Source organism: Streptomyces sp. NPDC090021, assembly GCF_044748225.1.
Lineage (GTDB): Bacteria > Actinomycetota > Actinomycetes > Streptomycetales > Streptomycetaceae > Streptomyces.
Map to the genome: position 1 here is coordinate 55,496 of NZ_JBIVFO010000032.1, position 40,893 is coordinate 96,388.

General features: G+C 72.3%; 33 protein-coding genes (1 of these 33 running past the window's edge). 18 read left to right on the forward strand and 15 right to left on the reverse strand.

The genetic code is table 11. The features are described from left to right. Both ACIPXC_RS24615 and ACIPXC_RS24620 read left to right on the forward strand, forming a co-directional pair. Positions 1–1,129, forward strand: the 3' portion of a protein-coding gene (locus tag ACIPXC_RS24615) for a PLP-dependent aminotransferase family protein (protein ID WP_401622055.1). 554 nt of this gene lie to the left of the window's left edge; only the last 1,129 of its 1,683 coding nucleotides appear in the window; the start codon falls outside the window, past its left edge; the stop codon is at positions 1,127–1,129. Between the two features lie 140 nt (positions 1,130–1,269). Then, entirely contained in the window at positions 1,270–1,803 is a 534-nt protein-coding gene (locus ACIPXC_RS24620; RefSeq protein ID WP_401622057.1) for a hypothetical protein, read from the forward strand. An 18-nt stretch (positions 1,804–1,821) separates the two neighbouring features. Here the strand turns inward: ACIPXC_RS24620 and ACIPXC_RS24625 are convergent, their stop codons facing one another. Next, positions 1,822–2,778, reverse strand: coding sequence for a Gfo/Idh/MocA family protein (locus ACIPXC_RS24625; RefSeq protein ID WP_401622164.1), 957 nt, complete (start codon positions 2,776–2,778; stop codon positions 1,822–1,824). A 200-nt stretch (positions 2,779–2,978) separates the two neighbouring features. Between ACIPXC_RS24625 and glnII the strand changes: the two genes are divergently transcribed. Both glnII and ACIPXC_RS24635 read left to right on the forward strand, forming a co-directional pair. After that, positions 2,979–3,998: a glutamine synthetase gene (gene glnII, locus ACIPXC_RS24630; RefSeq protein ID WP_401622060.1), complete on the forward strand. Its 1,020-nt coding sequence runs from the start codon at positions 2,979–2,981 to the stop codon at positions 3,996–3,998. A gap of 537 nt (positions 3,999–4,535) precedes the next feature. Continuing rightward, a complete protein-coding gene (locus ACIPXC_RS24635) occupies positions 4,536–5,177 on the forward strand; it encodes a winged helix-turn-helix domain-containing protein (RefSeq protein ID WP_401622063.1) in 642 nt (213 codons plus the stop codon). A gap of 61 nt (positions 5,178–5,238) precedes the next feature. Here ACIPXC_RS24635 and ACIPXC_RS24640 read toward each other — a convergent pair whose 3' ends face one another. Beyond that, complete coding sequence (locus tag ACIPXC_RS24640; RefSeq protein WP_401622066.1) at positions 5,239–6,696, reverse strand: PepSY-associated TM helix domain-containing protein; 1,458 nt, start codon at positions 6,694–6,696, stop codon at positions 5,239–5,241. 94 nt (positions 6,697–6,790) lie between these two features. Further along, positions 6,791–7,519 carry a hypothetical protein gene (locus tag ACIPXC_RS24645; RefSeq protein ID WP_401622069.1) on the reverse strand — a complete coding sequence of 243 codons (729 nt, stop codon included), beginning with the start codon at positions 7,517–7,519 and terminating at the stop codon, positions 6,791–6,793. A 63-nt stretch (positions 7,520–7,582) separates the two neighbouring features. Between ACIPXC_RS24645 and ACIPXC_RS24650 the strand changes: the two genes are divergently transcribed. The 8 genes from ACIPXC_RS24650 (at position 7,583) to ACIPXC_RS24685 (ending at position 16,173) form a co-directional block, all read left to right on the forward strand. Further along, complete coding sequence (locus tag ACIPXC_RS24650) at positions 7,583–8,170, forward strand: rhomboid-like protein (RefSeq protein ID WP_401622072.1); 588 nt, start codon at positions 7,583–7,585, stop codon at positions 8,168–8,170. Positions 8,171–8,320: 150 nt separating this feature from the next. Next, positions 8,321–9,118 (forward strand): tyrosine-protein phosphatase, encoded by a 798-nt coding sequence (locus ACIPXC_RS24655; protein ID WP_401622075.1) that lies wholly within the window; start codon positions 8,321–8,323, stop codon positions 9,116–9,118. A gap of 166 nt (positions 9,119–9,284) precedes the next feature. Then, complete coding sequence (locus ACIPXC_RS24660; protein ID WP_401622078.1) at positions 9,285–11,225, forward strand: hypothetical protein; 1,941 nt, start codon at positions 9,285–9,287, stop codon at positions 11,223–11,225. 173 nt (positions 11,226–11,398) lie between these two features. After that, a complete protein-coding gene (locus ACIPXC_RS24665) occupies positions 11,399–12,802 on the forward strand; it encodes a hypothetical protein (RefSeq protein WP_401622081.1) in 1,404 nt (467 codons plus the stop codon). Positions 12,803–12,887: 85 nt separating this feature from the next. After that, complete coding sequence (locus tag ACIPXC_RS24670; RefSeq protein WP_401622084.1) at positions 12,888–13,784, forward strand: metal-dependent hydrolase; 897 nt, start codon at positions 12,888–12,890, stop codon at positions 13,782–13,784. Further along, positions 13,781–14,836, forward strand: a complete 1,056-nt coding sequence (locus ACIPXC_RS24675; protein ID WP_401622086.1) for a PDR/VanB family oxidoreductase — start codon at positions 13,781–13,783, stop codon at positions 14,834–14,836. Before ACIPXC_RS24670 ends, ACIPXC_RS24675 begins: the two co-directional genes overlap by 4 nt. Positions 14,837–14,859: 23 nt before the next feature. Then, complete coding sequence (locus ACIPXC_RS24680; protein ID WP_401622089.1) at positions 14,860–15,576, forward strand: TetR/AcrR family transcriptional regulator; 717 nt, start codon at positions 14,860–14,862, stop codon at positions 15,574–15,576. Positions 15,577–15,636: 60 nt separating this feature from the next. Next, positions 15,637–16,173, forward strand: coding sequence for a GNAT family N-acetyltransferase (locus ACIPXC_RS24685; RefSeq protein WP_401622092.1), 537 nt, complete (start codon positions 15,637–15,639; stop codon positions 16,171–16,173). On the opposite strand, the gene pulA is transcribed toward ACIPXC_RS24685, so the two are convergent. The 9 genes from pulA to ACIPXC_RS24730 form a co-directional block, all read right to left on the reverse strand. Then, entirely contained in the window at positions 16,160–21,508 is a 5,349-nt protein-coding gene (gene pulA, locus ACIPXC_RS24690; RefSeq protein ID WP_401622095.1) for a pullulanase-type alpha-1,6-glucosidase, read from the reverse strand. The two genes, ACIPXC_RS24685 and pulA, sit on opposite strands and share 14 nt — an antisense overlap. A 119-nt stretch (positions 21,509–21,627) precedes the next feature. After that, complete coding sequence (locus ACIPXC_RS24695; RefSeq protein ID WP_401622097.1) at positions 21,628–23,340, reverse strand: carbohydrate-binding module family 20 domain-containing protein; 1,713 nt, start codon at positions 23,338–23,340, stop codon at positions 21,628–21,630. Between the two features lie 376 nt (positions 23,341–23,716). Next, a complete protein-coding gene (locus ACIPXC_RS24700; protein ID WP_030849178.1) occupies positions 23,717–23,968 on the reverse strand; it encodes a hypothetical protein in 252 nt (83 codons plus the stop codon). Continuing rightward, entirely contained in the window at positions 23,965–24,321 is a 357-nt protein-coding gene (locus ACIPXC_RS24705) for a hypothetical protein (RefSeq protein WP_030849175.1), read from the reverse strand. Before ACIPXC_RS24705 ends, ACIPXC_RS24700 begins: the two co-directional genes overlap by 4 nt. A 105-nt stretch (positions 24,322–24,426) precedes the next feature. After that, the gene (locus ACIPXC_RS24710) at positions 24,427–25,431 is read right to left on the reverse strand and encodes a LacI family DNA-binding transcriptional regulator (protein ID WP_401622101.1); all 1,005 of its coding nucleotides are present in this window, start codon (positions 25,429–25,431) and stop codon (positions 24,427–24,429) included. Continuing rightward, positions 25,428–27,077, reverse strand: coding sequence for a glycoside hydrolase family 13 protein (locus ACIPXC_RS24715; RefSeq protein ID WP_401622104.1), 1,650 nt, complete (start codon positions 27,075–27,077; stop codon positions 25,428–25,430). The genes ACIPXC_RS24710 and ACIPXC_RS24715 overlap by 4 nt, the downstream gene beginning before the upstream one ends. Positions 27,078–27,128: 51 nt before the next feature. Further along, a complete protein-coding gene (locus tag ACIPXC_RS24720; RefSeq protein WP_401622107.1) occupies positions 27,129–27,971 on the reverse strand; it encodes a sugar ABC transporter permease in 843 nt (280 codons plus the stop codon). A gap of 2 nt (positions 27,972–27,973) precedes the next feature. Further along, positions 27,974–29,029, reverse strand: a complete 1,056-nt coding sequence (locus ACIPXC_RS24725) for a carbohydrate ABC transporter permease (protein ID WP_401622110.1) — start codon at positions 29,027–29,029, stop codon at positions 27,974–27,976. Between the two features lie 7 nt (positions 29,030–29,036). Further along, positions 29,037–30,308: an extracellular solute-binding protein gene (locus tag ACIPXC_RS24730; RefSeq protein ID WP_401622113.1), complete on the reverse strand. Its 1,272-nt coding sequence runs from the start codon at positions 30,306–30,308 to the stop codon at positions 29,037–29,039. 222 nt (positions 30,309–30,530) lie between these two features. On the opposite strand from ACIPXC_RS24730, the gene ACIPXC_RS24735 reads away from it, so the two are divergent. The 4 genes from ACIPXC_RS24735 (at position 30,531) to ACIPXC_RS24750 (ending at position 36,293) form a co-directional block, all read left to right on the forward strand. Beyond that, a complete protein-coding gene (locus ACIPXC_RS24735) occupies positions 30,531–32,822 on the forward strand; it encodes an alpha-amylase family glycosyl hydrolase (protein ID WP_401622116.1) in 2,292 nt (763 codons plus the stop codon). A gap of 170 nt (positions 32,823–32,992) precedes the next feature. Further along, the gene (locus ACIPXC_RS24740; protein ID WP_401622119.1) at positions 32,993–34,033 is read left to right on the forward strand and encodes a LacI family DNA-binding transcriptional regulator; all 1,041 of its coding nucleotides are present in this window, start codon (positions 32,993–32,995) and stop codon (positions 34,031–34,033) included. Positions 34,034–34,107: 74 nt separating this feature from the next. Then, positions 34,108–34,998, forward strand: a complete 891-nt coding sequence (locus tag ACIPXC_RS24745; RefSeq protein ID WP_401622122.1) for a phosphatase PAP2 family protein — start codon at positions 34,108–34,110, stop codon at positions 34,996–34,998. A gap of 89 nt (positions 34,999–35,087) precedes the next feature. Continuing rightward, positions 35,088–36,293: a hypothetical protein gene (locus ACIPXC_RS24750; protein ID WP_401622125.1), complete on the forward strand. Its 1,206-nt coding sequence runs from the start codon at positions 35,088–35,090 to the stop codon at positions 36,291–36,293. 96 nt (positions 36,294–36,389) lie between these two features. Here ACIPXC_RS24750 and ACIPXC_RS24755 read toward each other — a convergent pair whose 3' ends face one another. From ACIPXC_RS24755 to ACIPXC_RS24765, 3 genes are all read right to left on the reverse strand, one after another. Beyond that, positions 36,390–38,462 (reverse strand): phosphocholine-specific phospholipase C, encoded by a 2,073-nt coding sequence (locus ACIPXC_RS24755; protein ID WP_401622127.1) that lies wholly within the window; start codon positions 38,460–38,462, stop codon positions 36,390–36,392. A gap of 130 nt (positions 38,463–38,592) precedes the next feature. Further along, the gene (locus ACIPXC_RS24760) at positions 38,593–38,868 is read right to left on the reverse strand and encodes a hypothetical protein (RefSeq protein ID WP_401622130.1); all 276 of its coding nucleotides are present in this window, start codon (positions 38,866–38,868) and stop codon (positions 38,593–38,595) included. 2 nt (positions 38,869–38,870) lie between these two features. Further along, the gene (locus ACIPXC_RS24765; protein WP_401622133.1) at positions 38,871–39,464 is read right to left on the reverse strand and encodes a TetR/AcrR family transcriptional regulator; all 594 of its coding nucleotides are present in this window, start codon (positions 39,462–39,464) and stop codon (positions 38,871–38,873) included. 100 nt (positions 39,465–39,564) lie between these two features. Between ACIPXC_RS24765 and ACIPXC_RS24770 the strand changes: the two genes are divergently transcribed. Together ACIPXC_RS24770 and ACIPXC_RS24775 are read left to right on the forward strand one after the other, a co-directional pair. Further along, a complete protein-coding gene (locus ACIPXC_RS24770; RefSeq protein WP_401622136.1) occupies positions 39,565–40,431 on the forward strand; it encodes an SDR family oxidoreductase in 867 nt (288 codons plus the stop codon). 220 nt (positions 40,432–40,651) lie between these two features. Next, positions 40,652–40,801 carry a hypothetical protein gene (locus ACIPXC_RS24775; RefSeq protein WP_401622138.1) on the forward strand — a complete coding sequence of 50 codons (150 nt, stop codon included), beginning with the start codon at positions 40,652–40,654 and terminating at the stop codon, positions 40,799–40,801. Positions 40,802–40,893: the final 92 nt, after the last annotated feature.

The window sequence follows — 40,893 nt, forward strand, 5'->3', positions numbered from 1 at the left end:
CGCACCCGCGCCGGCCGCCGGGGCCGGGCCCCCGCTCGAACGGCCCCGGTTCGACCTGCTCCAGGGCAAGCCCGACCCCGCCTCCTTCCCGCGGGGCCCCTGGGCCACCAGCGCCCGGCGGGCGCTGGCCGGGGCGCCCACCGACGCCTTCGGGCCCGGCGATCCGCGGGGCCGCCCGGAGCTGCGGCGGGCCCTGGCCGGCTATCTGTCCCGCACGCGTGGCGTGCGTACGGGCCCCGAGAACATCGTGGTCTGCTCCGGATTCGCCAACGGGCTGCGGCTGCTGGCGTCCGTGCGGCCCCGGGACTGGGCCGTCGAGGCGTACGGACTCCCCTTCCACCACGGCATCCTCGACGCCGCCGGGGTCCGCCCGCACCCCGTGGCGGTCGACGAGGACGGCGCCCGGACCCGGGAACTCCCCTCCCGGGCGCGCACGTTGCTGCTCACACCGGCGCACCAGTTCCCGACCGGGGGCCACCTGCTGCCCGCCCGGCGCGCCGCGGCGGCGGAGTGGGCGCGTACCACCGGCGGCGTGATCGTGGAGGACGACTACGACGGGGAGTTCCGGTACGACCGCAAACCGGTCGGCGCCGTGCAGGGTCTGGCCCCGGCGCACGTGGTGTACGCGGGCTCGCTCAGCAAGAGCCTCTCCCCCGCGCTCCGCCTGGGCTGGCTGGTCCTGCCGGACGCCCTGGCCGAGGAGGTGCTGGCGGCGAAGGGACTGCGGGAGTCCTGGGCGAGCGCGCTGGACCAGCTGACCCTCGCCGACTTCATCGACTGCGGGGCGTACGACCGGCACGTGCGGCGGATGCGGCTGCGCTACCGGCGCCGCCGCGACCAGCTGGTCTCCGTACTGGCCGCACGCGCCCCGCAGGTCCGGGTCACGGGTATCTCGGCGGGACTGCACGCCGTGCTGGAGCTCCCGCCGGGCCGTGAGGCCGATGTGCTCACGGCGGCCCGTGCGGCGGGGCTGGCCCTGGACGGCCTCTCCTCCTACCGGCACCCGGCCGCCGGCCCTGCGCCGTCCCGCGAGGGGCTGGTCGTCGGCTACGCGGCACCCCCGGACTCGGGCTTCACCCGCGCCCTGGACGTCCTGGCGGAGGTGGTCCGCCGGGCGGTGAACGGCTAGCGGGGGCTGCCGGGTCCGCAGGGGCTATGGGGACTGCGGAGACCGCGGGGACTGCGGGGTCTTCACATCGTCCCCACCCGCGGTTCTCGTAGGGTGGCCGGAGCGTCAAACAAGGACATACCGCACCGAAGGACTCCGTCGTGACCGAGCAGCAGCCGCAGGAAGAGGGCCCGACCACCCGCCCGCCCCAGCCGTCCCACCGGCACGCCGACTGGATGTTCGGCGGGGTCTACGGAACGGTCCTGGCCAGCGCCCTGATGGCCGCACTGAACCAGGAGGGCGAGGACTTCACCCCGTTCTACGACGCCAGCTGGGTCCTGGTGACGGCCGCCACGGCGGGGCTCGCGCACGGCTACGCGCACCACATGGCCTCCCACCGGGAGGGCTCCGGCGCACACCGCTGGCGGCTCCTGGCCCGGGCCCTGTGGGACGAGTGGCCACTGGTCGTGGCCACCCTGCCCACCGTGCTGCTGCTGACCGCCGCGGGGCTCGGCAACTGGGACGCCTACGACGTGACGGCCGCCGGGCTCGGCCTGAACACCGCACTGCTCTTCGGCTGGGGCGCGCTCGTGGCGCTCCGGGTCGGCCACCGGCTCGGCCGGTCCCTGCTGTTCGGCCTGGCCGACGCCACCATCGGCTTCGCCATCATCGTGGCCAACGCCCTCATCAAGTAACGCCCTCAAGCAGCGCCCTCACAGCGCGGGGAGCTGCGCCTCCGCCTGCGCGAGGATCTCCGTCAGCCTGGCCCCGAAGTCCGCGCCGCGCGGATCGGGCGTGCCCGTGCGGGCGGCGGTGAGCAGCGCGTCCAGGGCCCGCCCGTACGCGCCCGGTACGTCGCTCCAGCCGGGCAGTGCGTGCACGCCCTCGGAGCCGCGCAGTTCGAGCCCCACCCCGGCGGCCGCACTCGGCGCGCCCAGGCTGAGCACGGCGGTGCTGGCCGCGCCGGAGGCGTGCCGCAGTGCGAGCTGGACGACGTCGGAGGGGCCGCGGGTGGCGCTGACCTCGGTGACGTCGCCGAGGATCGGGATCAGGACCGACAGGGCGTGCGGCCCGACGTCCCACAGGCCGCCCTTGTCCTTGCGCCAGGGGGAGTCGGCGTAGGCGCTGGGCGTTCCGTCGGGCGGGAAGACGGCCCCGAGCCAGTGCGCGGCCGCGGTGAACCAGCCGGTGCGGGCGGCCTGTTCGGCGACCCAGCCGGCGGTGGGCTCGGCGAAGCGCAGGGTGAGGAAGACGACGGACGCGACGCCGTGGCCCTCGACCGCGTCGGCGACGGCCCGGGCGTCCCGGGGTGTCGTCGCGACGGGCTTGTCGAGCAGCAGGTGACAGCCGGCGGCGGCTGCGCGCACCGCCAGCGGGGCCTGCACGTCGGGTGGCAGGGCGAAGGCGGCGACGTCACAGTCGGCGAACAGCTCGTCGGGGTCTTCGTACACCTTCACGCCGTACTTCCGGGCCAGTTCCGCCGCGGCTTCGGGCCGGCGGCCCCACACTCCGGCGAACTCGGATCCGGTGTGCGCGGCGAGGGCCGGGGCATGGGTGCGGTGTGCCCAGGGGCCGGTGCCGAGCAGGCCGACGCGGGGGTGCGGGCCTGCGGGGGCCTGACCGGCGGTGGTCGGGGCGGGGTCTGCGGCGGGGCTCAAATCAGACGAAATGCTCACCCGGCCAGTCTGCCGCATGCGGACGGACGCCCGGACGCCAACCCGCACAAGCGGCGCGACCAGCGGCGTAAACCCCGGTAACACGGGGTTCACACACGGGCAACGGAGGAGAAACGGCGGGCGGGCACGCTGCGGTCAACACCGCAGCGATGAAGCAGCGGCCGGCAGCACCCGCAGAGTCTGAGGATGGGCCCGTGAGCTACAAGGCTGAGTACATCTGGATCGACGGCACCGAGCCGACGGCGAAGCTTCGCTCCAAGACGAAGATCCTGGCGGACGGCGCCGAGCTGCCGATCTGGGGCTTCGACGGATCGAGCACCAACCAGGCCGAGGGCCACGCCTCCGACCGCGTGCTCAACCCGGTGTTCTCCTGCCCGGACCCGATCCGCGGCGGGGACAACGTCCTCGTGCTGTGCGAGGTCCTGAACATCGACATGACCCCGCACGAGTCGAACACCCGCGCGCTGCTGCGTCCGGTCGCCGAGAAGTTCGCCGGCCAGGAGCCGATCTTCGGCATCGAGCAGGAGTACACCTTCTTCGACGGGGTCCGTCCGCTCGGCTTCCCCGTGGGCGGCTTCCCGGCCGCGCAGGGCGGCTACTACTGCGGTGTCGGCTCGGACGAGATCTTCGGCCGCGACATCGTCGAGAAGCACCTGGACCACTGCCTGGCGGCGGGCCTGGAGATCTCCGGCATCAACGCCGAGGTCATGCCCGGCCAGTGGGAGTTCCAGGTCGGCCCGCTGGGCCCGCTGGAGGTCTCCGACCAGCTGTGGATCGCCCGCTGGCTGCTCTACCGCACCGCCGAGGACTTCAACGTCTCCGCGACGCTGAACCCGAAGCCGGTCAAGGGCGACTGGAACGGCGCGGGCGCGCACACCAACTTCTCCACGAAGTCGATGCGCGAGGACTACCGCGCGATCATCTCGGCGTGCGAGGCGCTGGGTGAGGGCAGCAAGCCGCTCGACCACGTGAAGAACTACGGCGCCGGTATCGACGAGCGCCTGACGGGCCTGCACGAGACCGCCCCGTGGAACGAGTTCAGCTACGGCGTCTCGGACCGCGGTGCCTCGGTCCGCATCCCGTGGCAGGTGGAGAAGGACGGCAAGGGCTACATCGAGGACCGCCGCCCGAACGCGAACGTGGACCCGTACGTGGTGACCCGCCTCATCACGGACACCTGCTGCACCGGCCTGGAGAAGGACGGCCTGGTCTGACGCCCGCCGCTCCCCCGGACACCGCCGACACCCGCCGACACCCGCCGCGCCCCCGAGGCCCGGCGGGTGTCGGCGTACCGGCACTTCCGGGCGCACCCGGCGGTGCTCGGCGCCGAGGCGCTGCGGTGGGTGTGGGGCCTCTGCCCACGATGCGATACGCGTGACGGGACCGGACTGGCGCAGGCGGTTGGCGAGTTGATGAATTGCCCCGGTTTGCCGATGGGTCAGACCGGATGATGAGACCTTGATCCAGAATACGAGACACAGCCTGCCCCGGGGGCATCGCTTCTGCTTGAATGGGGCCATGGCCGGCCACCCGCACACCTCGTCAGGTCGCAGCGACCTCGAACCGTTCTGGCCGTCCCGTCAGGACCACGACTTCGATCGTGAGTGTTGCCGCGCGAAGAACGCGCCGGCCATCTAAAGCCTCCGGACCTCTCCTCCGAGCTCCTCCGGGGCCTTCGGTCTGCGCGGTACGACATCGATGACGCACGTACGTCTCCTGCCGGCCACTCCGCGTGAAAGAGCTGACCACTCATGGCGAACACCCGCTCCCTGAACTCGACCTCCGCTGCGACCGCTGCCCCGACCCGTCCGCCCGGTCCCCGCACCCGGCTGCGCGCCGTGGACCGTGACGAGGTGGCCCGCGTCGTGGACCTCCTCCCGCCCGGTGCCACCTGGCTGCCCGCGCCCCAGCACACCCTTCCGGCACTGCCGGGCCGACCGCCGATGGTCGGCTACCTGCTCCTCGTACCGGCGGACCAGCAGCCGCCGACCGGTTTCGCCCCGCAGGCCGTGGCCGCCGCGGCTGCCGTGGTCCAGCCGGTCGCCGGCGCCGCCGCCCAGCCCGCGGCCGCGGCCCCCGGTCCGGACGCCGCCCCGGGGGCCGGCCAGGACGACGCCCCGATCCGCATCGACGCGGCGCAGCGCACCGCCGAGGTCGACGGTCGCGTACTCGACCTGACGTACCTGGAGTTCGAGCTGCTGGCCCACCTGGTGAAGCACCCGCACCGGGTGCACAGCAGGGACCAGCTGGTCACCACGGTCTGGGGGTACGGCCATGTCGGCGACGGCCGGACCGTGGACGTCCACATCGCCCGGCTGCGGCGCAAGCTGGGCGGGTCGCACCGCGGCGCCATCCAGACGGTGCGCCGGGTGGGCTACAAGTACGCCCCCTGACCGACGGTGGGCCCGTACTCCTCCCGGGAGTGCGGGCCCACCGTCGGTCACCGGAGCCGCGCTACGCGGCGGTGGCCCCGGCCCCCGCCGCCCGGCGGCGTGCCACGAGACCGAGCAGCAGGTCCACCACCAGGAAGGCGGCCAGGCTGATCCCGAGCAGCGGGATGAACCAGCCCACGAGCGCGGTCACCGCGGCCAGCGGCAGCACCACGGTCACGGGCAGCTTCCGCCAGGCGCCGCGCGGCTGCGCGCGGCCCACGGACAGCGTGCGGTCCTTCGTCGGCCGGCGCAGCCACCACATGCGGTAGCCCCAGAAGACGAGGAACATCACGCCGACGGCCAGGGCGGCGAGCACGATCTGGTTGACGAGGCCGAAGGTCTGGCCCATGTGCAGGTCGATGCCGAAGCGGGTCATCTTCGCGAGCACGGGGTAGTCGGCGAAGCGCAGTTCGTCCATCACACGGGCGTCGGCCGGGTCGACGGCGACGGTGTCGAAGTGCACCGGCACCTGCTTGTCGTTCTCCTTGATCACGTAGCCCTTGCCCTTGGCGGGCAGGGTCACGCGGATCGCCTCGGTGACACCGGCGTCCCGGGCGGCGGCCACGGCCCGGTCCAGGCCGACGTCGGCGGTGGGCGCGGGCGCGGGCATCTCGGTGCCCTCGGGCATGGTGTGGCCCGCGTGCTCGTCGGCGCCGTCGGCCTCACCGCCCGGCTTCAGCTTGGCGGAGACCGCGGGAGTGGCGCCGCCGAGGCTGTCCTGGAGCTGCCCGATGTTCTCACCGGCGTACTTCGACCAGGTCAGGCCGGTGGCGGAGAGCACGATCAGTCCGGCGACGGACCAGAGACCGACGACCCCGTGCCAGGACAGGGTCCGGCGCCGCCCGGTGGCCTCCCGGTCCGGGAGGACGAGCTGCGAGGCGCGCTTGCGACGGCGGCCGATCCACAGGGCGAGGCCGCCGAGCGCGACCACCCACATCCAGCTGGCGGCGAGTTCGCTGTAGTTGCGGCCGAACTCCCCGAGCTGGAGGTTGGAGTGGAAGGTGCTCAGCCAGGCCCGCAGCGGCAGTGCGTCGCCGACGGTGGTGAGCTGTCCGCGCACCTCGGCGGTGTACGGGTCGACGAAGACGGTGAGCGTCTCGCCCTCCGCGAGGCCCGGACTCTCCATGATCACCCGGGTGGTGGCCTCGGCGTCGGGGCCCGGCCAGACGGAGACGACCTCGCCCGTGGGTGCGGCGCCCTTGGCCGCCTCGACCTGGGCGCTGAGCGGGAGGGCGGCGTCGCCGACGCGGGCGACGGTCAGCTCGTCGGCGTAGACGATCTTCTCCGCCTGCCAGGAGGCGGCGTAGAGCAGCCCGGTGGCGGCGGCGAGGAACAGCAGCGGGGCGATGAGCAGGCCCGCGTAGAAGTGCATACGCAGGAGCAGCGGGCGTACGGCGGCCCAGCTGCCGCCGCGGTTCCTGGGGTCGGCGGGCGGGTCGGCGTCCGGGGTACGGACGTCCTGGGCTTCTTCAAGGGACATGGTGGTCCTAGGTGTCGGCGAAGGCATGGGGACGGCGGCCCCAGGTCTCGCCTCCCCTCGCACGGGTGCCGTGGAGGTGCGCCGGATCAGCGGATCAGGCGCGGGCAGGACGGCCGGGGGCCGTGGAGCGGAGGGCACTGCCGCTCCACGGCGGCCCGCGGCGCACCACGGCGTGGGCGTGGACCGCCCCGCGCAGCCGACGCGGCCGGGGGAACCGGGCGCGGACCACGGGCGGGGCCGACGGCGCGGCCACCCGGGCCCGCACCGGTTCGAGCGCACGGGCGAGGGGCCGGGCGGCGTGCAGGGCCGCGGCACCCAGGACCCGGGCCAGCCGGAAGACGGCGGCCTCGCCCCGCGCCAGCCAGGCGGCGCAGAGCAGCCCGGCCATCACGTGCGCAGCGATCATCCCGGCGCCGCCGTGACCAGCCGCTCCCGCCATGTCGGCCATGCCGGCCATGTCAGCCATGTCGGCCATGCCGACCTCGTCCGCCGTGCCGGCCTGGCCGGGGTGCGCAGCGGGCATGTGGTGGTGCCCCGGCGTCGCGGCGGGCCCGGAGACGGACCGCGCCGCCTGACTGCCGGAGAAGACGAGGTGCAGCACACCCTGTACGGAGAGCACCGCGGCCGTGATGCCCAGCGGGCCCCGCCGCCGCCCGGCGACGAGCCAGGCCAGCCCGAAGGTCACCCCGAAAGCACCCAGAAGGCCGAAGACAGGGACATCCGTCCCGGACATGTGCGAATGCCCTGTAGCACCCAGGGCGACGCACATCGCCGCGAACATCGCGGCTCGGGTGGCGCGCAGTGGCGCGAAGGATTCGAACATGGCCGGGACATGTTCGCACGGGGCCCCTTGGTCTCCGCCAGGGGCTTATCCGATCATGAGCAAGTGAATCCAATTCCGTGGGGAGCGGTGTACGCCGGCGGGGTCCAGCTCGGGGCCTACGCCCTGGAGCGCACCGGACCGGCCAACCGGGAGCGGCTGCTCCGGGACTGCTCGACGAATGTCGACAACCTGGCCGCCGGTCGCTGGGAAACGCTGCTGAGCAGCGCTCTCGTCGTCGAGGAACCGATGCCCCTGCCGTACGCGCTGCTGCTGGTCGCGGTGCTCGGCTACGCCGAGTACGCGTACGGGGCCTGGTGGACGGCCGCGGTGTTCCTCTTCGGGCACGCCTCGGCGACCCTCCTGGTGTACGGCGCGCTGCGCAGGACGGCCGATGCCGCGACCCGGCGCGCCCTGGACGTGGGCACGAGCTACGGGTTCAACGCCGTCCTCGGCGCACTGACCTCCACCCTGCCGCGCGGGGCCGTCCGCACGGCCGCCCGGGCGGGACTGCTCGCGCTCGCGGCGGCGCCCGTACTGGGGCGCGGCCGGACCTTCACCGACGCCGGGCACCTCGCGGCGCTCGGGATCGGCATAGGGGTCTCGCTGACTCTCGATTGCCTTTCAGGTACGAAGCGTCAGAAAATGGCCTGAATCGCCCCACCGTCGTACGACCGCAGCCCTACCCGACCGCTCCCCCGATCGACCACACCACCGCACCGCCCCACCACCACACCACCGCACCACCACATCGCCACATCGCCACATGACACGAGTAACTCGAACACCGCTGGAGCCGCCACGATGACCGCCACCCCGTCCACCACCGTCGCCAACCTCCGCGACCTCGGCGGCACCCCGCTCTCCGGCGGCCGTACCGTCCGCCCCGGCCTGGTCCTGCGCTCCGGCCAGCTCGACCGGCTCGACCTCGACGCCGACACGGTGGTGGCGGCGCTGGACGTGCGCACCGTCATCGACTTCCGCACCGACGCCGAACGCGCCGACCACCCCGACCGCATACCGGCCGGGGCCCGGCTCCTGGTCGCCGACGTCTTCGCGGACAAGCTGCGCGAGGCCGGCAGGAAGCCCGCCGCCGCCCAGCTCAAGGACCTGCTCGCCGACCCGGTGGTGGCCGAGGAGCACCTGGGCGGCGGCAAGGCGCAGGCCCTCTTCGCCGACATCTACCGGTCCTTCGTGGGCTCCGGCTCCGCGCAGGCCGCGTACCGCTTGCTGCTCACCGAGGCCGCCGACCCGCAGGCGGGCCCCCTGCTGTTCCACTGCACGGCCGGCAAGGACCGCACCGGCTGGGGTGCGACGGTGATCCTGGCGCTGCTCGGCGCGGACGACGACACCCTGATGGCCGAATACCTGTCGGTGAACCCGGCGGTGAAGCAGGCCTTCGCCCCGATGATCGAGGGCTTCACGGCGGCCGGCGGCAACCCGGACATCGCCCTCGCGCTGATCGGGGTCTTCCCCTCCTACCTGGAGGCCGCCCTCGACGAGGTCGAGACGCGCTACGGCTCCATGGAGAAGTACGTGCGCGAGGGCCTCGGCGTGCCGGACGAGACCGTCGAGGCGCTCCGCGCCCGTCTGGTGGTCTGAGCCGCCCGGCCCGAGCGCACCGCGGGGCGGGCTGCGGGCCACGGGCGGCAGGCCACGGGCCGAGGGCGGCCGGCCGAGGGCAGCAGGCGGCAAGCGGCAGGCGGCAGGCGGCAGGCGGCAGGCGGCAGGCGGGTGACCATCCGACGATTCGCTCGTTCTGCTGAACGTGACTGCGCCGGATACCGCCACCCGCCCCCAGCCTCCCGCGGCCGCCGTGCCGCCCGACGTCGAGCAGGCCGAGGCAGCCATCGTCGAGCACTACCCGCGGCTGGTGCGGCTCGCCTATCTGGTGCTGCCCCCCACCCTCGGCCGTAACCGGCGGGTGCTCACCGCCCACTCGCTGGTCCAGCGGGCGCTGCCGCGCGGGCGGCGGGACGCGACGGCGGGCGCCGCCGCGGTGCAGGGCGGGGTTCCGGGGCAGCGCGGCGGCCCGGACGACTCCGGCTACGCGTACGTCCGGCTGCGGGTGCTCCGCGCGGCCCTGGAGGCGGGACTCCCGCTGACGTTCCGGGCGCTTCCCCGGCGCGCGCAGCTCCCGCCGGCGCTGCCGCAGGTGTGGGGCCTGCGGCTGTTCCCCCGCTCGGGCGGGGCCGAGGAGCTCGCCCTCGACCAGTGGCTGGCCACCCTCGACGGGCCGGGCCGGGCCGCCTGCGTGCTGCGCGCCCTGGAGCGGCTGCCCGAGCCGGAGGTGGTCCGCGTGCTCGACGAGGCCGGCGTCCCGGATCCGGCCGCCGCGGTCGCGGAGTCCGGCGACCCGGCGAACGACGCCCTGTTCGCCTCCCCCGAGTTCGACCCGTGCGTGCTCCAGGCCCGGCCCACCGACCTGCTGCGGCGCCGCCGCCTCTCGCGGGCCGCGCTGGCCGCGGGGGCCGCCCTCGCCGTGTGCGGGGCGCTGCTGGCGCTGCCCGGCGGGGGCTGGGGCTCGGACGGCGCCGCCGCCCCGCCGTACGCGCGCAACGCCGCGGCCGAACAGGCTCTGGATCCCGCCGAGCTGGTCCGGGCGGCGCCCGCGCTCTGGCACACGTCCTCCCGTACGGACTTCTCGACCTGGCCGGCCCGCGGGGACCGCGCGGACGACACGGCGCTGCTGCGCCGGGCGCTGGCGGTCTGGGCGCGGCCCGGCTCCTCCGTGGTCGTCTCGGCCACGCCGGGGACCCCGTCCGGGCCGCCGATGGGGCCGGCGCAGCTGCTGTTCGCGGGCGCCGTCGACCAGGCCGTGGTGGTCCTGCTGTACGACGGCCTGCGCGTGGTCCGCTACGCCGAACCGCGCTCCGGTTCCGCGGGCGCGGCCCTGGACTTCGCCCGGACCGACGGTGCCTCGGCGGACACCGCGACCGCGCTGGTCGTCAGCCGCGTCGACGGCAACGTCCGCTATCTCACGGCGCCCTGGGTGACGGGGGCGGCCCTGCGGGACCTGCTGAAGCCCGACGGTCAGCCGGTGGTGCTCAAGCCGACCCCGGACGGGGTGACCCCGCCGGTGCCGGGACCTGCTCCCACGGGCGACTGCACGAGCTGGAACGCCCTGTCCCTGACCGGGGACGGCGCCACCCGGCTGATCACCGACCTGGGCGAGCTGACTCCGGCCCGGCTCACCTCGGGGGCGCCGGGGGCCGAGCGGAACGTGACGGAGGCCGCGGAGCTGGCGGACTGGTCGCGGATCGCCTGCCTGCTGCCCTCGGTCCGCTCGCACGGCGTCCGCACGGTCAACTCCTGGACGTACGCGAAGCAGCCGCTGCCGGAGGGCGGCGGGACGGCAACCTGGCTCTGCACCCGGGCCGAGACGTGGCAGGGTGCGGCGGACCGCGTGCAGGCCCAGTTCCTGGCGCCGGGCGCCGCGACGGCGGCGCAGGCAGCGGCCGCGGAAGGGGCCGCCGCCTGCGGGCCCCGGGAACCTCGGGTGCTGGCGGGCGTGCTGTGGAAGTCGCGTGCGGGCCAGTGGTACGTCCTGGCGGCGGGCAGCGCGCAGTTCGCCTCGCTGTCGGTGTCGGGCGGCGGGGTGAACGGCTCGGCGAACGGTAACCGACTGGCGGTCAAGGCACCGGCCGGCGCCCAGGTGGACCTGTCGGGAAAGCTGACGGACGGCTCGACGGCGGGCGTCCTGCGCTGACGCCGGAGGACGGGCAAGTCGGCCGCGACGTCGCATGAAGATTCAACGACCAAGTGGCCGTGGGGAGTTGGCGGGATACGGACATGACGGTCACCGCGCACACATGGCATGATCGGGTTCCGGTTACCGATCGGTAATCCCCCACACCCCTGCCCCTTTTGAAGGTCCACCACGTGCGCACGCTTGCCCGCAGCCTCCTCCTGCCCGGTCTGACCGCCCTCGCGCTCACCGCCACCGGCTGCGCCTCGACATCCCACGATGGCGCCGCCGAACCGGCCGTCCCCGCTCGCCTCACCCCGTCCGCGGACGGCACCTCGCAACAGCTGGACGTGGCGGCCGCACCCCAGGGCGAGCCCACGCCCGCGGCCGTCGCCCGGGGCGGCTCGAAGGGCCGGACCGAGAAGTCCACGCTCAAGGTCGCCTCGTACGACGCCACGACCGGCCGGGCCGTCATAGCCAAGGCCCCACCGAAGGGCCCCTCCCCGACGCCGTCCACGGACAAGTCGCCCGAGGCCGACAAGCCCGTGGCCGCGGGCGACGTCATCGCCAGCGCCCCCGCGCCCGGCGCCCCCAACGGCCTGCTCGCCAAGGTCACCGAGGTCGTCGGCAAGACCGACCACGGCACCGAGGTCAAGACCGCGCCCACGACGCTCGCGGCCGTCCTCAACGACGACAAGGCCGACGGCAAGGTCCCCGTCGACCCCTCGACGGTCGTCGTGGAGCCCCTGATGAAGGGCGTCACCTTCTCCTGGGCCAAGGGAGACGGCCTGAAGTTCGGCCCCGAGGGCGGGAAGCTGCCGCTCGGGAACCTGCGGCTCGACGTGAACGCCTCCGTCGACACCGCGCCGGACGCGCCCGCCTCGGCCGGAGCCTCCGTCTCCGGCTTCGTCCAGCTCGCCCCGCAGGTCGAGTTCTCCTACGACGGCTCCCAGGGCGGCGGCTCCGGCCCGCGCGGCGCCTTCCTCGGGATGAGCGGCGACTGGTCCTCGCAGTGGAAGCTCCAGGGCCGCGCCGCCGCGAGCACCGGAGCGCCGAAGCGGATCCCCTTCGCCAAGCTGCACAGCTCCCCGGTCATCCAGGTCGGCCCGGTGCCGGTCGTCGTCAGCCTCGGACTGACCTGCTACATCCAGGTGGAGGCCGACGGCAAGGTCACCCTCGACGTCCAGCAGGACGTGAAGGGCGACTTCAAGGTCGGCGGCAGCTACGCCTTCGGCAAGGGCTGGACCCCGGTCAGCGCGTCGAACGTGAAGAGCACGCCCGTCCAGGCGACCGTCACCGCCGCCGGCAAGGTCAGGGGCGCGCTCGGCGCCGAGGCGTCCGTCGGTCTCTACGGCGCCGTCGGCGTCACCGGCGACTTCGCCCCCTACCTGCGCGGCGAGGCCGACGTCGCGGCGACCGCGTCCAGCGACGGCAAGGCCTCCGTCAGCGGTGCCTGGGCCCTGTACGGCGGCTTCGACCTGAGCGGGAACCTCCAGCTCCAGCTGTCCCTCTTCGGCACGCCCGCCTTCGAGCGCAAAATCCCGCTGGGCTCGCTGAACCGCGAATGGGCGCTCGCGAGCGGCAGCACCGGACGATAGCCGCAGACGACGCCACACCGCGGCGGGCGCGAGAAGTCGGCGCCGGGGTCTTCTCACCTCCTGTACCGGTCAGTACATTGACGCCATGTCTAATACGCCGCTTGCGCCCGCCCCCGTGGCGTCGGAACACGTGGACCTCAGGCCCCGGAACGTGTCCTTCGGCTGGGAGAACACCCCGCTGCACTGGCTGCCCGGCGACCCCTTCGCCGGACACATGATCAATGTGCTGCACCTGCTGCTGCCCGCCGGGGAGCGGTGGTTCGTGCACGTCTACAAGCAGGCGCTCCCGTACATCGAGGACGAGCGGCTGCGGGCGGACGTCGTCGGCTTCATCGGCCAGGAGGCCATGCACGCCGCCGCCCACGACGACGTCCTCCCGCACCTGAAGCGGCTGGGTCTCGACCCGACCCCCTACACCGCCCAGGTGGACTGGATGTTCGAGAAGCTGCTCGGCGACCGGACCCTGCCGCCGGGCCGGGCCCGGCACTGGTGGCTGATGGAGCGGGTCGCGATGATCGCGGCGATCGAGCACTACACGGCATTCCTCGGCGACTGGGTCCTGAACGCCGACGCCCTCGACCTGCGGGGCGCCGACCCCACCATGCTGGACCTGCTGCGCTGGCACGGCGCGGAGGAGGTCGAGCACCGCTCGGTGGCCTTCGACCTGTTCATGCACGTCGACGGCGGCTACCGGCGCCGGGCCCGGACCTGGGCGACGGCCTTCGCCGCCCTGGTCTTCCTCTGGCAGCGCGGGGTCCGCTTCTTCATGGAGAACGACCCCCACCTCGTCGACGGCAAGGCCTCCTTCGGGCAGTTCTTCCTGGCCGGACAGCAGGGGGTGCTCCCCTCGACGGGCTCCATGCTGAAGTCCATCCCCAAGTACCTCTCCCGTACGTACCACCCCTCGCAGGAGGGCTCCACCGCCCAGGCGGTGGCCTACCTGGCCTCCTCCCCCGGCGCGAACGGCGGGGTGCGGGCATGAGGCGCGCCCTCGCCGTCATGACGGCCACGGCGGTCGCGGGTGCCGCCTGGACGGCCCGGCGGGCCCTGAACCGCCGGATCGGGCGGTCCCCGCTGTGGCCGCTGCCGGCCCTGGAGGTACCCGTCTCGGGCCACTCCCCGCGCCGCGCGCTGCGCGCGCTGATCGTCACCCGTACCCAGCCGGCGCAGGACGTACTGGAACTGACCCTGGAATCCCCGGAGCTGCCCGCGTGGACACCGGGCGCGCACGTGGACGTCACCCTGCCCTCGGGGCTGGTCCGCCAGTACTCGCTGTGCGGCGACCCGGCCGACGAGGGCCGCTACCGGATCGCGATCCGGCTGGTCGAGGACGGCCGCGGCGGCTCCCGCGAGGCCCACGCCCGGCTCGTCGAGGGCGCCGAACTCGAACTGCGGCCCCCGCGCAACAGCTTCGAGCTGCTCCCGGCCCCGTCGTACGCGTTCGTCGCGGGCGGCATCGGCATCACCCCGATCCTGCCGATGCTGCGCGCCGCCACCGCGGCCGGCGCCGACTGGACCCTGCTGTACGGGGGCCGCTCCCTCGACTCGATGCCCTTCCTGGACGACCTCGCGGCCTACGGCGACCGGGTCACGGTCCATCCCGAGGACGAGGTGGGCCTGCCCGACCTCACTCCGCTCGCGCACACCACGCCCGGCACCCTGGTCTACTGCTGCGGCCCGGAACCCCTGATGGAGGCCGTCACCGCGGCGGTCCGCGATCCGGCGGCGGTGCACCTGGAGCGCTTCGCGCCGTCCGCGGCGCCCGGTCCGGCGCGGGCCTTCACGGTCGAACTGCGCCGCTCCGGACGGGTCGTGGAGGTCGGCGCGCAGGAGAGCGCCCTCGCCGCGGTGCGCAGGGAGCTGCCGGACACCCCGTACTCGTGCGAGCAGGGATTCTGCGGGACCTGCCAACACCGGGTCCTCGCGGGCGAGGTGGACCACCGTGACGACCTGCTCACGGACCAGGAGCGCGGGGAGTCGATGCTGCTGTGCGTCTCGCGCGCGAAGGGGGTCCGCCTCGCCCTGGACCTGTGAACGCTCACCAGTAGGGTGTTCGCATGACGACCGGAGTGCGGCGCAGGATGGGTGTCGAGGAGCGGCGGCAACAGCTGATCGGGGTTGCCCTGGAGCTGTTCAGTCACCGGTCGCCCGACGATGTGTCGATCGACGAGATCGCGGCGGCCGCGGGGATATCCCGGCCGCTGGTCTACCACTACTTCCCCGGCAAGCTCAGCCTGTACGAGGCGGCCCTGCGGCGGGCGGCCGACGAGCTGGCGCAGCGTTTCGTGGAGCCCCGGGAGGGGCCGCTCGGAGCGCGTCTGCTGCGGGTGATGGGGCGGTTCTTCGCGTTCGTCGAGGACCACGGGCCGGGCTTCTCCGCGCTGATGCGGGGCGGTCCGGCGGCCGGGAGCAGCCGGGCCAACGCGATGATCGACGAGGTCCGGCAGGCGGCGTACGAGCAGATCCTCACGCACCTGGGGATCGGGCTCGACGAGGTCCCGGCCCGGCTGGAGCTCGTGGTGCGCTCCTGGGTCTCGCTCGCCGAGTCCACGGCGCTGATCTGGCTGGACGGCCGCCGGATCCCGCGGGCCGAGCTGGAGCTGCAGCTGGTGCACGACTTCGCGGCGCTGGCGGCGGTGAGCGCCGCGTACGACGCGGAGATGGCGGGCATCCTCGTACGGATCCTGGCCGGTGAGCCCGCGGACGGGCCGTTCGGGGAACTGGTCGGGCGGCTGGTCGGGCTCGTCCCGGACAAAGTGGCACCCGCGGTGTGACGGCGCGCATTGTGCGCACTCTCTTGATCACAGCCGGTGGTGATCGCCGATAATGCCCGCGTGATCATTGACGACGGGATCTTGTTCCGGCCTGCCGTGGAGAAGGACGCCGGGACGCTGGTGCGGCTGTACGACGAGGCCGCCCGCTGGATGCAGAAGCACGGAATCGAGCAGTGGAAGCCCGGTGACAAGGACGCGGCGCACTTCCGGTCGAGGATGCACGACGGGGAGGTGTGGCTCGCCGGCGACGCCGACGGGCGGATCTGCGGGGCGTACGAGCTGTGGTGGTCCGACGAGGAGGCCTGGGGGATCCAGCCTCCCGTGGCGGGCTACGTGCACCGGCTGATGGTGTCGCGCGAGACCGCCCCCGCCGGCGCCGGGCGCCGCCTGCTCGAACATGCCGAGCGGCGGACGGCCAGGACCGGGCGGGAGCGGGCGCGGCTGGACTGCGTCTCCACCAACCCCCGGCTGCTCGCGTACTACCTGGACGCGGGCTACCGGGTGGTCGGGGAGCTCCCCGACAAGCGGGGGGAGGACGGCAGGGTCTACGGGGTGATCCTGCTGGAGAGGCGGCTCGACCGGCTCACCGTCGTGTGAAGACGGAGACGGTGCGGGCCGGGACGGTGAACTCTCCTGTCGTCGCGTCGTAGGCGGACTGCTTGACCGTGGCGTCGGAGCCGGCGGCCTGCACCGGGTGCAGGCGGTAGGCGGTGCCCGCGAGGGCGGTGACGCGCTGGGGCTGGGCGGTGGGCGTGGCGTTGAAGACGACCACCAGGTCGCCCAGGGTCATGGTGATCACGCCCGGGGTCTCCTCCCGGCCCGAGAGGGGGAAGGCCATCCGGGACTGGACGGCTTCCGCCGTGGTGAGGGCGAACTCCGGTTCGGTGCTGCGGATCTTCAGCAGGTCGCGGTGGGCCGCCGCGGTGGCGGTGATGTCGGTGCAGGTGGGCGCCGGTCCCGTGAGCAGGGGCTTCGCGTAGGGCCACTTCGGGGCGTTGTCGGCGGCCGGGGGCAGCCCGCGGCCGAAGCCGTTGCCGGCGCGGCAGTCCCACTGGATGGCGTTGAACCAGTCGCCGCTGTCGTAGGAGTTGCGGTCCAGGGACTTGGAGCGCAGCAGGTCGGTGCCGGCCTGGGAGAGCGCCGGGCCCTGGGAGAGGGTGGCCGTCGCCATGGCGAGGACCTGCATGCGGGCCTTGTCGCGGTTGGTGGTGGTGGGTGGGAGCTTGAAGGTCAGGGCGTCGGCGAGGGTCTCGTTGTCATGGGCGTCGGCGTAGGCGAGGGCGTCGCCGGGGGCGGCCGCGTAGCCGGCCGGGGCACCGTTGTAGTCCACCTCGGAGCCCTTGACGCGGCGCCCGGAGGTGTCGGTGAAGGCGTACGAGGCGAGGTTCCCGGAGAGGCCGACCTTGATCAGGTCCTGGGCGTGCAGGAGGCGGGCCCGCTGCTCGGCCGGGGTGCCGTTGGCGGGCGATCCGTTGGGCTCGGTGAACAGGCCCGACGCGAAGCCCTGGACGCGCGGGTCCTCGTCGAAGGGGCCGCCGCCGCGGACCGCGTCGCGTGCCCGGTCGGAGAAGGTGGCGATGCCGGTCCCGGCCATGTTCTTCTGCGTGGCCTGGACGAAGCGGGCGTCGTCGGCGATCTCGCCGAAGTTCCAGCCCTCCCCGTAGAGGACGATCTTCTTGCCGTCGACGCCGTCCTTGGCGGGGGTGAGGGCGTCGAGGGCGGCGCGCACCGCCAGGATGTTGGCCTTCGGGTGGTGGCCCATCAGGTCGAAGCGGAACCCGTCGACCTTGTACTCCTTCGCCCAGGTGACGACCGAGTCCACGACGAGGCGGCCCATCATGGCGTTCTCGGGGGCGGTGTTGGCGCAGCAGGTGGAGGTGGCGACGCTGCCGTCGGCCAGCAGCCGCTGGTAGTAGCCGGGGACGATGCGGTCCAGGACCGACTTGTCCGACTGGCCGGCGGCGACCGTGTGGTTGTAGACGACGTCCATGACCGTGCGCAGCCCCGCGCCGTTCAGGGACTGGACCATCCTGCGGAACTCCACCGTGCGGGCGGTGCCGTTCGGGTCGCTGGCGTAGCTGCCCTCGGGGACGGTGTAGTGCAGCGGGTCGTAGCCCCAGTTGTAGGAGTCCTTGGCGGCGGCCGCCGCGACGCAGGCCTGCTGCTCCTGGGAGTCCGGCGCGTACACGGTCAGGTCGCAGGCGGGTTCGGTGCGGTCGGCGGCCTTCTCCGGGATGGTGCCGATGTCGAAGGCGGGCAGGAGGTGGACGTAGGAGGTGCCGGCGCCGGCCAGGTCGCGCAGGTGGCGCATGCCGGCCGAGGCGGAGTCGGTGAAGGCCAGGTACTGGCCGGGGTGGCCGCTGGTGCGGTCCGCGACGGAGAAGTCGCGGATGTGCAGCTCCTGGATCTGCGCGGAGCTGAAGGGGACCGCCGCGGGCTTGCGCAGCTGCTTCCAGCCGGGCGGTGCCAGCCTGGGGTCGGACAGGTCCACGGCCAGGCTGTGGGTGGAGTCGGCGGTCAGGGCGGTGGAGTAGGGGTCGGTGACGAGGTTGCGGACCACCTGGCGGGTGCTGGGGGCCCAGACGGTCACCGCGTAGCGGTACGGCTTGCCGGTCCAGGAGCGTTGGCCGCGCACCGACCAGACGCCGGTGGCGTCGTCGCGGCGCATGGCGACGGTGCGGCCGTCGAGTTCGAGGGACACCTGCTGGGCGGTGGGGGCCCAGACGGAGAGGGTGGGGCGGCCGTCCTTGAAGACCGGGCCCAGGGCGGCGGTCGTCGCGTACAGGTCGTCCAGTACGCCGGCGAGCTGGACACCGGTGGCGGCGAGCACGGCCCCGTTCGCGGCGCGGGCGCTCGCGACGAGCTGGCCTCGCAGGGCTTCCCGGACCCGGTCGCGGTCGCGCGCGTCGACGCTGAAGGCGGTGTACGCGGCGAGGTGCGGGAACTTCTGCTTCTGGGCGGCGGTCAGCTCGGTCCGGTTCAGCCGCAGCCACCGCGCCGGGCCGGTCAGGGTGCCGTTCTCGGCCTTGACGGCGCCTTCGCGGGAGGCGAGGAGCTGTACGGAGGCGGCGGCCGCGGGGGCGTTCCAGGCGACGGTGTCGCGGTCGATCCAGACGGCCTGGGACGTGGTGAGGTCCAGGGCGGCGGAGGAACCGGCGGCCTGCGGCAGGAGGTACTTCTCCTGGCCGGCCAGCATCCACACCTCGTGGCCGGTGGCCTTCAGGTCCAGGGACTGGTCGGTGGGGAGGTCCTTCTCGTCGCCCTTGTGGAGGATGTAGCTGAGGCTGGTGGCGCCGGCGGCGAGGGGGACCTCGTAGACCGCGCCGTAGGAGTCGATACGGGTGGGGAGCAGCGGCTTGGACCAGTCGGTCGGGGTCGCGGCCCCGGTCCACACGTGCAGGCCCCAGCCGTCGTAGGCGCCGTCGGGACGGTGGTGGTGCAGTACGGCCTTGCCCGGGTCCTGCGGCGGGTAGGGCGGGCGGTCGGTGCGGGCGGGCTCCTTGCCCTGCTCCAGCCAGATCTCGCCGGTCTTCGTCACGTCGATGGTGCGGTCGGCGGCGACGTCCTTGTTGCCGTCCTTGTCGATGACGAGGTAACCGACCGAGGAGGCACCGGGCTTGAGCTTGACGTACGCGAAGGCGCCGTAGGCGTCGCGGCCGGTGAAGCCGTGACCGGCCGGCCACGGCGTGGCCTCGCCGTCGGCGATGTCGCCCCAGGCGTAGAGCCGCCAGTCGGTGTAGTCGCCGTCGGGGCGGTTGTAGTGGACGACGGCGTAGACGCGCTGGGTGGCGGTGGGCGCCTCGACGGGCGGGGCTTGTCCGGTGACGGACTGGGCGAGGGCGCTCGCGGTGCGGCCGGCGGAGTCGACGACGACGGCCTTGTAGCGCAGGGCGGTGCCGGCGGGGGTCCTGGCGTCGATGTGCTGGGTGACCTTGTAGGGGGCGTGGTCGGCGGAGCCGAGGACCTGCCACTTGTCGTTGCCGGTCTGCGCGGCGAAGACGACCCGGTTCAGGCCGCCGCCGGTGACGTCGGCGGACAGCTCGACGCTGCCGGTGGCGCCGGGGGCCGGGGCCTTCAGTGTCAGGGCGGGCCTGGTGGTGGGGGCGGCGAGCGGGGAGACGGCCCGGAGGACGACCGAGCCGAGGGCGGGGACGACGACCGTCAGCTTGCCCGCGGCGGAGGCGCGGATCAGCGCGGTGCCGCCGTACAGGGTGCGGTACTGGGTGCCGGCCGGGGCGTCGATCTCCACGGTGCGGGATGCGGCGCCGTTGTTGGCGGCGACCAGGTACTCGGTGCGGGTGCGGGCGTCGGTGCGCGCGAAGGCGTAGACGGAGCCGTCGGAGAATCGTTCGCTCTGAATGCCGTCGCGCAGGGCCGGGTGGGCCTTGGTCAGCTTCGAGAGAGCGCTGATCTCCTTGTAGAGCGGGTGCTCCGGATCGTAGGCGTCGCTCGCGTGCGTGCGCGCCGTACCCAGCTGGTCGTCGTCGAGGTAGTCGGCGACCTTCGAGGCGAACAGCGGCTGACGCGCGTCCTTGTCGCCGCCGGCGCCGGTGTAGCCCTGCTCGTCACCGGAGTAGATCACCGGGTTGCCGCGGGAGAAGAACATCAGCTCGTTGGCGAGCCGGTAGCGGTCCAGCAGCTCCTGCTCGGTCGCCCCCGGCCGGTCCTGCTTCAGGAAGGTCCCGAAGCGGCCCATGTCGTGGTTGCCGAGGAAGGTCACCTGCTCGTAGGCGTTGGCCTTGCCCGAGGTGTAGCGGTAGTCGTCGGCGAGGACCGAGCCGAGCCGCGAGGCCGCCGCGCCCTGGGAGGCGTACGCGCGGATCGCGTCCTGGAGCGGGAAGTCGAGGGTGGCGTCGAGCTTCCCGCGGGTCACGTACGGGGAGGTGACGGCCGTGTCGGCGGAGTAGACCTCGCCGAACATGAAGAAGTCGTCCCGGCCGCGCTTGGCCGCGTAGGCGTCGAGGGCGGTCGCCCACTGGGTCCAGAACTCCGTGTTGACGTGCTTGACCGTGTCGATGCGGAAGCCGTCGATCTTGAAGTCCTTGACCCACTTCTCGTAGATCTTCTCCATCCCGCTGACGACCTCGGGACGCTCGGTCCACAGGTCGTCCAGGCCGAAGAAGTCGCCCTGCTCGGAGGACTCGCCGGCGAAGGTGGAGTCACCCCTGTTGTGGTACATCGTCGGGTCGTTGAGCCAGCCGGGGACCTTGAGGTTCTTCTTCGCGTCCGGCACGAACGGGGTCCTCGGGAAGGACTCCCGGTCCACCTTCGGGAACTTCCCCTTCCCGTCGGCATAGTCCCGGTCGTCGAACGGCACGCCGTCCTTCGTCAGATAGGGGAACGCCCCCTTCGACAGGTACGAGTAGGAGGCCTCCCGGTAGTCCACGACATCGGCGGTGTGGTTGGTGATGACGTCGAAGAAGACCTTCATCCCCTTCGCGTGCGCCTTGTCGATCAGCCGCTCCAGGTCCGCGTTGGTGCCGAAGTGCGGGTCGACCTGGGTGAAGTCGGTGATCCAGTAGCCGTGGTAGCCGGCCGAGACGTCGTTGCCCTTGCCCTGCACCGGCTGGTTCTTGAAGATCGGTGCCATCCAGATGGCCGTGGTGCCGAGCCCCTTGATGTAGTCGAGCCGGTCGGTCAGCCCCTTGAGGTCACCGCCCTGGTAGAAGCCCTTGTCGGTGGGGTCCAGGCCGGTCTCCAGGCGGGAGCCGGTCAGCCCGCCCCGGTCGTTGCCCGGATCACCGTTCGCGAACCGGTCCGGGAGCACGAAGTAGAACTGCTCACGGGTCAGGTCGTTGCGCGCCGGCTCCGCGGCCAGTTTCGCGTCCGAGGGCGGGGAGGGCGCCTTGGCCTCGGCGGCCGCGGCGGGGAGGGCGGGCAGGAGCGTCACGGCCAGCGCGGCGGCGAGCACTCCTGCGGCAGGGCGTATCAAGGCGGGTCTCCTTGTGTACGTGTCGCATGGATGAGGGCCGCCCGGCCTGGGGGTCCCCGGACCGAGTCCGGGGGATGGGGCAGGTGGTGCCGGGCGGCCCTGGTCTGTGGGGCGGCGGCTCAGCTGCGCCAGGTGTCGGTCAGCGTGACCTTGCCGCTCGCGGGGACGGTGGCCGTGCGGTTGGCTCCGCTCTCCCAGGTGACGTTCCCGGAGGCGTCCTTGCGGATGTACTTGTACGCGAAGGACGTGCCGGCCGGGAGGGTGACGTCGAGCTTCCACACGGGGTAGGCGGCCGGGTCCAGCTTGAGGGCGGCGCCGGTGTTCCAGTTGCCGAGCTCGGCGCGGTCACCGGTGACGTAGATGTTCTGCCCCGGCACGGTGGTGGCGTTGACGGCGAACGCGGCCCCGTCGGGGCCCGCCGGGGTCCCCGAGCAGGTACGGGCGTTCACGTGCAGGGCGAGGGCGGTCCCGGCGCCGAGCGTGGCGGTGAACTGGCCGCCGGAGCCGACGGTGACGGTGCGCCCGCTCTGCACGTCGCAGTAGTCGCCGGCGGAGAGGGAGGTCTGGAAGGTCCGGGTCAGGGCCGAGCCCTCGTGGTTGATCGCGACGTAGGCCTTGGAGCCGCGTCCGAAGGCGATCCGGTCGCCGCCGTTGTCCCACCAGTCGCCGACGGCCTGCCCGCGGGCGGCGTTACGGAAGCCGACCATGGAGGAGATCTCCCGCCAGGCGTGCTGACACTTCCACCCGTCGGAGTAACAGGCGTTGACGGTGCCGCCGTTGGGCGGTCCGGCGTCCTTGTCGGTCCACTCGTAGCCGGAGTGCACGTCCGGCGCCCCGTACGGCCAGGCCAGCGCGAACACACTGGCGAGGGTGTAGGCGGACCCGTCCTTGTAGGTGAGCGTGTCGCCGACGCGCTCGGTGTCGTGGTTGTCGACGAAGACGCCGCTCTGGGCGGAGGGCATGTACCCCCAGGCCTCGCCGAAGTTCTTCAGGTAGGCCAGGTTCTCGCTGTGGAAGACCCGCTTGAGGTCCCGGGCGTAGCGGAACTCCTGCACGTCGCCGTTGCCGAGGTACTCGCTCGGCGAGACGGCCTCCCCCGCCCCGAATATCGCCTCCTGCTTCCAGTAGACACCGGGGTCGGTCAGCCGGGACTTGATGTTGGCGAGGTCGGCGGCGGGCATGTGCTTGGCGGCGTCGATGCGGAAGCCGTCGACGCCCAGCGAGAGCAGGTCGTTGAGGTAGCCGGCGATCCGGCCCCGTACGTACTCCTCGCCCGTGTCGAGGTCGGCGAGCTGCACGAGCTCGCAGTTCTGGACGTTGCCGCGGTCCTGGTAGGTGGAGATCGTCGCCCGGCAGTCGTCCATGTCGGCGCCCGAGTAGATCCCCGGGTAGTTGTACTTCGTGTACGAAGTACCGCCCGTTCCGGTCAGGTTCGCGCCGGCGTCCGCCGGTCCGGCCATGTGGTTGATGACCGAGTCGACGACGACCTTGACGCCCGCGGCGTGGCAGGCGCCGACCATCGCCTGGAAGGCGGCGCGGTCACCGAGCCGACCGGCGATCTTGTAGCTGACGGGCTGGTACGAGGTCCACCACTGACCGCCCTGGACGTGCTCCTGCGGGGGCGAGACCTGCACGTACCCGTACCCGGCGGGGCCGAGGGACTCGGTGCAGGCCTTGGCCACGGAGTCGAAGCGCCACTCGAAGAGGACGGCGGTCACGTCCTTCTCGCCGGGGGGCGTGGCAGCGGCCTGCGGTGCGATGGCGGTGAGCGTGGCGGCGGCAAGTGCGGTGGCGGTGAAAAGAGTTGCAGCTCTGACGGCTCTGGCAGGCATGCGGGGGCCTCCTGGCGGAAGAGGTGGGGATTGGAGCGACCGTAGGTGCCAGGTGGAAGCCCTGCAAGAGTTTGCGCAAGAGATTGCAGGATTGTTTCCGAGGCGTGTCCCGCCCGCCGTACCCTCAACTGCGCTCCGCGCACCGGGAATCCACCCTTCGGGCGGCATGGGACAACACGCGGGGAGGCAGGGGAGGGGGAAGCCGATCAGGCGCGCGGAGACCGTCGGCCGGCCCAGGCACCACCTCTGGATGCCGAGCGCGTCGAGCAGGAGCGTCGCAGACTCGCCGGCCTGCAGCTCCGCCCTGGCAGCGGGCGCATGGGATCCGCTCCCTCAGGCGGAGAACCGGGCAGACCGGCTTGGCCGGTTCACCATGTCACCAGGGGGTGATCTGGACGACGTAGAGACGTTCGTGGCGGGGAACGACGAGGTAGCGGAACATTCCTCCCGGAACGAACTGGTCGGAGCTTCCGGGGCTCACCTCCTGGTAAGTGGTCCCGTCGAGGTAGAGGGCTTCAGCAGCGCGCACGAGCTCATCGGCCCTCTTCTCCACCTCTGCGACAAAGGCCGGAGGTGCCCCGCCGGCCACGTTCTCCTCGCCGGGGTCGTACTCCCACGTCCAGCTCACAGCGCGGCGGACTCCTCGGCTTCGGCTTCGACGGCGCGGAGGTCGTCCATCGCGGGGCGGAAGGCGGGGTCGGCGTTGCTGCCGGTGGCGTGGACGGCGGCCAGGGCACGGCGCCGGCGCTCGAAGAGGTCGGGTCGGCGTTCGATCTCGACCTCGCGGGCCCACGTCCTGATCCATCCGTGGATGGGTCCGAGGGTGTCGTGCTCGGCAGCCAGAGCGAAGGCGGCATTCTTCTGCCGCTCCATCTCGTCGAGACGGTGGGGGGCGATGCGTGCGAGGGCGACACGCAGGGCGTCGGGGGTGTGCTCGGGACGCGGGATGAGCTCTCTGCCGTGTTCCGGCTGTGTGGTCATGGTGTCCTCTCAAGCGTCGGCCCCGCCCAGAGTAACGAGCCGGGACACGGTGCGGTTCGGTTCAGCGTGTCCCGTCCGCGTCGCAGGGCCCGGCCCCCACCCCCGCTACCCCGGCACCTGCCCCGTGGACCCGCGCACCACCAGCTCCGGTTGGAAGACGTACTCCGTGCGCTGGACCGGTGTCCCCGACACCGCCTCCAGCAGGGCGCCGACCGCGGCCGTCGCCATCGCCCGCACCGGCTGGCGGACCGTCGTCAGCGGCGGGTCCGTGAAGGCGATCAGCGGCGAGTCGTCGAAGCCGACGACCGACACGTCCTCCGGCACCCGCAGGCCCCGCTCGCGCACGGCCCTGATCACCCCGAGCGCCATCGGGTCGCTGCCGCACACGATGCCCGTGCAGCCGCGGTCGAGGAGGGCGCCGCCCGCGGCGTGCCCGCCCTCGACCGTGAAGAGGGTGCGCTGGATCCGCCCCTCGGCCTCCGCGTCCGGGACGACACCGCGGAAGCCCTGCTCCTTGCGGGCCGAGGGCACGTACCGGGTCGGCCCGATGGCCAGCCCGATCCGTTCGTGCCCGAGGTCCTGCAGGTGCCGTACGGCCATCTCGGCGGCCGCCCGGTCGTCCGGGGAGATGAAGGGGGCGTTCACCTGCTCGTTGAAGCCGTTGATCATCACGAACGGCACCCCGCGGGCGGCAAGGCGCTGGTAGCGGGCGGGGTCCGCGTGCGCGTCGGCGTGCAACCCGGACAGGAAGACGATGCCGGTGACCCCCCGCGCCTCCAGCTGCTCCACCAGCTCGTCCTCGGTGGCTCCGCCCGGGGTCTGCGTGCACAGCACCGGCGTGTACCCGTGCCCGGCCAGGGCCTGCTCGATGACCTGCGCGAACGCCGGGAAGATCGGGTTGGTGAGCTCCGGGATCAGCAGGCCGACCAGGCCGTTGCTGCGGCGCTTGAGCCGCACGGGCCGCTCGTAGCCGAGCAGGTCCATCGCGGCCAGCACCTTGTGCCGGGTGCCGGCCGCGACGCCCGACTTCCCGTTGAGCACACGGCTGACGGTCGCCTCGCTGACCTGGGCCTGCGCGGCGATGTCCGTCAGCCGGAGAGGGGAGGTCACCCCGACGTCACCTGCCACCACACCGTGGTGTCGGCCGGCAGCACGCCGTCCTCGACCGTCGCGCCGCTGGACAGCAGCACCTCGCCGGCGACGGGGAACCGCACCGCCGTGCCGGTGGTGTTGGCCGCGCAGAGGAAATCCCCGCGGCGGAAGACCAGGACGCCCGCGGGAGCCTCCTGCCAGTCCACCGAGTCGCCCTCGCCCAGGTCGGGGCGCTCGCGGCGCAGCCGCAGGGCGGCCCGGTACAGCTCCAGGGTGGAGGACGGGTCGCCCGTCTGCGCCGCCACGCTCAGCTCCGCCCAGGAGGCCGGCTGCGGGAGCCAGCTGCCGCCGGTGCCGAAGCCGTACGGGGCCTCGGTACCCGACCACGGGATGGGGACGCGGCAGCCGTCGCGGAAGCCGTCCTGGCCCGCCGCGCGGAAGAACGACGGGTCCTGGCGGACCTCGTCCGGCAGGTCGGTGACGTCGGGCAGGCCGAGCTCCTCGCCCTGGTAGACGTACGCCGAGCCGGGCAGGGCCAGCATCAGCAGGGTCGCCGCGCGGGCCCGCCGCAGACCGAGCTCGCGGTCACCCGGCTCGCGCAGCTGGGTGCCGAGGCCGGCGGGGTTGGCGTAGCGGGTGGCGTGGCGGGTGACGTCGTGGTTGGACAGCACCCAGGTGGTGGGGGCGCCGACCGGGCGCATCGCGGTCAGCGAGCCGTCGATGACCTCGCGCAGGGCGTCCGCGTTCCAGTCGGCCGTCAGGTACTGGAAGTTGAAGGCCTGGTGCATCTCGTCGGGGCGCACGTAGCGGGCGGTGCGCTCGACGGTCGGGGTCCAGGCCTCGGCGACCAGGACGCGGTCGCCCTCGTACTCGTCGAGGATCCGGCGCCAGGAGCGGTAGATCTCGTGGACGCCGTCCTGGTCGAAGAAGGGCATGACGTCGTTGCCGAGCAGCTTGAGCTGGTCCCTGGCGCCGAGGTCGGGCAGGCCGGGTGCCTTGACCAGGCCGTGGGCCACGTCGACGCGGAAGCCGTCGGCGCCGAGGTCGAGCCAGAACCGCAGGATGGAGCGGAACTCGTCCCGGACGGCCGGGTGCTCCCAGTTGAAGTCGGGCTGCTCGGGGGCGAAGAGGTGCAGGTACCACTCGCCGTCCGCGACCCGGGTCCAGGCGGGCCCGCCGAAGATCGACTCCCAGTCGTTGGGCGGCAGTTCGCCGTTCTCGCCCTTGCCGGGACGGAAGTGGAAACGCTCCCGAAGCCGGGACCCGGACCCTTCGCGCAGCGCCTGCTTGAACCATTCGTGCTGGTCGGAGCAGTGGTTCGGGACGAGGTCGACGATGATCCGCAGGCCCAGGCCGTGGGCTTCGCGGATCAGGGCGTCGGCGTCGTGCAGGGTGCCGAACATGGGGTCGATGGCCCGGTAGTCGGCGACGTCGTAGCCGGCGTCGGCCTGCGGGGAGGCGTAGAAGGGGCTGAGCCAGACGGCGTCGACGCCCAGCTCCTTGAGGTAGGGCAGACGGCTGCGGATGCCTTCGAGGTCCCCCATGCCGTCCCCGTTGGAGTCGGCGAAGCTGCGCGGATAGACCTGGTAGATCACCGCGTCTCTCCACCAGCCGGGCGTGGTGCCGGTGGCGGTGGGAAGTGCGTCGGCGAGGTGCTGGGTCATGTCGTCCTTGGAGAGGTCGGGCCGGGAGGTGGAACGGGCAGGCTCGGGTGGTCAGCCCTTGGTGGCGCCTGCCGTCATCCCGGCGACGAGGTGACGCTGGGCGAAAACGAAGAAGATCGCCGCGGGGATCGCGATGAGGACCGAGGCGGCGCTCATCGCACCCCAGTTGGAGGTGTACTGGGTGACGAAGGTCTGCAGGCCGCCGGCCAGGGTGAGGTTCTCCTCGCCGACCATGAAGGCGGAGGCGTAGGCGACCTCGCCCCAGGCGGTGATGAAGGCGTAGAAGCCGGTGACGGCGAGTCCGGGCTTGGCGAGCGGGAGGATCAGCCGCCAGAAGGTGCCGAAGGGGTTGAGTCCGTCGACGCGGCCGGATTCGTCGATCTCGACCGGGATGGTGTCGAAGAAGCCCTTCATCATCCATGCGCAGAACGGCACGGCGATGGTGAGGTAGGTGATGATCAGGCCGACGGGCTGGTTGAGCAGCCCGAGCTGTCCCATCAGGTTGTACAGCGGGACGATCAGGATGGCCATGGGGAACATCTGCGTGATGAGCAGGGTCCACATGAGCGGCTTCATGCCGGGGAACTTGAACCGGCTGACCGCGTATCCGGTGGTGGCGGCGATGAAGACACCGAGGACGGTGGTGACGCCGGCGACCAGCACGGAGTTGAGGAACCAGTCGAGGAAGTGGCTCGACTCCAGCAGGTACGAGTAGTTGCTGAGCGTGGGTTCCTTGACGAAGTCCGTGGTGATCGCGTGCTGTGCGGGCTTCAGCGAGGTCAGCAGGATCCACAGGACGGGGAAGACGGCGACGACGGACGCGACGACGAGGGTCGCGTGCAGGCCGACGGAGGCCAGGGGGGAGCGGCTGCCCCGGGTACGCGTGCTGGTCATGGTCACCACACCTCTCCCTGCTTGCGCAGCGAGCGCCGGTAGACCAGCGCGAAGATCATGAGCAGCAGGAGGATCAGCACGCCCCACGTCGCGGAGACGGCGAAGTCGCGCGGGCTTGTGATGAAGGCCTCCCGGAAGGCCTGGGTCACCAGGATCTCGGTGGAGTCTCCCGGTCCGCCCCGCGTGAGCAGGAAGATCACCGGGAACATGTTGAAGGTCCAGATGGTGGAGAGCAGGATCACCGTCATGCTGACCGTGCGCAGCCCGGGCATCGTGATGTGGCGGAAGCGCTGCCAGGGGCCGGCGCCATCCATCTCGGCGGCCTCGTAGAGCTCGCCGGGGATGGACTGCAGTCCGCCGAGGAGCGCGACCATCATGAAGGGGATGCCCAGCCAGACGTTGACGGCGATGACCGAGAACTTGGCCCAGGTCGGGTCGTCGAGCCACGGCACGGCCGCGATGCCGCCGCCGTCGAGGACCTTGTTGAGGATGCCGTTGTCGCGGTTGAAGAGGAACCGCCAGGCGAAGACGGAGACGAAGCCGGGCACGGCCCAGGGCAGGATGAGCGCCATCCGGTAGGCGGCGCGGCCCCGGAACTGCCGGTTCAGCATGTTGGCGAGGGTCAGTCCGAGCACGAACGTGATGGACACGCACGCGACGGTCCAGACCACCGTCCACACCAGCCGCTGCAGGAACACCGGGTCGCCGAGCACCGCCGCGTAGTTGTCGAGTCCGATGAACTCGTAACTGGCGTCGATGTGGCGGGCGCCGATGTCACGGGCGACGTTGCGCTCGGTGGCGTCGGTCAGCGACAGGTAGACGCCGCGGACGAGCGGCCAGCCGATGATCACGCCGAGGACGAGCACCACCGGGGCGACCATGGCCCAGGCGTACCAGTGGGTGGCGAGGGCGTACCTCAGGCCGCCCTTCCGCCGTGCGTTCCCTGCGTTCCCTGTGTTCCCGCTGTCAGTCCAGCGGCTCCGGCCGCGGACGGCGGAGTCGTTCCCGACTCCGTCGTCCGCGGCCTTCACCACAGACTGGCTGGTGTCAGCAGCCATCGTTTCGTTACTTCCAGCCCTTGAGGATCTTGCGGAACTCGATGCCGGCCGCCTTGGCCGCGTCCTCCGGGCTGGAGGCCCCGGTGATCGCCTTGGTGTATTCGACCTTCAGCGGCTCGAAGAGGGAGCCGTTCTCGGGGATCCAGGCGCGCTCGACGGCCTTGTCCACGGCCGGCTTGAAGAACGCGACCATCTCGCTGCTCTTGACGTCCGGCTGCTCGTAGGCGGCGGTACGGGTCGGCAGCAGGCTCAGCTCCTTGGCGGACTGGACCTGGACCTCCTGCGAGGTCATGTACTCGACGAAGGCGTGGGCGGCGGCGCGGTTCTTCGAGCCGGCGTAGACGCCGAGGTCGTGGCCGCCCTGCGGGGCGCCGGCCTTGACCGAGCCGGCCGGGACGGCGGCGACGCCGAGGTTGGCCTTGTCCTTGAACTGGTCGCCCGCGTAGGTGTCGGCGACGGCCCACGGGCCGTTGATCATCATGGCGGCCTCGCCGGTCTTGAAGGCCGTCTGCATGTTGGCGTAGCCGTCGGTGGCGTTGGTGACCGCCGCGCCGGAGGTGACCAGGTCACGGGCGGTCTTGAAGGCCTTGACGCCCGCCTCGTTGTCGACGGTGACCGTCTTGTTCTTCGCGTCGACGAGGTCGCCGCCCTCGCCGTAGATCAGCGGGAGGAACCAGTAGGAGTCGTCGCCGCGCAGGTAGAGGGCGGCCTTGCCGGTCTTCGCCTTGATCGCCTCGGCGGCGGTCTTCAGCTCGGCCAGCGTCTTGGGGGGCTCGACGCCGGCGTCGGCGAGCATCTTCTTGTTGTAGAAGAGGCCGAGGGTGTCGATGACCTGCGGCACGGCGTAGGTCTTGCCCTCGTACTTGGCACTGGCCGCTGCCTGCGGCAGGAAGTCGCTGTCGACCTTCTTCGCCATGTCCGCCGGAACCTCGTCGAGGTAGCCGAGGGAGGCGAAGTCCGCAACCCAGCCGACGTCGGCGCGGATCACGTCAGGGGCGTCTGAACCGCTGCTGAAGGCGTTCTTGACCTTGTTCTGCGCGTCACCGTACGGGACGTTGACGTACTTGACGGTCACCTTCGGGTGCTTCGCGGTGAAGCCCTCGGCGATCTTCTGGAAGCTCGCCTTCTCGGCGTCGTTCGCGGTGTCCCACCACGTGACCGTGCCGGAAAGCTCGCCACCGGCGTCGGTCCCGCCGTCGCCCTTGTCGTCACCGCCGCAAGCCGTCGCCGCGAGCGCCAGGGCCGCGACCAGCGCGGTGGCCGCTATGCCACGCCGCATATGAACTCCTTCGATGATCCCGGCCGCGCCCTCGCGGTCCCGAGTTGCCAGGAACGTAACAAGACTGAAAGAGGACCGAAAGGCCTTGCGCAAACTTTCTGCAAGCGGAGGCGATCGTTACATCCGTGTGTCCGGACGGTTGCCGCGGCTTGCTGTTAGTTCGAGTCGTCTTCGACTGCTCGGGCCCGCAACCAGGGGGCGTGTCGCCGCGTTGACCCCGATATGACCCATGAGTCGACGGCCGTCGGCCTTGCAAGCGCTTACAGCAACGCGACGACTGCGAGCGGTGACTGGTGGCGCGATGCCGTCATCTACCAGGTGTACGTGCGCTCCTTCGCCGACAGTGACGGCGACGGGATCGGCGACCTGTGCGGCGTCCGCTCCCGCCTCCCCCACCTCGCCCGCCTCGGGGTCGACGCGGTGTGGCTCACCCCCTTCTACGTCTCCCCGCAGGCGGACGGCGGCTACGACGTCGCCGACTACCGGGCCGTCGACCCGCTTTTCGGGGACCTGGCCGACGCCGAGGAACTCGTCCGGGCCGCCCACGCGCTCAGACTGCGGGTCATCGTGGACGTGGTCCCGAACCACACCTCGGAGCAGCACCCGTGGTTCCGGGCGGCCCTCGCCGGTGAGCCGGGGGCTCGGGAGCGCTACCTCTTCCGCCGCGGGCGGGGCACGGACGGCGACCTCCCGCCGAACGACTGGGAGTCGATCTTCGGCGGCCCGGCCTGGACGCGGGTCGCCGACGGCGAGTGGTACCTGCACCTCTTCGCCCCGGAACAACCGGACCTCGACTGGAACCACCCGGAGGTCACGGCGGAATTCGACTCGGTCCTCCGCTTCTGGCTCGACCTGGGCGTCGACGGCTTCCGCATCGACGTCGCCCACGGCATGGTCAAGGCGGAGGGCCTGCCGGACATCGGCCGCGGCGCCCAGGCCACACTGATCGGCACGGAGCCGCTGCCGTTCTTCGACCAGGACGGGGTGCACGCGATCCACCGCGCGTGGCGGCGCCTCCTCGACTCCTACGACGGTCCGCGCATCGGGGTCGCCGAGGCCTGGGCCCCGTCCTCGGAACGGCTCGCCCTGTACGTCCGCCCGGACGAGCTGCACCAGGCGTTCAACTTCCGTTTTCTGACGTGCCCGTGGGATCCGGAGGCGATGCGGACGGTGATCGACGAGTCCCTGGCCGCGACCACGGCGGTGGGCGCCCCCACCACCTGGGTCCTGTCGAACCACGACGTGGTCCGCCACGTCACCCGCTACGGCGGCGGGCCGCAGGGCCTGGCCCGCGCCCGCGCGGCGGCCCTCCTGATGCTGGCCCTGCCCGGTTCCGCCTACCTCTACCAGGGCGAGGAGCTCGGCCTCCCGGAGGTCACGGACCTCCCCGACACGGCCCGCCAGGACCCCGCCTTCCGCCGCGGCCGCCGCCCGATCCCCACCCCCCGCCCGGAACCCGACCCGCCGACCGCCCCACAGGCCACGCCGCATACCCACCCGCAGGCCGGAACCGGGACCGAGGCCGGGCCGGAGGGCGCGCAGCCGACCTGGCCACAGGCCCGGCCGAGCACCCCGCCGCAGGCCACCCGGCACCTCACGACGGAGCCGAACCCCACCGGGCCGCAGACCGGGAGCGAAACCGGGCCGCAAGCCCGAACCGGGACCGGGCCGCAGGCCGGGCCGGAGGCCGGGAGCGGAACCGGGCCGCAGGCCCGAACCGGGGCCGGGCCGCAGGCCGAGAGCGGGACCGGGCCGCAGGCCCGAACCGGGGCCGGGCCGCAGGCCGAGAGCGGGACCGGGCCGCAGGCCCGAACCGGGGCCGGGCTGCAGGCCGGGAACGGGACCGGGCCGCAGGCCCGAACCGGGACCGGGCTGCAGGCCGGGAACGGGACCGGGCCGCAGGCCCGAACCGGGACCGGCCCGCAGGCCGGGAACGGGACCGGGCCGCAGGCCCGAACCGGGACCGGCCCGCAGGCCGGGAACGGGACCGGGCCGCAGGCCCGAACCGGGACCGGGCCGCAGGCCGGGAGCGGGACCGGGGGCGCCCCCGATCTGCCGACCCCGCCGGAGGCGGCCGGGCAGGACGGGCTGCGCGACGGCTGTCGCGTACCCCTCCCCTGGGCCGGGGCGGAGCCCCCCTACGGCTTCGGGCCCGCCGCCAGCTGGCTGCCGCAGCCCGACGCCTGGGCCGGGCTCAGCGTCGCCGCCCAGACCGGCGACCCCCATTCCACGCTGGAGCTCTACCGCGCCGCCCTCGAACTGCGCCGCGCTCTCCCCGGCCTTGGCGCCCCCGAGGCCGGCGGGCCGACCGACCCCTGCGGGATGCGCTGGCAGTCCGCGCCCGACGGGGTCCTCCTCTTCACCCGCCCCGGCTTCGCCTGCACCCTCAACACCCGCCCCGACCCCGTCGAACTGCCCGCGCCCGGCCGCCCCGTACTGTCCAGCGCCCCCGTGGAGACGGACGGCCGCACCGTCCGCCTGCCCGCGGACTCCTGCACCTGGTGGACCCCGTGACGCCCCCGCCCCGCCCCCGCCCCGGCCCGCTCCGGGCCCGCCCCGCCTCACCCGACCCCGTACGGAAACCCGTATCCCGAACCCACGTCCGAACCCGTACGCAAACCCGGACGTCTCACTCCACGCACCCAGGTTCCTAGGTGACACGGCGACCGGTAGAGTCCAATCCCGTGACCGCACGGCTAGCCGACATCGCAGCCCAGGCGGGGGTCAGCGAAGCCACAGTCAGCCGCGTGCTCAACGGCAAGCCCGGTGTGGCCGCGGGCACCCGTGAATCCGTGCTGGCCGCGCTCGACGTCCTCGGCTACGAGCGCCCCGTGCGGCTGCGCCAGCGCAGCGCCGGCCTCGTCGGCCTGATCACACCCGAGCTCGACAATCCGATCTTCCCGGCGCTCGCCCAGGTCATCGGCCAGGCCCTGACCCGCCAGGGGTACACGCCGGTCCTCGCCACGCAGACCCCCGGCGGTTCCACCGAGGACGAGCTGACCGAGATGCTCGTCGACCGCGGGGTCTCCGGGATCATCTTCGTCTCCGGCCTGCACGCCGACACGACGGCCGACATGGGCCGCTACGACCAACTCCGCGGGCAGGGCGTCCCCTACGTCCTGATCAACGGCTTCTCCGACAAGGTGCAGGCCCCCTTCGTCTCCCCCGACGACCGCGCCGCGATGCACCTCGCGGTCACCCACCTCACCGCGCTCGGCCACACCCGGATCGGGCTCGCCGTCGGACCGAAGCGGTTCGTTCCGGTCCTGCGCAAGATCGAGGGCTTCCGGGCCGGTATGAAGGAACGGCTCGGACTCGGCGGAGCCGAGATCGAGGAACTGATCCAGCACTCCCTCTACTCCCTCGAAGGCGGCCAGGCCGCCGCCTCCGCGCTGATCTCACGCGGCTGCACGGCGGTGGTGTGCGCGAGCGACATGATGGCGCTCGGCGCGATCCGCGCGGCCCGGCAGCAGGGACTGCGGGTGCCGCAGGACGTCTCGGTCGTCGGTTTCGACGACTCCCCGCTCATAGCGTTCACGGATCCGCCGCTGACCACCATCCGCCAGCCCGTGCAGGCGATGGGACAGGCGGCGGTACGGACACTGCTGGAGGAGATCGGCGGTACGCCCGCCCCGCACAGTGAGTTCGTGTTCCTGCCGGAACTGGTGGTGCGCGGCTCCACGGCCTCGGGCCCCGGGCAGCGCCGCAACCCGAGTCGTACCTGAGACGGACCGGCTGCACCGAAGACCGTCCCGAGGGATGATCGAAGGCGAGAGCTCATCTGGCAAACTCTCTCCCCATGGGTGAATCGAGCGTGAAGACACTGGAAACCCGGACGGACGTCTCCTCACCCGAAGTGGTCGAGAGTGAGACCCGCCCGGCTCCCGACCGCGCCCTGCTCACCCGGCTGCGCGTCCCGCGCCGGCCGCGGATCTGGTTCGAGATCCTGCTGATCGCCGTCAGCTACTGGACCTACTCGCTGATCCGCAACGCCGTACCCGAGCAGAAGTCGATCGCCCTCGCGAACGCCGACTGGATCTGGGGGGTCGAGCAGACCCTCGGCATCGCCGTCGAACAGTCGGTCAACCACGCCGTCAACTCCGTGACGTGGCTGATCGTGGGCATGAACTACTACTACGCCACGCTCCACTTCGTCGTGACCATCGGCGTGCTGGTGTGGATCTACCGCTTCCATCCCGGGCGGTACGCGGCCACGCGCCTCGTCCTCTTCGCCACCACCGGCGTGGCCCTCGTCGGCTACTACTTCTACCCGCTCGCGCCGCCCCGGCTGATGAACGGGCAGGACTTCATCGACACCGTGCTGGTCCACCACACCTGGGGCTCCATGGCCTCCGGGAACCTCAAGCACATGTCGAACCAGTACGCCGCGATGCCGTCCATGCACATAGGGTGGTCGCTGTGGTGCGGCCTGACGATCTTCGCGGTCGCCTCGGCCCCCTGGGCGCGGATCCTGGGCCTGCTCTACCCGACGGCGACCCTCGTCGTCATCGTGGCCACCGCCAACCACTTCTGGCTCGACGCCGTGGGCGGCATGATCTGCCTGGCCTTCGGCTACAGCGTCTCGCGCTCCTGGTACGGCTCGATGCCGCACCGCCTGCCGCGCCACCCCCGGCACACGGGCCCGCACCCGGCGTCGGAACTCCTCAACCGGGTCCGCACCCGCCGCTAGGCGCCTCGACGTCGGCGGTCGGCTGTCCGGTGCCACAAGATCATTTTCCGGACAGATGGCCTTAGCATGGGCACGCCATCCCCCGTGCCGTGTCCAGCCGACGGAAGACATCCATGCGCCTCCAGCGGATATCCGCCGCGACCGCGGCCCTCGCCGCGCTCACCACCCTCGCCACCGCCTGCGAGGACTCCCCCAAGCCGGGCCCGCCCGCTGCGAGCCCCTCCGCGAGCGCCCCGGCCACCGCCTCCCCGGCGGCCACGCTGGCCGGGGCGCAGGCCCACGTACAGCAGTACACGTCCTGCGAGGACCTCAGCACCGACCCGAACGACAGCCGGGTGTCGCTGAGCGGGTTCATCGGCGCCGGGGACTGGGGCATCACGGAGCGCGGCGTCTGCACGGACGAGAAGGCGCGGGGCGAGATCGTCCTCTTCCTGACCCCGGACATGAAGGCCTTCCAGCAGGCCGCCAAGGACCACACCGCGAAGCTGCTCGCCGAGGGCCGGGGCGACACCGACCTCGCCAGCCGCACGGTCGTCGGCAAGACCTTCGCCCTGACCGCGCTCGAGACCGCCACCGCCGTGTCCCTGGTCGACCCGCCCAACTCCGACCTGCGCATCCTGAGCTGCAACCCCGACGTCTTCGTACCGGAGGGGTTCAAGAAGGAGAAGGCCCTGGTCGAGGGCTGCTTCCTCACCGACTACGTCAACAGCCCCGACGGCCAGGGCAGCCCCCACCGCGGCGCGGTCCGCGACCCCTCCACCGAGGGAGCCGCGAAGCCGGGCCGGCCGCCCACCGGCAGCCCGGGCCTGCCGAGCGCCGGCAGCATCGCCGAGCTGAAGCAGCTTGTCAGCCCGCACACCGTCGACTGCACGAAGATGACCGTCACCGACGAGGACATACAGTCGATCGACTACATGCCGGTCGTCGACGGTCCCCCGAGCGCCTGGGGCGTCAAGCAGCGGGCCGTCTGCGGCGAGCTCGGCGGGGAGCAGCGCGCGCACAACCTGAACTGGCTGGACACGGTCTCCGACATGAAGACCCTCCAGACCAAGGCCAAGGCGGCGCAGCTGGCCGACCTGAAGGACGACGGACGCCTCAAGGCCACCGCGAGCAAGCTGCTGGTCGGCACGAACATCGCCGTGGAGACCAACAACGCGAACGTCCGCCGCGGGCTGTACCAGCTCCAGTTCCTGTACCTGAACTGCGAGACCGGCTTCACCGCGCCGGCCGGCCACCGTTTGGAGAAGGCCCAGGTCGAGGGCTGCGTCCTGACCAACTACGAGCGTCCGAGCTGACACACGGCCGTCCGCGCCCGACCCCGTACGCGCGAGCGCCCGTGCCCCGGAGGATTCCGGGGCACGGGCGTTTTCGCGTGCCTAGCAGCTCTCGCGTCAGGAGGAGGACTGGTCCGTCAGGATCGCCGGGTCCGAGAGGCCGGCCGCGCCGGTCTCCACCTTCCCGGCGAAGCGGCGGCCGAAGTCCGCGGTCTCCGACGCGGTCACCGTCACGTCGTACCAGCGCCGCGTGTTCTTCAGGGAGACGCTGTGGGTGACGGTGGCGCCCTTGGCGACCGTGAGCCGCTTGGCCCCTCCGCCGTAGGCGTTGGTGATCGTGAGGGTCGCCGTCGACGCCCCGGCATTGGTGAGGGTGAGGTCCAGGTTGCCCGTGGTGGCGTTGTGGCGGGCGGTGACCTCGGGGCCGGGGGTGGTGCCGGGGTTACGGAAGCCGCGCAGGAAGCCGTTGGGGCCGTGCACGGTCAGGTCGGTGACACCGGCCGAGTAGCGGGTGTTCCAGGTGTCCGAGATCGACTTCCCGGCCTCGGTGGTGTAGGTCCAGGGGGCGTCGGTGCGGTTGGCGGAGGTGACGTAGAACTGCGCGCCCAGGTCCGCGCCGCCGCTGAAGGTCAGCCGGAACCTGCCCTCGGCCGTGAGGGCCGCGCCGTCGACGTACGGGGCGTACTTCAGCGGGCGGGTGCGGCACTGCCCCTTCTCCTGGCGCGGCATCGCCCCCACCGCCGGCGCGGTCGCCCGGAAGTCGGGGTGCCGCTCGCGGTCCTGCGGCTCCCACCGGCCGGTGTCGGGCAGCGACACCGTGGAGGTGTCCTTGCGGGCGAAGTCGAAGGCCGAGGTCAGGTCACCGCAGACGGCCCGCCGCCACGGCGAGATGTTGGGCTCCTGCACCCCGAAGCGCTTCTCCATGAAGCGGATGACGGAGGTGTGGTCGAAGGTCTCGGAGCAGGAGTAGCCGCCGGTGCTCCAGGGCGAGACGACGAGCATCGGGACGCGCGGGCCCAGCCCGTACGGTCCGGCGACGTAGCCGGCCTTGCCGGGGAAGACGTCGAGGGCGGTCGGCGTGGTCGACAGCCCCTGGTTCGCGTCCGCCGGGGCGTACGGCGGGACGACGTGGTCGAAGAAGCCGTCGTTCTCGTCGTAGGTGATGAACAGGGCGGTACGGGCCCACACGTCCGGGTTGGACGTCAGCGCGTCCAGGACCTGTGCGATGTACCAGGCGCCGAAGTTGGAGGGCCAGTTCGAGTGTTCGCTGAACGCCTCGGGGGCGGCTATCCAGGACACCTGCGGCAGGGTGCCGGCGGCGACGTCCGCGCGCAGCCGGTCGAAGTAGCCCTCGCCGGCCTTGGCGTTCGTGCCGGTGCGGGCCTTGTCGTACAGCGGGTCGCCGGGCCGGGCGTTTCGGTACTTGTTGAAGTAGAGCAGCGAGTTGTCACCGTAGTTCCCGCGGAAGGCGTCGTTGATCCAGCCCCAGGAGCCGGCGGCGTCCAGGCCGTCACCGATGTCCTGGTAGATCTTCCAGGAGATCCCGGCCGCCTCCAGACGCTCGGGGTAGGTGGTCCAGTCGTAGCCGAGCTCGGCGTTGTTGAGGACGGGTCCGCCGCCCTTGCCGTCGTTGCCGGTGTGGCCGGACCACAGGTAGTAGCGGTTGGGGTCGGTCGAGCCGATGAACGAGCAGTGGTAGGCGTCGCAGATGGTGAACGCGTCCGCGAGGGCGTAGTGGAAGGGGATGTCCTCGCGCGTCAGGTACGCCATGGTGGCGGGCGTCTTGGCGGGGATCCAGTTGTTGTACCGGCCCTTGTTGAAGGCGCTCTGGCCGCCCGCCCAGTCGTGGTTGAGGCCCTGGAGGTACTCCATGCCGAGGTCGTCGGACGGCGGGCGGAAGGGCAGCGTCTCCTTGCCCGCGTTGTCGGCCTGGTGCCAGACGGACTTGCCGCTGGGCAGGGTCACGGGGCGGGGGTCGCCGAAGCCGCGGACACCGCGCAGGGCGCCGTAGTAGTGGTCGAAGGAACGGTTCTCCTGCATCAGGACCACGATGTGCTCGACATCGGCGATGGTGCCCGTCGTCCCCTGCGCGGGGATGGAGGCGGCGCGCGCGATGCTCTCGCCCAGCATGGTCAGGGCGGCTGCGCCGCCGGTGAGCTGAAGGAAGCGGCGACGGTTGAGTTCTGCCATGGGTGACGACCTCTGCTTCGTTCGCGGGTGTGGGAGCGCCCCCAAGAACACCGCGCCCGGAGGGCCGGAGAGGGAGCCGGATGTGACGCCGACGGGTACGCCGGGCGAACGGCAGGCGGATTCCGGCGTGTCAGCAGTCGCGCTCGTACTCGACCTGGGTGAGCGGCTTGCCGTCGCCGAAGTCGTGGGCGCGGGTGGCGCCGCTCTCGGCGAAGCCGGCCTTGGTGCAGAAGCGGCGGGACAGCGGGGTGCCGCGCAGGGTCCACAGGTGGGCGCGGGTGAAGCCGTCGTCGCGCAGGTGCCGCGGCCTTGGGGCCCTTCCGTCAGCGCCCGGCCGGCAGGTCGCCTCAGTGGCGGTGCATGCGGGTCGCGGTGGCGGGAGGGTGGCGCGTTGCCGCCCCCGCACGGCTACCCGCCGCGGGTCTGCCGGTCGATCATGGAGACCAGGGTCGAGACGAGTTCCTCGGCCGTGATGTGCCACTTGTCCGCGGACAGGTGCCCGCTGACCTCCATATCCGTGATCCCGTGCACACTGGTCAACAGCAGCGCCGCGTAGCGACTGGTGTGCTGGGCGCCGACCAGATCGCCGACGATGGCGAGGAACTCGCCCTGGGCGCGGTCGCCCGCCTGCGTCGCCGCGTGGATCGCAGCCGGGTCGCCGGCCGGGGAGGCGAACATCAGCCGGTACAGGTGCGGCTGACGGCGGCCGATCGTCATCAGCGCGGACAGGGCGCGGCGCAGCTTGTCGGCCGGGGGCGCCTGCGGATCGGTGCGCACCTCCTGTGCCTGATCCGCGAGCCGGTCCAGGGCTTCGGCTGCCACGGCGGTCAGCAGGCTGTCCTTGTCGGGGAAGTGCCGGTACGGCGCCCCGCGGGTGACCCCCGCGCGCGCCCCGACCTCGCGCAACGTCACCGCGCCCGGCCCGCCGCTGTCCAGCAGGTCGGCGGCCGCGTCCAGCAGGGCGCGTCGCGTTGCGGCGGCGGATTCCACTCGGCTGACCATGCCGATCACCATACAGTTGACACCGTCATCTGAGTGGTCCACCCCTGTTAAGGTGACAACGTCATCTGAAACTGCGCCGGAAAACCGCGGCTGCGTCGTCGTGACCGGAGCCTCGACCGGGATCGGCGCGGCGTCCGCCCGCGAGCTGGCCCGCCGGGGATTCCACGTCCTCGCCGGCGTCCGCCGCGACCAGGATGCCGAGGCGCTCCGCGCCCCAGGCATCGAGCCGGTCATCCTCGACATCACCCGGCCCGACCACATCGCCGAGCTGGCCGCCCGCGTCGGCTCGCAGACAGGTGCGTTGCGGGCGTTGGTGAACAACGCCGCCATCTCCGTCAACGCCCCGGTCGAGGCCCTGCCGCTGAACGAGTGGCGCCGGCTGTACGAGGTCAACCTGTTCGGCCACGTCGCCGTCACCCAGGCACTGCTGCCCGCCCTGCTGCGCCACTGTGGCCGGGTGGTCAACATCAGCTCGGTCGGCGGGAAGGTCGCCATGGCCACTTTCGGCCCCTACGCGGGCACGAAGTTCGCCCTGGAGGCGGTCAGCGACGCGCTGCGCCGGGAGGTGACGCCACTGGGCGTGCGGGTGGTGGTCGTCGAGCCCGGCGGGGTCCGCACCGAGATGGGCGACCGCGGCATCGCCACCACGAGCCGGCTGGCCGAGGCCATGTCACCGGAACAGCGGGATCGCTACGGGCCGCTGGTCCAGGCGGTCATCGCGCTGACCGCCGCGGGCACCGCGAGCGGAAAGTCCGCCGACGATGCCGCCCGGGTGATCGCCAAGGCCGTGACCGCCAGGAAGCCCCGCACGCGCTACACCGTCGGTCGCGACGCGGCCGTACTCACCCGACTGTCGCGGGTACTGCCGGACCGGATGCTCGACCGCATCAGTGCGGCCGCCCTCCGCCCGCACTACCCGAAGACCACCACCCCGCAGGAAACCCACGTTCGAGCGAGCAGCGGCTGACCACGCGGGCCTGCCGCTGCCCAGGCCCTGATACGGCCCGAACGCTCCAGGCGTCCCGGGTGGGGAGAGAGGCGGCCCCGCACGGGACGCCTGGCCGTGCATTCACCAGGTCCGCCCACCCGACGGGGCACTTCGCCGATACCCACGCCCGCTGTACACCGCCACCTCCACCGTCCAGCCCGGATACCAGGTGCGGGGGGGTGACGGAAGGGGCTGAACAGTGCGGCGGGATCTGGGTCTGGACGGGGTGGTGGACCACTTCACCCTGTCCAGCGACGAGGCGGACTGGTTACGGAGCAACGAGCCCGACCAGGCGCACGTGGCTCGGATGCGCCGCTCCCTGGAGGGTTACCGCCAGCTCGACGACTGAGGTTCCCCCGAGATGCGGGGATGGGTGACAGAGGGTCAGATGGGTCTCATGAGAGGAGCCCAGACGATGCCTGCGCCGAGGAAGTACCCGCT

Excerpts from the sequence above, each read along its gene's own strand:
- ACIPXC_RS24720 (WP_401622107.1), bottom strand. The coding sequence starts at position 27,971 with ATGACCAGCACGCGTACCCGGGGCAGCCGCTCCCCCCTGGCCTCCGTC.
- ACIPXC_RS24745 (WP_401622122.1), top strand. The coding sequence starts at position 34,108 with ATGGGTGAATCGAGCGTGAAGACACTGGAAACCCGGACGGACGTCTCC.
- ACIPXC_RS24730 (WP_401622113.1), bottom strand. The coding sequence starts at position 30,308 with ATGCGGCGTGGCATAGCGGCCACCGCGCTGGTCGCGGCCCTGGCGCTC.
- ACIPXC_RS24640 (WP_401622066.1), bottom strand. The coding sequence starts at position 6,696 with ATGTCCCTTGAAGAAGCCCAGGACGTCCGTACCCCGGACGCCGACCCG.
- ACIPXC_RS24635 (WP_401622063.1), top strand. The coding sequence starts at position 4,536 with ATGGCGAACACCCGCTCCCTGAACTCGACCTCCGCTGCGACCGCTGCC.
- ACIPXC_RS24680 (WP_401622089.1), top strand. The coding sequence starts at position 14,860 with ATGACGACCGGAGTGCGGCGCAGGATGGGTGTCGAGGAGCGGCGGCAA.
- ACIPXC_RS24765 (WP_401622133.1), bottom strand. The coding sequence starts at position 39,464 with ATGGTCAGCCGAGTGGAATCCGCCGCCGCAACGCGACGCGCCCTGCTG.
- ACIPXC_RS24645 (WP_401622069.1), bottom strand. The coding sequence starts at position 7,519 with ATGTTCGAATCCTTCGCGCCACTGCGCGCCACCCGAGCCGCGATGTTC.
- ACIPXC_RS24735 (WP_401622116.1), top strand. The coding sequence starts at position 30,531 with ATGACCCATGAGTCGACGGCCGTCGGCCTTGCAAGCGCTTACAGCAAC.
- ACIPXC_RS24655 (WP_401622075.1), top strand. The coding sequence starts at position 8,321 with ATGACCGCCACCCCGTCCACCACCGTCGCCAACCTCCGCGACCTCGGC.
- ACIPXC_RS24715 (WP_401622104.1), bottom strand. The coding sequence starts at position 27,077 with ATGACCCAGCACCTCGCCGACGCACTTCCCACCGCCACCGGCACCACG.
- ACIPXC_RS24755 (WP_401622127.1), bottom strand. The coding sequence starts at position 38,462 with ATGGCAGAACTCAACCGTCGCCGCTTCCTTCAGCTCACCGGCGGCGCA.
- ACIPXC_RS24725 (WP_401622110.1), bottom strand. The coding sequence starts at position 29,029 with ATGGCTGCTGACACCAGCCAGTCTGTGGTGAAGGCCGCGGACGACGGA.
- ACIPXC_RS24695 (WP_401622097.1), bottom strand. The coding sequence starts at position 23,340 with ATGCCTGCCAGAGCCGTCAGAGCTGCAACTCTTTTCACCGCCACCGCA.
- ACIPXC_RS24705 (WP_030849175.1), bottom strand. The coding sequence starts at position 24,321 with ATGACCACACAGCCGGAACACGGCAGAGAGCTCATCCCGCGTCCCGAG.
- ACIPXC_RS24670 (WP_401622084.1), top strand. The coding sequence starts at position 12,888 with ATGTCTAATACGCCGCTTGCGCCCGCCCCCGTGGCGTCGGAACACGTG.
- ACIPXC_RS24675 (WP_401622086.1), top strand. The coding sequence starts at position 13,781 with ATGAGGCGCGCCCTCGCCGTCATGACGGCCACGGCGGTCGCGGGTGCC.